Genomic DNA, 46,391 nt, shown 5'->3' on the forward strand with positions numbered 1-46,391 from the left:
GACCAGTCCTTATCGAGCAGTTGCAAGCGAGTCGTGAGACAACACGACACGAAAAACGGCTCGCCCGACGGCGCGAGCGACTTCAAGAGTTAGAGGAGAGTGTGAGAGAGCATTCCGCCGACAACGGTTAACTCTTCCTTCGCGAGGCTCGGCGCGCGCCACGCTCCGAATCTTCGGCGGCCACCAGCCCACACCATGGTGCCTTCTTGTCGTTCGTGGTTGAATTCAGACCATGGGCTCTTCTCACATTGCACGCATCGTTGCCGCCGTCGCCTACGTGTTCATGATTGTGATGAATACGCTGGCCACAACCCTTCCCCTGAATGGCATCCCCACGGGTGATATTTCGGATAAATACGACACCCTCTTCGCCCCCATCGGGTTTACGTTTTCAATCTGGGGTGTGATCTATCTCCTCTTGGGTATCTACACCGTGGGCCAGTTGGTCCGCACCAACAGCGTGATCGAGCGCATCACGCCGTGGTTTATCGCCAGCAGTCTGCTCAACGCCTCCTGGATTGTGATCTGGCACTTCGAAGTGCTGTGGTTGGCACTGCTGATCATCATCGGCCTGCTCTACACCCTGATTCGCATCAACCAGGTCACGACCGCTGAACGAGTCGACTGGCCAAACACGTTGGCAGTGCGACTGCCGTTCGCCGTGTATTTCGGGTGGGTCACTGTCGCGACAGTGGCCAACGTATCGGCAATGTTGGTCCAGTGGGGGTGGCAGGGCGAGGCGCTGTGGGGCCCAGGCGGTTGGACCATCGCCGTCTTGATTGTGGCAGCCGCGATCGGCATCACTGTCGCATTAATCAATTCCTCCCCGGCTTACGCACTGGTATTGGTCTGGGCGTACTGGGGGATTCTTGCCAGACACCTCTCACCCGAAGAGTGGAACCAGGAATACCCGGGAGTCATCCTTTCCCTCCAAGTGTTATTGCCGGTGTTGGCCCTAGTCAGCGTGGTGGCGTTGGTCCGGTGGGCCCGAAAGCCAGTGACACCACTACCCACGGCATCTTTGTGGGCGAAGCGGGCCGCGTAGGTCTGGTACCGGGCTTCCCCCGACTAGTTTCGCGGAAAATATCCCTGAAATGGGATTTTGTGGAGCCTAGGGGAATCGAACCCCTGACCTCCTGCTTGCAAAGCAGGCGCTCTACCAATTGAGCTAAGGCCCCTGACGCAGGGGTGGGGCTACCAGGACTTGAACCTGGGACCTCTTCGTTATCAGCGAAGCGCTCTAACCGCCTGAGCTATAGCCCCGAACCGGATAAGAGCGTAGCGCAGGATGCACCCGCTCTCACAATCAGCTGACTAGTTGGACTGGAAACCCAGCAAATACCCTCCGGTGAGTTTCGCAATGGCGTTATAGATGAGCGCGCCGAGCGAACCGAGGACAGTGATGGAGACCAAATTGATCACCGCGCTGACCAAGGACAGAGCGAAGACTTGGGAAAATTCGAGCAAGGCCAGGATTCCGCCGGCTCCGTCGCCCAAGATGTCCGAAATGACTCCCTCGAGTGCGCCCAGAATGCCGGTGGCATTCAAAATTCCCCACACCGCGATGTTCAACACCAATACGGCGAGCGCGACGACGACAGCAACCATGGCGGAGACTTTCACCGCCGACCACAGGTCGATGTAGGTCAGTCTCAAGCGCACCTGCTTCACGGGTGCCGGGGCGGGCTTGGTTTGGCGCATCTGCGGTGGCGCAGCATCGCTCATGGGGTTGTCTCCTCGGTGGGCTGATCGGCTGACCCCTCGAGAGTACTATCCTCGACTTCCGCTTCGATGATCTGCTCACTGCTGCGGGCGATCGCCAACACTTTGTCTTCGTCGGCGAGACGGCAAAAGACGACTCCCATGGTGTCTCGGCCTTTGGCCGGCACTTCGGACACTTCGCTGCGCACGACCTTGCCGCTTTCGAGGACGACGAGAATTTCATCGTCTTCACCGACAATTAGTCCACCGGCCAGGCTGCCGCGGCTGTCGTTTAGTTTCGCAATCTTGATGCCCATTCCGCCGCGGCCCTGTCGGCGGTATTGACCCACCGCGGTGCGCTTGGCGTAACCGCCTTCGGTGACGACGAAGACATACCAGTCGTCGTTGACGACATCAGCGGTCAACAATTCGTCCTCATCCCTAAAGTGCATGCCAATGACCCCGGCAGTGGCGCGTCCCATCGGACGCAGCGCGTCATCGGTCGCGCTAAACCGAAGCGACTGGCCCGCCCGAGAGATCAACATGATGTCCTCATCGGCGTTGACCAGTAGGGCGCGGACTACTTCATCGCCCTCGCGGAGATTGATGGCGATCACGCCGCCTTGCCGCGGAGTGTCATAGCTGGTGAGCTCAGTCTTTTTGACCATGCCCTGCTTGGTCACGAGAACCAAGTACTGGGCAACGTCATAGTCGGGGATATCGAGTACCTGGGCGACGTGCTCGTCGGGCTGCAGCGCGAGAACATTCGCGACGTGTTGACCCTTGGCGTCTCGGCCCGCTTCGGCAATTTCGTAGGCCTTCGCCCGATACACCCGACCCAGGTTGGTGAAAAACAGCAACCAGCGGTGGGTACTGGTGACAAAGAAGTGTTCGACCACGTCGTCTGAGCGCAATTGGGCGCCGCGGATTCCCCTCCCGCCGCGATGTTGGCTGCGGTAAGAATCGGCCCGGGTGCGTTTGATGTAGCCACCGCGGGTCAGCGTGATGACCATTTGCTCGTCGGGGATCAGGTCTTCGTAGCGCATTTCGGGGTCAAAGCCCGCGAGAATTTCGGTGCGACGGTCGTCTCCGAAGCGATTCACCACGTCGGTGAGCTCTTCCATAATGATTTCTCGCTGGCGCTCCGCGCTTCCCAAAATCACCTTGTATTCGGCAATTTCTTTTTCTAACTCGGAAGCTTGGTCGAGAATTTTTTGTCGCTCAAGGGCCGCCAAGCGCCTCAGTTGGAGGTTCAGGATGGCGGTGGCCTGTTCGTCATCGACACCGAGTAGTTTTTGAAGTCCCGCCTTGGCGTCCTCCACGGTGGGCGACTTGCGGATGAGATCAATCACGGCATCCAGGGCATCCAGAGCGAGCAGGTAACCCTTCAGGATGTGCCAATCGGCTTCGGCTTTCGCCAGGCGGTACTGGGTCCGACGCACGATGACCTGGACCTGGTGGTCCGACCAGTGTCGAATGAACTGGTCGACCCGGAGGGTCCTTGGCACACCGTCGACGATGGCCAACATGTTGGCGCCGAAGTTTTCCTGCAGTTGGGTGTGCTTGTAGAGGTTGTTGAGCACCACTTGGGCGACGGCGTCGCGTTTGAGCACAATCACGAGGCGCTGTCCGGTGCGACCCGAGGTTTCGTCTCGAATGTCGGCGATCCCGGAGAGCTTTCCCTCTTTGACCTGTTCGGCGATTCGCATCGCGAGGTTGTCGGGGTTGACCTGGTAGGGCAATTGAGTGACGACTAGGACGGTTCGACCGCCGTGTTCTTCGACGTCGACCACGGCGCGCATCGTGATCGACCCGCGACCGGTCCGATAGGCGTCGTGAATTCCTTTGCTGCCGAGAATTTGGGCACCGGTCGGGAAATCCGGTCCCTTAATACGCTCGATGCAGGCTTCTAAGAGTTCCTCTTCGGCAGCATCCGGGTGCTGCAAGTGCCAAATGGCGGCGTCGGCAATTTCGCGAAGGTTGTGCGGGGGAATGTTCGTCGCCATTCCCACAGCGATACCCACCGACCCGTTGGCCAAGAGGTTTGGAAACCGGCTCGGCAAAATCGAGGGCTCTTCGGTCCGCCCGTCATAGTTGTCCTGAAAATCGACGGTGTCTTCGTCGATGTCTCGAACCATTTCCATCGCCAACGGCGCCATCCGGGTTTCGGTATACCGGGGGGCGGCGGCGCCGTCGTTTCCGGGGGAACCGAAGTTTCCCTGTCCGGCGGCCAACGGGTAGCGCATGGACCAGGGCTGAACGAGTCGAACCAACGCGTCATAAATCGCCGAGTCACCGTGCGGGTGGTACTTACCCATGACGTCGCCGACCACGCGCGAACACTTCGAAAAGGCTTTGTCCGGTCGGTATCCACCATCGAACATTGCGTAGAGAACGCGTCGGTGAACGGGTTTCAGACCGTCTCGCACATCGGGTAGCGCCCGACCCACGATGACACTCATCGCGTAGTCCAGGTAGGAGCGCTGCATTTCTAATTGCAGGTCCACCTGATCGACGCGGTCGGTGGGTCCTTCTACGGTGCTGTCTGCCACAGTGCCTCCTCCGGCTCCGGAGTGTGTCTAAATATCGAGAAAACGGACGTCTTTAGCGTTTTGTTGAATGAATGCACGACGCGATTCCACGTCGTCACCCATCAGGGTGGTGAAAATGGTGTCGGCGATCGCCGCGTCATCCAGGGTGACTTGGAGCAGGGTGCGACTCTCCGCGTTCATCGTGGTTTCCCACAGTTCCTGGTGGTTCATCTCGCCCAGACCTTTATAGCGCTGGATGTAGTTGTCTTTGGGAAGCTTTCTGCCGGCCTTCTTGCCCTCTTCCATCATCGCGTCGCGTTCGCGGTCGCTGAAGACAAATTCGTGGTCGGCGTTTGACCATTTGATTCGATAGAGCGGCGGTTGAGCCAAGTACACATAGCCCTGTTCGATGAGCGGCCGCATATAGCGAAACAGCAGGGTCAACAGCAGGGTGGTGATGTGCTGTCCGTCAACATCCGCATCGGCCATCAACACAATCTTGTGATAGCGGACCTTCTCGATGTCGAAATCTTCACCGATTCCCGCACCAAAGGCGGTAATCATGCCCTGGACTTCCGTATTCCCCAGGGCTCGATCCAGCCGTGCTTTTTCGACGTTGAGAATCTTGCCGCGAATGGGCAAAATCGCTTGGGTTTCGGGGTCTCGACCTTGCACGGCACTGCCACCCGCCGAGTCCCCCTCGACGATGAAAATTTCACTATTCGAGGGGTCTTTACTCTGGCAGTCCTTCAGCTTCCCGGGCATACCGCCCGACTCCAACAGCCCTTTGCGCCGAGTACTCTCGCGCGCCTTGCGCGCGGCGATACGCGCCTGGGAGGCCCCGATTGCCTTGCGGACAATATCTTTCGCCAGCGCCGGGTTTCTCTCAAACCAGTCACCCAGTGCGTCGCTGGTGGTCTTTTGAACAAAAGACTTCGCCTCGGTGTTACCCAGTTTGGTCTTGGTTTGGCCCTCAAACTGCGGCTCGCCGAGCTTGATCGACACCACGGCGGTGAGACCCTCGCGAACGTCCTCACCGGTGAGGTTTTCGTCTTTTTCGCGCAGCAGATTATTAGCCCGCGCGTAGCGGTTGATCAGTGAGGTCAGCGCCGCACGAAAGCCCTCTTCGTGGGTGCCGCCCTCGTGGGTGTTGATTGTGTTGGCGTAGGTGTGCACGCTTTCGGAAAACCCTTCCGTCCACTGCATCGCCACTTCCAAGGCGATCGTGGCATCGGGGTCTTCGCGCTCGAAGGAAATGATGTCCTGGTGAACCACATCGGTCTTTTTGGATGAGTTGAGGTGACTCACGTAATCCATCAGACCGTTGTCGTATTTAAATTCGTCTCGTCGCACGTCGGCGGGATTGCGCTCATCCACGAGGGCGATCAACAGACCCTTGTTCAAGAAACCCATCTGTTGAAAACGCGTGCGCAGGGTTTCGTAATCGAAATCGGTGGATTCGAACACCGCGGAGCTTGGCCAAAAGGTAATCGTCGTTCCCGACCCGTCGGTGTTACCCCCCTTGGCCAGTGGCGCATCGGGCACCCCCACGGAGTAGCTCTGGGTCCACAGGTTTCCTTGCCGGCGCACCTCCACATCGAGCTTCTCGGAGAGGGCGTTGACGACACTGGATCCGACGCCGTGTAATCCACCGGATACGGCGTAGCCGCCACCGCCAAACTTTCCGCCCGCGTGGAGAGTCGTCAACACGACTTCCACTGTCGAGCGCTTTTCCACGGGGTGTTCGTCAACCGGAATACCTCGACCGTCGTCGCTTACTCGGACCCCGCCGTTTTCCAAAAGGGCGACGTCGATTCGACTGCAGTGGCCGGCGAGCGCTTCGTCGACAGAGTTGTCGACAATTTCGTAGACCAGGTGGTGCAGACCGCGGGGACCGGTAGAGCCGATATACATCCCGGGCCGTTTACGAACGGCCTCAAGGCCTTCGAGAACCTGAATGTCGCTCGCGCCGTAAGAGGGTTCCTTGTTACTGTTCTTCGGCTCAGACGACATATTTCAGTTATCTCCTACAGTGATGAGGAACCGGGCTACCCACCCCCACGCATTTCCGGGGCTAGACGGCTTTCAGTCTAGCGCAGGGGGTCTGTTAATACGGGGATATGAGCACCCCCGTGGAAGTTTCTCTGGGCGGCTTCTGTGGCTATCCGTAGGTGTCTCTGGGCCCTCTCCCGGGCACACTGCGTGGACCTTTTCGCCAACTGGGAGCACCGGGTGCCTGAACGACGATTTTTTCTATTTGTGCCTCCGGAACTTTTTCCCCAAAGCGCACCAAAAGATCGTGTCGCATCATGCGCAACTGGGTCGCCCAAGCCGACGAGTCACACGCCACGGTCAGCGTTCCGGCACTCACCTCGACGACTTCGGTGTGATCGGCGATGTTTTCTCCCACCAACTCAGCCCACTCCAAACCAATGGAGGCCTCGGCCATTGCCCCGGTCCAGCCCATGTCAGTGCTCAATTTATCCATCGCACCGGACACCGAATGGGGGTCACGTCCCGGCTGAAAAGGTTGATCCTCGTCGGCAATCGCGCGGCGACGGGTCGGCCGGCGATCGCCAAAGACCTCACGAAAGTGTCGATACACCCGACTGGGCTCCTTGGAGAGGCGAGCCATACCGTTATTGCCCACGCGGCGCCACCTCCCCGTTCGCGACATCAAACACTTGGCCACTAAATGCCTGGGGAACATCTTCCCAGACGGCCGCGGTGACGAGGACTTGTTCATAGTCGGCCACGAGGGCTTCGAGGGTGGCGCGCCTGGAGCGATCGAGTTCCGCGAACACATCATCCAAGATCATGATCGGGTCACCCGACGTGGACTCTTCGCGGTATAACACCGCCTGGGCCATGCGCAGCCCCAGAGCCAACGACCACGCTTCTCCCTGACTGGAGTGGGTGCGAGACGGCAGGCCATTTAACACCAGGGCGAGATCATCGCGGTGTGGCCCGACCAGTGTCATTCCCCGCTCCCACTCCGCCCGGCGTTGCCGATCCAACTCGCTTCGGTAGTGGCCCTCAAGATCTTCTGCAAGTAGACCCTCGTCGGTCATTGCCGTCGATTCCAGCCCCAACGACACGTCATTGCCCGGCGCAACAGTGGCGTATGCCGCGGTCACAGCCGGGCTTAATTGACGAAGCAGTTGCACACGCGCTGTTGTATAGGCACCGGCCAGGTCGACAAAAGCGTCGTCCCACCCGCGAAGAGTCGACTCTAATTCCGGGGTAGGTCGGCCGCGGTGGGTTTTCAACAGTGCATTTCGCTGCTTCACCACGCGCTCATAGTCACCGAGTATCGCCGCCGTCGCCGGTCGAAGAACGGTCATTGTGCTGTCTAGATAACGCCGCCGGCCGGCCGGCTCTCCCCTAATTAACGACAGGTCCTCTGGAGTGAACAACACCGCCTTTACCCACCCGGAGAGCTCGCCCATCGACACGGTGTTCCCCGCGAGTTTTGCGCGGTTAGCCCCGCGCAGCGAAATTTCGGCGGCGACCTCTGCGTGTCGATCGGCGTGGTTCACCCGCGCTCTCACCACTGCGGTGTCCTGTCCCTCTTGCACCAGGGTGCGATCCTGTGCCACGCGGTGTGAAGACTGGTAGGCCAGATAGCCAATGGCTTCGATGAGGTTAGTTTTTCCCTGCCCGTTCGACCCCACAAAAACGCTCACACCGGCCGGTAGGGCGAGGGTTGTGTGTGAGTGGTTTCGAAAGTGATGGAGTTCTAGTTCAGAGACCCACACGGTCCGCCACCGTCTAGCGCATTAACAGGTTGGGCTGAAGGAGGTAACGATACGAGGCCTCCTGCTCACCTTCACGCGAGGTCTGAGCCGTAATCAACACGGGGCCCGGTTTATTCGGGTTGTCCGTCGGGGTGAAACCGACTCGAGCAAATTCACTTCCGGTGTGACCCAAGCCGTCGATGAGGAATTGGGGTTTTAGTGAGACCACACAATCATTACCGACCAAGTGTCCGTCCGTGGTTTCCGAAGCTTGAGCTTGCTCTGAACCCAGTGCTTCCAGCATTACCCCGTCAGCGGTAAAGCTAAAGCGAAGCGGTGCTTCTCGCTCCACGACGAGACTGACCCGCCGTGTCGCTTCGATCAGCTCGGCGGTGTTCACGACGCAGTAGTTGTCGATGGCTTCGGGAAAAAGTCGCTGAACCGGAGGAAACGATCCTTTAATGAGTAGCGACGTCACGGTTTTATCATCCGCGCTAAAGGCGACGAGTTCGCGCTCGGATCCCGTCATGATGGTGATGTGAACTTTGTCCGCGTGAGCAAATGTCTTACCCACTTCGGACAGTGTTTTCGACGGGACGAGGGCGCTTAACTCGAGTCCCGATTCGCTGGTTGCCCACGGCATTTCTCGAACGGCGACCCGGTAGCGGTCGGTCGCCATCAACGCCAGGTTGTCATCGGTGATGTTGAGAAGCACTCCAGTGATGACCGGCGTAACATCATCTCGCGATGCTGCCGGGCTCACTTGGGCGATGGCCTGTCCAAAGTGTTCGCCGGAGACTTCACCCGAGACACCGGAGACCTCGGGTAGTTGGGGATACTCCTCGATGGGCATCGTGAGAAGACTGAACTTTGCCGAACCGCAGGTGACTTTCATCGAGGAGCCATCGAGTTCCAAGACCACATCCTGTTGGGGCAGGCGCTGGGCGATGTCGGAGAGTAAGCGGCCCGAGACGAGGACGTGCCCCGGTTGTTCAATATCGGCGTTCACACTGGTGCGAGCGGACACTTCGTAATCGAATGACGACATCGTCAGCGACGAGTCGTCGGCGTGGAGTAGTACTCCACTCAAAATCGGCAGGGTGGTTCGCTGGGGGAGAAGTTTTACGGCAAAGCTCACCGCATCGGCAAATACGTCACGGTGCACAGTGAGTTTCACAAGCAATGACCTTTCTCAAACGTCCCATGATTGTTGCATATCGCGCCGGAGCGGGCGAAGTAAAGGTTCGTGGGATTTTCTGTCCTTTTACTACTTAAGAGATAACACTAATAACCACTGTGGAAATCGTGGAGAGGATGGCGACTTCGGCGAAAAGTGTCCTAAACCACACGCGTGAAAGATGTGTAGTTCGTGAGGGCAGTCCTGCCGGGACTGATCAGGGACAATCGGTGGGGGAAGAAGTTTTCCACAGGAACTGATTTTTCTCCACAGATTTGCCGAGTTGTCCACAGGCACTGTCAAATGCGTGGACAGTACTAGTAGGCGTACTGCTGTTTGATGCGACTGGTGAGTTCGGTGACCTGGTTATAAATACTGCGCCGTTCTTTCATCAGGTCGCTAATTTTTTTATTCGCGTACATCACGGTGGTGTGGTCACGATTCCCGAAGAGCTGGCCGATTTTCGGCAGCGACAGGTTGGTGAGCTCACGACAGAGATACATCGCAATCTGTCGCGCGAGAGCAATAGTTTGAGAGCGCGAGGATCCGTAGAGGTCCTCGACGGTGAGCTCGAAGTACTGGGCGGTCTGAGAAATAATTTCCGTCGGCGCGATGACGTTGGCCTCTTCGGAGAGCATCAGGTCTTTCATGACCGTCTGGACGAGAGCCATGGTGATGTCTGATCCGTTGAGGTTCGCGAACGCGGTGACCCTAATCAGGGCGCCCTCTAGTTCTCGAATGTTGGTGGAGACTTTGGACGCCATGTACTCCAGTACGTCGTCGCCGACTTTGAGCGATTCACTCGATGCTTTCTTTCGCAAAATGGCGATTCGAGTTTCCAGGTCGGGCGCTTGAACATCGGTGATGAGACCCCACTCAAATCGTGTACGCATGCGGTCTTCGAAACCGGTCAGCTGCTTGGGGGGCATATCGCTGGTGACCACGACCTGTTTGTTGTGGTCGTGGAGAGTGTTGAAGGTGTGAAAGAAGGCTTCCTGAGTCGAGTCTTTTCCTTGGAGAAACTGGATATCGTCGATTAAGAGGACATCGACTTCTCGGTATCTGTTTTGAAATTCGTGAGATCTGTTGTTGGCGATGGCGTTGATGAAGTCGTTGGTGAACTCTTCGGAGCTCACGTACTTGACCCGAATGCCCTTATAAAGATTTTGCGTGTAGTGGCCAATGGCGTGGAGAAGGTGGGTCTTACCCAAACCACTGCCGCCGTACACAAAGAGTGGGTTATAGGCCTTCGCGGGCGCCTCCGCGACAGCGACCGCTGCCGCGTGGGAAAAGCGGTTTGAGGGACCGATCACAAAGCTGTCAAAGGTGTACTTGTCGTTGAGCCTGGTGTAGGGCGCATTCGTAATGGGTTGCGTAGGTGTGGGGTCGACGGGAATTAGTTCCGTCTCGGGTTCGCTCGGTCCGAGTGGGTTGGGCGTCGGGTTGATGCTCGTTTCGATTTCGGGGTTCACGACGAGGGCAAAGTTTTGAATGTCGTTGTCTTCGATGGTTTCCATGGCCGACATCAGGGGGATGCGGACCCGCTGTTCCAACATTCCCCGGGTGAGTTCGTTGGGCACCTCGAGGTAGAGGATGTTGGCGAGAACACCGCGGGGCTTCACCAAATCCAGAAACCCTCGGAGCTGCGGAGTGATGCGGTTATCGGTGGCGAGGTGGGCTAAGACAGATGTCCAATAGGCATCAATGTCGTAATCTGCTTCCGCCACGTATGACTCCTCTTGCTGTGGATAACTCGGTGTCACTCTATTGCCAGGGAGGCTCAGCCTACAAAGATTGGGAGAAAATCACCGGTCCTTGTGGATAACTACCGGCACTCTGTTTGACCCACTCAGCCGCGGGGCCTATCCTGAAGGGTCGATTCAACGTCTTTCCTGGCTCGTGTCAGGACCAGCCAGGAGTGGTGTCAATGTCTAAGAGAACGTTTCAGCCCAACAACCGCCGCCGTGCGAAAGTGCACGGCTTCCGTGCCCGGATGCGCACGCGCGCGGGCCGAGCGATCATCACTGCTCGTCGCCGCAAGGGGCGCTCCGAGCTCTCCGCGTAGAGCCCGCACATCCTGGTGCTCTCCGTCCAGCACCGAATCACGCGTGGCGATGAGTATCGTCGCGTGCTGAGTACCGGAAAAAAAACCCGGACAGCGTTGGGGCTTGTCAGTACCGCTCACAATTCTTTGGGCCATCTGCGCTTTGGTTTTATCGTCTCCAAAGCGGTCGGTAATGCCGTGGTGCGCAATCGGGTGAAGCGTCGCTTGCGCGCGGCGGCGCGCGGTGTGTTGGCCACTTCGGTGTCGCTCGATGTCGTGGTGCGTTCGACACCGGAGGCGGCCGGTGTATCGGTGAGCGAGGCCGAAGCCGTGTTTCGTGAGGTGCTCAGGCGGTGACGACGGGTGTGAAAGCGGTGGGGACCTGGGTGCTGCTCGCACCGCGAAATGCTCTTCTCGGTGTGTTGTGGGCGTACCGGAAGGTCATCTCTCCGTTGTACGGTCAGGTGTGTCGGTACCATCCCAGTTGCTCGCTCTACGCGTTTAGAGCAATTCAGTATCATGGAGCGCTCAGGGGAACTGGGCTTGCTGCGTGGAGAGTTCTGCGTTGCAATCCGTTTTCCCGCGGGGGAATCGACGATCCTCCCGAATCTCACCACACGTACTTCGACATCACCGAACATGGCTTTGTGCGGCCAAGAAAAGAGGACTAACCCATGGGGGCGATTGACACGATCCTCTGGCCGATTCGCTGGGTCATTGAAGCCCTACTCGTCGGCTTCCACAGTCTCTTTGAATCCTGGGGTCTGGAGGGAGCCTCGGGCATCAGCTGGGTGCTGGCCATCACGGCCTTGGTGCTGGTGGTGCGCGCGGCTCTGATTCCGGTCTTCGTGCGCCAAATTAAGAGCCAGCGTCGGATGATGGAGATCGCACCCCAGCTGAAAAAGATTCAGGATAAGTACAAGGGGAAGAAAGACCAGTTCTCTCGTGAGGCGCTCTCTCGTGAAACGATGGCGCTCTACTCCAAAGCGGGGACCAACCCGTTTAGTTCCTGTTTGCCGCTGCTGTTGCAGATGCCGATCTTCTTTGGTCTCTTCCGCGTACTGAGCGAAGCCGGGCTCGGCAACGCCGGTGTGTCCTACATGACCCAGGATCTGGCTGTCGCCTTCGCCAACGCCGAGCTCTTCGGCCTGGCACCGCTCAGCGCCACCATGAATGCCGCGATCAGCGGTGAGGCCGTATTGGCTGAGGGTGGTACCACCGCAGTGGTTCTGATCGCGGCGGTGATGGTCGTGCTGATGTCGGGTTCGCAGTTCATCACCCAGCTGCAGATCATGGCGAAGAACCAGTCCGAAGAAATGATGGCGAGTCCGATGTATCGCCAGCAGCGGATCCTTCTCTACGTTCTCCCGCTGGTGTTCCTCTTCTCCGGAGTGTTTTTCCCGCTCGGAGTGATGTTCTACTGGTTGGTGTCGAACTTCTGGACGATGGGCCAGCAGTTCCTCGTGATTCGCAACATGCCCACCCCGGGCAGCCAGGCGGCGAAGGCCCGCGACGAGCGGATTGCGAAGAAGCGCGAGAAATTAGGATTGCCGCCGCTGGGTGAAGCCGAAGAAGAGGATGCACCCGAGCAGACGAAACCCGCCCAACGTCAGCAGCCGGTAGGAAAATCCCGCGCCAAGAAAAAGGGCCAAAAGCCACCGAAGAAGCCTGACGACGACGATGGGCTCGCCGGTCAAGCGGCGAAGCCGAAGGGATAACAACCGTGACCGAGACCACTTCAGACCACGATGTCGACGAGGGCGAGCTGGGCGCCGATTACCTCGAGGCCCTACTCGACATTGCCGACCTCGACGGTGATATCGAAATCGAAACGAAAAATGGCCGCGCGTATTTGAGTGTGGTCAGCGAGGGCACCGGTGACCTGGAGCGGCTTTCCAAGCCCGATGTCGTCCAAGCCCTGCAGGAACTCACCCGGCTGGCAGTCCAGCAAAAGACGGGTGAGTTTTCCCGATTGATTTTGGATGTCGCCGGGTCGCGCGATAAGCGGGCAGAGGAGCTGAAGGGCCTTGTCGAGGCCGCGATTAACACCATCGAAGGGGGCGCGGCATCGGCAGCATTGCCCCCCATGAGTAGCTACGAGCGCAAGCTCGTTCACGACCTCGCCTCGGAGCGCGGCTATAGCTCCGAGTCGCACGGCGAAGGAGCCGACCGCCACACGGTGATCACCCCCGGGGAGTAGGACGTTTCACGTGAAACATTCATCGGTCGAGCAGGAGCCGGACGCGGCTGCACTGCTCTTTGGTGAACGCATCGATGATGCGCGTCGACTCGCCGAGCACCTCGTCGAGTTCGGCGAGACACTCGGCCTCATTGGTCCGCGGGAGCTCGAGCGACTCTGGACTCGACATCTCGTGAACTCGGCGCTGGTGGGAACCCTGATTCGACCGGGGACGCTGGCAGACATTGGCTCAGGGGCGGGTTTTCCGGGCCTGGTCCTGGCGATAATGCGCCCGGACGTCACCTGCACCCTGATCGAACCGATGGAGAGGCGAGCGACCTGGTTGCGAGAGGAAGCCGATCGGTTGGGCCTTGATAACGTCGAAGTGTTGCGCGCCAGGGCTCAAGATGTTCCCGCAGATCGGGAGTTTCAGACGGTCACCGCCCGGGCGGTGAGCGCGCTCAAAAAGCTCGTTCCCATGACCCGGCGCCTGGTAGCTCCGTCCGGGCAGATGGTGTTCTTGAAGGGTCAGCGTCTCGACCAAGAAATCGATGACGCTCAGGCGGTCCTTTCGGGCAAAGAGTTCGTCTCGGTTGAATCGTTGACGGTGGGGTCGGAGTACAACACCGAAGAGACTCGTATTTTCCGAGCTACGCTGGGGTCTTAACTTCGCGCCACCGCGCGAATGTTTCACGTGAAACATTTGGGGGAAATCAGGGCATGTCAGCTGACTCGACACCGCTAGCCGATGAGCTTGTGGCGGTGTCCGCACGGCGCGAGCGCCTTCGCGGAGCCACCTGGACACTGCCGTCAACGACCCGAATCGTGACGATCGCCAACCAAAAGGGAGGCGTGGGCAAAACGACCACCACGGTGAACCTCGCCGCCGTTCTCGCGGCACACGGAGCTCGTGTCCTGGTCATCGACCTCGATCCCCAAGGAAACGCCTCGACCGCTTTGGGTGTGCCCCACCACGAGCGCATCTCGGGTAGCTACGAGGTATTACTGGGTGAATCTGCCATATCTGACGTTGTCCAACAGAGCCCAGAGGCCAGTGGCCTGTGGTGCCTGCCCGCAACAATCAATCTCGCGGGTGCAGAAATTGAGTTAGTGGCACAGGAGCGCCGCGAGTTTCGACTCAAAGAAGCCCTCACCGCGTATCTCTCCACCGAAGAGGCCCAGGGCTTCCACTACATTTTTGTCGACACGCCACCCTCGCTCGGCATTTTGACCATCAACGCCTTCGCGGCAGCGAACGAAGTCCTCATTCCCATTCAGTGCGAGTACTACGCGCTCGAGGGACTGAGCCAACTGCTGGATACCATCGAGCGGATTCGAGCTCACGTGAATCCCCTGTTACAGCGAAAGACCATCGCGCTGACCATGTATGACCAGCGCACGAATCTCGCTCAACAGGTTGCCCAAGACGTCCAGGAGCACTTCCCCCAGGAGGTCTTGGCCACAATCATTCCCCGGTCGGTGCGCATCAGCGAGGCTCCCAGTTACGGCCAGTCGGTCATTACCTACGATCCCGGATCTCCTGGGGCGCTGTCTTATGCTGAAGCTGCACTCGAATTCGCGGGGCGCTTTGGAGGACAACATGGCAGCTAAACGAAGCGGTTTAGGTCGGGGAATTGGTGCGCTCATTCCCGCACAGGCGCCAGAAAGTGACAGCGCGGTCGACGTCTTTTTCGGCTCCGATGATTCGTCTCTGGAGGCCGTGCCCGGCCTCGCGCTCAAAGACATCCCCGTCAGCGACATCACCCCGAACGAGCGACAGCCACGAAGCGAGTTCCGCGCCGAAGAGCTCCAAGAGCTGACCCACTCGATTCGTGAATTCGGTGTTCTTCAGCCCATCGTCGTTCGGCCTCGAGCGGCTGCCAGCGCTGCGGAGGCTCCCTTCGAGCTGATTATGGGTGAGCGGCGTTTGCGGGCCGCTACCGCCGCGGGATTGACAACCATCCCGGCGATTGTTCGAGACACCAGTGACGCCAACATGTTGCGCGATGCTCTCTTGGAAAACCTCCACCGGGCGGACCTGAACCCCTTGGAAGAAGCATCGGCCTATCAGCAGCTGCTCAACGATTTTGGGACCACCCAACAGGAATTGGCGGACCGTATCGGGCGGTCCAGGCCCCAAGTGACCAATACCCTGCGCTTACTCAATCTCGCTCCGCCCGTGCAGGTTCACGTGGCTGCGGGCGTGCTGAGCGCGGGCCACGCACGGGCCCTCCTCGGGGTCAGTGACCCCGACGCGCAGGCCGCTCTCGCCCAGGACATCATTTCCCAGTCATTGACTGTTCGCCAGGCAGAGGAGCGTGCCGGCTCAGGATCCAGCCAGAAAAAGGCGGCGAGAACCTCCAGGCCCGGCGGGAGGGCGAGTCAACTCGATGAGCTGGCCGAAGAGCTCGGTGACCGCCTCAATACTCGCGTGAAGATTTCGCTTTCTCGGACCAAAGGCCAACTCACGATTGATTTTGCCACGGTGGCCGATCTGAACCGCATTCTGGGTGACCTCGGGATGGAGGGCTTTCCACCTTCCCAGAAATAAGCGGGCTACGCCCGAGCGGCCGCCTGCTCGGCCAAAGCCGCGTAAATCCCGGTGACGTCAAAGCCCGCCTGGTCCAGTGCCAGGGCGACCGTCGAGGTCTCGGTGAGACCCGGCATCACGCTGGCTTCGAGAAACCAGCACTCGCCGTCGTCATCGACGATGAAGTCGACGCGCGAGAGGTCGCGTAAGCCAATGGTGTCGTGGGCGACGAGGGCTTGCTGCGCGGCGCGGTCGAGTACGGCGGCGTCTCGCCTCGGCGGAGAGAAAAAACGTGTCTCTCCTGCCGTGTAGCGGGCCTCGAAGGTATAGCGGCCGCCCACCGGATCAATTTCCACTCCGGGCAAGGCTTGAGGCCCATCGCCGGTGTCGACGATCGCCACGCAGATTTCGGTGCCGATGATTTGGCGCTCCACCAGGGCGTCGTCAGAGTAGGTAAAGGCGTGGACCATGGCCCGGCGGAGCTCTTCGGTGTTGGACACCCAGCTCACTCCTTGGGCGGAGCCACCTCGCGAGGGCTTGGTGATCAGAGGGAAGCCGAGGGTGTCCGACACGAGCTCCAGAACACTCTCTGCGCCCAGTTCTCGAAAGGCGTCACGGCTCAGGCCGATAGACGGCGGGGTCTGCACTCCAGCCCGGGAGACGAGTGTCTTCGCCGAGGGTTTATCCCACGCCAGGCGGGTGGCCTCAGAGGAGGAGCCCACGTAGGGCAGGCCCATCATTTCCAGCAGTGAACGCAGCGTTCCGTCTTCGCCACTGGCCCCGTGTAACACGGGCCAGACCACATCGGGTGGGCTCTCGTGGAGTCTTTTCACGAGGGCGGCATCCGGGTCTGCCACGTCGACGCTCAGACCGTGCGAGAGGAGCCCATCGGCGACGAGGCGACCGGATCTGAGGGAAATGTCGCGCTCGTGCGAAATACCGCCCGCGAGAACAAGGACAGAGGGGGAGGCGGACACAGTGAGCCGTGCCTAGGCGAGGTTTGGTGGCGGTGACTCGACGTGAGTGTCGCGCGCTTCTTTGTTGCGGGAGGGCTCGAAGGTCGCCACGAGCTCCACTTCTTCCCGGATGACCTTGGCCAGGCGGGTGACCCCCTCGGTGATGTCTTCTGGCGTGGGGTAGCAGAAGGCGAGGCGGATGTTCTGGGCACCGCGGTGGTCGGCGAAGAACGCCGTGCCGGGGGTGTAGGCCACGAGCTCGGTGACGGCCCGAGGCAGCATCTCTTTGGAGTTCAAGCCCTCGGGGAGGGTGAGCCAGAGGTAGAAGCCCCCGCTCGGGTGGGTGTGCTCGATGCTCGGCAGTTCGTGGGCGAGTGCCGCGACCATGGCGTCTCGACGTTCCCGGTAGATCTCTCGGAAGGTGTCGATTTGGGCCTTCCAGTCGGCGCGTTGGAAATAGTCGGCCACGACGAGCTGGGAAAAGGAACTGGGTGAGAGCACGGCGGCCTCGGACGCTAATACGAGCTTTTCTCGAATACCGTGCGGCGCGACGACCCAGCCGACGCGAAGCCCGGGACCGAAAGTCTTCGAAAACGACCCCAGATAAATCACCCCGTGGTCTCCCGCGGCTCGCATCGCCGGTGGTGCCGGCTGATCAAACCAGAGCAGACCGTAGGGATTATCTTCGACCACCAGAATGTCTTCGCTGTGGGCAATGTCGAGAACTTCTAATCGGCGACTGGCCGACAGGGTCACCCCGGCGGGGTTGTGGAAGTTCGGAATCAGGTAAATCATCTTGATCGGTTTACCCTCAGAGCGCGCCTGGCTAATTGCCGCACTCAGCGCTTCCGGAATGATTCCGTCTGCATCCATCTGGACGTGTCGAACATCAGCTTCGTAGGAGCGAAAGACACCCATCGCCCCGACGTAACTCGGCGCCTCGGCGATGACGACATCGCCGGGGTTGATAAACAACCGAGCGATCAAATCCAGACCGTGCTGGGAACCCGTCGTGACGACAACGTCGTCTGGTCGCGCGCTAATTCCCTCCAAGGCCATGATGTCGACGATTTGCTCGCGCAACTCGGGATGCCCCTGGCCAGAGCCGTATTGAAGGGCTTCTGCGCCGCGCTCATCGATGACCCGGTTGAGGGTGTCTTTCATCATGGCGTCGGGGATGGCCTTGACGTAGGGCATTCCACCAGCCAGCGACACCACTTCGGGACGGCTCGCCACGGCGAATAGTGAACGCACTTCGGAGGCGGAGAGGCCACTGGAGCGATCCGCGTAGTGCTCGCGCCATGGGTCGAGCGAAATACCGTGGGCGGGGGTTATCGACACCGGAGCCCCCCAACGAGTGCTGTACTCATCCCCTCAGGGTAGAGCAGAATCCAGGAGCTTTCCTGGTTAGGCGAGAAATTCCTGCAAATCGGACTCGAGAGCGGGCTTTGGCTTCGCACCGATTACGGTCTTCACCACTTCGCCGGCTTTGAACACCTTCATCGTCGGAATCGACGTGACCTGGTATTTCATGGCCGTTTCGGGGTTGTGGTCCACGTTGAGCTTCACCACGTCGATTTTCTCGGCGTGCTCGGTCGCAATTTGGTCCAGGATGGGTGACACTGCGCGGCAGGGTCCACACCATTCGGCCCAAAAGTCGACCATGATCGGCTTGTCGCTACCGAGGACGTCGGTGGCAAAACTCTCGTCGGTGACATCGCGTGCTGACATGTGTATCTCCTTCAATCGGTGTTGGTGAAAAATGTATCGGCTAGGCCGCCAGCGCTTCCAAGTAGTGCTGGGCGTCGAGAGCGGCGACCGTGCCCGACCCCGCCGCGGTGACCGCCTGGCGATACGTCGGATCGATTACGTCGCCGGCAGCGAAGACCCCGTCTACTGAGGTACGCGAGGTGCGACCATCGACCCAAATGGTTCCCGCATCGGTCAGCGTGAGCTTGTCGTGAACGATGTGGGTTCGCGGGTCCGAGCCGATCGCCACGAAGAGGCCATCGAGATCCACGGTGGTCTCTTCGCCCGTTTCGGTGTGAACTAAGCCCACGCCCGTCACCTGGTCGTCGCCGTAAATGTGGGCGACTTGCTGGTGGAAGAGGAACTCAATCTTCGGGTCGTTCTCTGCCCGCTCTTGCATCGCCGCTGACGCGCGCAACTTATCCGAGCGGTGAATGATGTAGACCTTCGCGGCGAATCGGGTGAGAAAAGTCGCCTCCTCCATCGCGGAGTCACCGCCACCCACCACGGCGACGGTTTTCTCCCGGAAGAAGGCGCCATCGCAGGTCGCGCACCAGGAGAGGCCGTGGCCACTGAGTCGCTCTTCTTCGGTGAGGCCCAGTTTGCGATAGGCCGAACCGGTCGCGTAAATGACCGATTTTGTCTCGAGGACATCGCCGTTACCGAGAGTAATTTTCTTGACCGCGCCCTCCAAATCGAGATCCGCGACATCGTCAAAGATAATGGTGCTGCCAAAACGCTCAGCCTGAGCCTGCATTTTCATCATCAGGTCGGGACCCATGATGCCGTCGGGAAAACCGGGGTAATTATCGACCTCGGTGGTGTTCATGAGGTCTCCGCCAAATTCCACGGAGGATGCGACCACCACGGGGTTCAGATTCGCTCGGGCCGCATAGATCGCTGCCGTGTAGCCAGCGGGGCCGGATCCGATAATGACGACGTCATGCATGGGGTGGTTACCTCTCATTAAATTCTGTCAGTGCGTTATTTGCGCTAACGAAGTCTAGGAGCGGACTATTCCCGACCGGTGAACACCCGTTGAATAAGACGGCGTGTCCCGCCGACGATGTCGCGCATGTCCTCGCTTCTGAGAATCAGCAACAGCCCCACATACAGGGCGGTCATCACCGCCGCGATCCCCGCAATGACCGCCCCGGCCCCGACCACCGAGCGGCGGGCGAAACCCTCCGGATCCAGCCCTCCCGCGGCGACGAGGATCAACACCCCCACGATGATCGCCGGCACTGTGGCGAGGGCGAAACTGCCCAGTCGCCACATCACGGGCGCCAATTTCAGCCCCGGCAGCGCGCGGCGCAACAGCAGCAGTGCCACCGCGAGTTGAGCGAAGGACGCCAGTGAGGCCGACACGGCGAGGCCGGCGGCGAGTTGGTCGCTGGCAAACGTCGAGGCGGAGAGCGCGAGGAAGATAAAGACCGCCGTGTGCACCAACTGGAACACAAAAGGAGTTCTGGTGTCATCGAGTGAGTAGAACACCCGCTGGATGACAAACACGACACTAAAGGTGGCGAGGCCAATCGCATAGGCCGAAATGACAAGACCCATGGCCTCCACGTTTTCTGGCGTACCCCCAAAGAGTGTGGCGAAGGGCAGCGAGAGCACCAACAGTCCCGCTGAGGCGAGGATCATCATCGCGCCGATCTGTCGAATCGACCTCGTCACATCCACGACCACTTTGTCGGTCTCACCGTCCCTCGCGTGGGTGGCCATCCGGGTGAAATACGCCGTCGCGAGAGACACGGCAATGACCGAGTGGGGCACCATGAACAGCAGCCACGAAAAACGCAGCACGGCGAGGCCCGGCTGTCCCTCACTGGTGGCCAACGTGGCGACGTTGGCCTGCACCACACCGGCGATTTGGGTCAACAAAATCATGCCAAACAGCCAGCCGGCGGCTCGCCCCGTTTTGGCCAGGCCCACCCCGCGCCAGTGAAAATCGGGTCGATAGTGAAGGCCCGCACGCCGCCAAAACACCAGGAGAATGAACGCCTGAGCGGCAATTCCTGCCGTGGCACCGCCGGCTAGTAGCGCCACCATGCCGTTCGTCCATTCGAGGGCGACGGTGACGTCGCGCTCGCCAAAAAGAGTGTTGAAGATGACCAGACCCGCGATGAACACGATGTTGTTGAGTACCGGGGCCCAGGTGAAGGGTCCGAACACTTTCCTCGCGTTTAACACTTCACCGAGCAAGCTGTAGAGGGCATAAAAAAGCACCTGCGGCAGCGACCAGTAGGCCAGTGCAATCGCGAGGGCCATGTCATCCGGACTGAAGCCTCGCCCGCTGCCCCCGGCCTCCTGGGCGTAGAGGGCGACCAGCAGGGGGGCTAAGAGTGTGGCGAGTGCGGCGAGGAGGAGAAACACCACAAAGCCGAGGGTGACAATTTTGTTGATGTAGCCGGCGCCACCATCCGAGTGGGCTCCCGCGCGCACGATGTGGGGAACCAGCACAGCGGTGAGGACACCGCCGGCGATGAGTGCGTAGATGTTGTTGGGGAGTTGATTGGCCAAGGCAAAAGTGTCCGCACCAGAGCCCACCGTTCCCAGCGTGCGGGCCAACAAAATGGCGGAGGCGAAACCCAAAATGCGCGACACGATTGTGCCCGACGCGAGCAGGGCCCCGGCACGCCCGAGATGATCACCGCCAGTGGTCGCCGGGTTAGCCACGCTCTGGCTCTTCTCCTCGGAGGCGGCGTTGCACGGCACGGTAGATACCGATGGCAAAGACCAGGCCGATGACGATCGCGAGGACGATGGTGATCACGTTTTCCCAGCCTGCGCGGATGGTCACCGGGAGGCTCACCGTTTCCCCCAGCGGGAGCCCGAGGCTGTTCGAGAGGGAGAGCTCCACCGGCACGGTCCCATTCGCCAGCGATCGCACGGGGACGCTGATTCGCCGAAAGGATTCTGCGGGGACGACCACGCTGACGGTGGGCTGCTCGACTCGCAAGATTCCCCGGCTCGGGCTCACGGTGAGCTGAACGGTCACCGCGGACGATAGGTCGTTTCGGATCGTGACGGGCAGTTCGGTTCGATCGGCGAGCACGGTGATCGCGCTTCCCTGTTCGACGAACACTGAATCTTGAAAGGCGGCGGAGTCTTCCTGGGCGCGCTGCCATTCGGCATCTCGACCCTGGGGGTTATCCCGCCAGGCGGAAGAAAACAGTGCGAGATAGCGATTCCACCTCTGGACCACCAGCGCCTCGGGGTCAGAAGCGATGGTGGCGTAGCGCACGTCGGATTGCCACAGTTCGCGCACCTCGGTGATGAAGTTCGTCCATTGTCCCGGAGGAGACGATTCGTTAATGGCTAACGCCAGTTCGCTGGGCTCTTCTTCGAGGGGCACGCCGACAATGTCGACAAATTCGACGTTTTTCAGCCGCTCTAACACCGATTCGAGACGCAGTGAAATGGCGGTGACCGGGAGGCGTCCCGTGTCGACGACGAGGGCTTCGTCGGTTTGGCTAAACGCTCTTTTTGCGACCAGTCCTTGGACCCTCTGGAGTGCGGCTTCGGCTTCCACTTCGCTGGCGGCAACCGTGGCTTCGCGGAGGGCGTTGGAGAGTTCCTCGTCGACTCGCACCATCCGAGTGGAGCCAAATTGGACGACGGTGCGATCACTGTCAACAACCGAACTGGGCACCAAGACGGCCTGTGCGGAGCGTTGGCCGAGCGCGTCAAGCTCGGATTCGGTGATTTCGTCGCTGTGTATCCAGGGATACTGACCCAGTCGTGCGTACAGCAGGGTGTCGATTGCTTGGGTCGCCAGGGGGTCGCTATCCGCCCACGGCAGCGCGAACTGAGAAAAACCAATCCCGGAGAGATTCTCGGACCACTTTTGGGCGCTCTCTGGTGCAGCGTCACCGAGGGCCTGAATCGAGAGGGTGATTCGACTATCGACGGCAATGGTGGCGGGATGTCGACCCAAAACACCGGCGACCACGTCCAGCGCACCGCCCGGTGCGGTGTACGCCTCGAGCTCACCAACGCTCAACGCTTGACCCCCAGCGGGTGGAACCGACAGGGTGACAATCGGAGCAACCGGTGTGGTCGCCACTTCGGCATCCTCGGGAACCACGGTGAGAAGCTGACGCTGCGAGAGGCTCGCCTCTGCGCCGGGTTCGCTCACGTCATCGATGAGGTCTGCTTGGAGTCCAAAGAGTTGCGGGTCGACGTCTTCGGCCTCCGGATCCCCCGGGACGGTGAACTGGATTCGCACGTCACCGGTTTCAAGCTGTAAGACCTGCGGCGAGGCGACCGCGTCGATGGGGGTGAGCGTCGGGTCTGCCTCGCGGGCAATAAAACGCCGCATGGCCACTTCAGTGGCTAAAGGCTCCTCGGTAATCGATAACCGGATGGCCCGCTCCGGAATGGGTTGTGCTTCAGCGGCCCGCAGGGTCACTCGGACGGTGACCACTTGGCCGGGTTCGACCACCGAGCCGTCTTGGACAAAGAGGTCGACGGTGCCATCGTCGCTACTGGGCGGTGCGGCGGCCTGAGCAATGCCGGTTGTCCCGGGCGTGGCCAGTGCGCCAAGCAGGATGGCGACCAGGAGGACTCGGCCACGGGCCCACCTGGTCTTGCGGGGTGGCCTAGAGATTCTCATTTATCGCGCTGTGGAGTCCATTCGGCTGGCACTCTCCGAGTCTAGACTCTGAAGACCATGACTCGTGTTGCCCAGGCCCTCGACACTCTGGCCACTTTGGTTGGTCGATCGCCCGTGAGCGACCTGGCGTCGGCGTTTGATGCCGCGGGTGTCGAACTCTCCCTCGTGGGCGGACCGGTGCGCGACGCCTTCTTAGGCAAAGCGGTGAACGATCTCGACTTCGCCACTTCTGCTCGCCCGGAGCAGATCGAACAGCTTGTGCGGCCCATTGCTGATGCGGTCTGGGATGTCGGTCGGGAATTTGGCACCATTGCGGCCCAGTGCGGCGAGACCACCGTCGAAATCACGACCTACCGAGCGGATAGTTACGACGGCGCGAGTCGGAAACCGACCGTCGAGTTTGGTGATTCGTTGGATGAGGACCTCATCCGCCGAGATTTCACCGTCAATGCGATGGCCGTGCGAGTGCCAGGCCTCGTCCTGGTTGATCCCTACGGCGGTTTGACCGATCTGATGGATGGGGTGCTTCGCACCCCGAGCCCGCCCGAGGTCTCGTTTGCCGACGACCCACTGCGGATGCTTCGCGCCTGTCGATTTGTCGCCCAATTGGGGGCAACCCTCGAGGCGGAGACCGCCCGGGCTCTTTCCGAGATGGCCCCTCGCATTGAGGGTATTTCTGCTGAGCGGGTCCGCGATGAGTTGGTGAAGTTACTCTCGACCGCGCACCCGCGTGAGGGCGTGGAAGCCTTTGTCGACTCCGGACTGGCCCACCTGGTGCTGCCCGAATTGGCGCTGCTTCGGGAAGAGCGCGACGAGCATCGTCGCCACAAGGACGTGTACCAGCACAGTTTGACGGTGCTCGAGCAAGCCATTGATTTAGAGGCTCAGCGTTTCCCCGACCAACCCGTCGATGTGACCCTGCGCATTGCCGCGCTGCTGCACGATATTGGTAAACCGGTGACGAAAAAGTTTGAACCCGGCGGTGTGGTCACTTTCCACCACCACGATGTCGTGGGAGCGAAAATGGCCAAGAAGCGGTTGAAGGCGTTGCGCTTTGACAACAACACGGTCGATAGCGTCAGTTCACTCATCGAGTTGCACCTGCGATTTTTTGGCTACGCCGATCAGGGCTGGTCCGATTCGGCGGTGAGGAGATATGTCCGTGACGCGGGCGACGAGCTCCAAAGATTACACATCCTCACCCGCGCCGATGTGACCACGAGAAATCAGCAAAAGGCCGACCGGTTGGCCTTTGCCTACGACGACCTTGAAGAGCGCATCGATCAGCTCTCGAAAAAAGAAGAACTCCAAGCGATGCGTCCCGACCTCAACGGCGAACAAATTATGGAGATTTTGGGGATTGGCCCCTCGCGGGCGGTGGGCCAGGCCTATCGGTTTCTCTTGGAGCTGCGCATCGACCACGGCCCATTGGGTGAAGACGCCGCACGGGAGCAACTCGAGAAGTGGTGGGCAGAGCAGTAGAAGTTTGCCCCGGCCAGGTCTCACTGACTAGGCTAAAGCGTTGGTCCAGCCTGGACCACAGCACTAACCCTCCTGTTGCAGAAATCCTGTAACCGTTCCAGTCCGAAGGAGGTCGGGTACACGTGCATAAATATGAACTCATGGTGATCATGGATCCCGAGGTAGAAGAGCGGACCGTTGAGCCAAGCCTCACACAGTTCCTCAAAGTCATTAGCGATGATGGCGGCACAATCGATTCGGTCGATATTTGGGGCAAGCGTCGTCTCGCCTACGAAATTCAGAAGAAAACCGAAGGCATTTACGCCGTGGTGAACTTCACCGCCCAGCCAGCAGCGACTGCCGAGCTTGACCGGCAGCTGCGTTTGAGCGAAGCGGTCATGCGCACAAAAGTGTTGCGCGCCGAAGACGTGTCGTTCCGCGTGGGTCAAGATTCGGCCCCCGCAGAGAGCAAAGCGAGCTAGGACGATGGCAGGAGAAACCCCCATCACTGTCGTGGGCAACCTCACGGCCGACCCCGAACTGCGCTACACCCAAAACGGGATCGCGGTGGCGAACTTCACCATCGCCTCGACACCCAGAACCTACGACCGTCAAAGCGGCGAGTGGAAAGACGGTGAAGCCCTGTTCATGCGCGCAAGCGTCTGGCGTGACTTCGCCGAACACGTCTCCAACTCGCTCACCAAGGGGGCCAGAGTGGTCGCCACCGGCCGGTTACGCCAGCGCTCGTTTGAGACCAAAGAGGGCGAAAAGCGCACCACCATTGAGATGGAGGTCGACGAAATCGGCCCCAGCTTGCGCTACGCCACCGCAGCGGTCACGAAGCAGTCATCTGGTGGGCAAAACCGCCAGGTAGCAGCTGATGATCAGTGGGCGTCTCCCGCCGCCGGCGGCCAAACCCAAGACCCTTGGGCGACGCCGGGAGTGAGCGCCCCCGCAAGCGACGACGTGCCGTTTTAGGCACCCACCCCGTCTTTACCCACTTGAGAGAATAAGGAACACACGAACATGGCAGGAAAAGCAAGCGGTGACCGCCGCAAGCCTCGCGGACCGAAGGGCGGCAAGCCCCAGGCTCCTGTGAAGGCCATTACGGTCGGCGTCATCGACTACAAAGATGTCCAAACCTTGAAGCGGTTTATTTCAGAGCGCGGCAAGATTCGCGCTCGCCGCATTACCGGAGTCTCGGTGCAGGAGCAGCGCCTGCTCGCGAAGGCGATTAAAAACGCCCGCGAGATGGCCCTGTTGCCCTACGCGGGTGCAGGGAGGGCCTAGACAATGGCGAAGGTAATTTTGACCCACGAGGTCTCCGGCCTCGGACGCGCGGGCGACGTGGTCGATGTGCGCGAGGGCTACGCCCGAAACTATTTGCTCCCCGAGGGCTACGCGATGGCGTGGACGAAGGGCGGCCAGAAGCAGGTCGACCAAATCCGCCAGTCTCGCGAGGCCAAAGCCATGGCGAGCCAGGAAGAGGCCGCCAACTTGCGGGACAAGTTGGAGGCAGGCCCGATTCACGTCGCGGCGAAGTCCGGCAAAGAGGGCAAGCTGTTTGGTTCCGTGACCAGGGCGGACATCGAGAAGGCCGTGGCGGCACAGGGCCTCGGCGCGATCGATCACCGCACGATCGACATTCCCCACGCCATTAAGAACGTGGGAGAACACAAGGCGACCGTGTCGCTCGCTGACGGAGTAGTGGCCGCTCTCACCCTGTCGGTGGTCGCAGAGAAGTAGTTTTTCGCGCCCATTTCTGACGCCGAGTGCCCTGTTCGGGCGCTCGGCGTCGGCGTGTCGGGAGCGGGAAATGTTTCACCTTTTTCCACAGAACCCCGTCGGGCTTAATAACCCTCAACCACGTGTTTATACAGGTTTTCGTCGATGGACGTGTTAATTTCTAAACGCGCTAAATAGGTGTTTTTGCTCCTCAATTGGTCGGATGAAGGACTATTTGTCCCCAGGTTATACACATCACTATCGGAGTTGCTCCCGCATATTCCACATAGTTATCCACAGGGGTGGTTGAGCATCCTCCGGCAGCTGTTTATGGTGAGAGCTCACGACGTCACAGCCCGGAAAGACGACACGAGGTCATTGCGCTCCGGCAATGTCTGTGGTGGCTGCTAGAACTGCCTTATTGGGCCTTAATTGTGTGTGGAAGGGATGTCCATGTCGATACCTCAGCTCGGTCTCGTCTCGGATCTTCCCGAGGAGTACCAACGCTCAGGTGAACGCACCCCACCGCACGACCTCCTCGCCGAACAGAGCACCCTCGGGGGCATGCTGCTCAGCAAGGACGCCGTAGCCGACGTCATTGAAGTCCTCCGGGGTAAAGACTTCTACCACCCCAAACACGAAATCATCTTCGATGCCGTGCTCTCGCTCTACTCCCACGGTGAGCCCACCGACGTGATTACCGTCACCGAGGAGCTCACCAAGACCGCGCTGCTCCAACGCGCTGGTGGAGTGGACTACCTGCACAGTGTGGTCTCGATGGTCCCCACCGCGGCGAGTGCCGGGCACTACGCCCAGATCGTGGCGGACAAGGCGGTGCTTCGCCGCCTGGTTGACGCCGGGACTCGCATCGCCAATATGGGCTACGCCAGCGAGGGGGAAGTCACCGAGCTGGTCAATGTGGCCCAAACCGAGATCTACCAGGTCGCCGGCGGCGTCGAGACGGAAGACTATGTGCCACTGACCGACGCCGTGGGCGAAGCGGTCGACGAAATCGAAGCCGCTCGGGGTTCGAGCGGCGAGATGATGGGTGTTCCTTCGGGCTTTGCCGAACTGGACCAGCTCACGAACGGTTTTCACCGAGGCCAGTTGGTCCTGGTAGCCGCTCGTCCCGCCCTGGGTAAATCGACGCTGGCGCTCGATTTCGCCCGGTCAGCGGCAATCAAGAACAACCTGCCCGCCATCGTGTTCTCCCTGGAAATGAGCCGCTCGGAAATCGCGATGAGGCTCCTCGCGGCTGAGGCCGCGGTTCCGTTGCAGAAAATGCGCAAGGGAATGATCGAACAGCGCGACTGGACGACCATTGCGCAGACGCGTGGCCGAATCGACCAGGCACCACTGTTCATCGACGACAGCCCCAACATGAGCCTGGTCGAAATTCGGGCAAAGTGTCGCCGACTCAAACAGCGAGCCGGGCTCAAACTCGTCGTCATCGACTACCTGCAGTTGATGAGTGCGGGGAAAAAAGTCGAATCGCGCCAACAGGAAGTGAGCGAGTTTTCTCGTGCGTTGAAACTCCTCGCGAAAGAGCTCGAAGTCCCGGTCATTGCCCTCTCGCAGCTAAACCGTGGTCCCGAAGCCCGAGCCGATAAGAAACCGCAGCTCTCCGATCTTCGAGAGTCGGGATCACTGGAGCAGGATGCCGATGTGGTCGTGTTGCTCCACCGCGATAGCGCCTACGAGCAAGAAAACCCCCGAGCGGGAGAAGCCGATTTGATTGTGGCGAAACATCGCAATGGCCCGACGGGCACGATCACGGTGGGATTCCAGGGCCACTATTCGCGCTTTGCCGATATGCCCAAGGTCTAAACCGCGCTGGTCTACACCGCGCTGGCTTACACCGCCCCGACGCCATACAGCGTGTCGATCTCGCGCAGATACTCCGTCATCGACAGCCCCACCACAGCACTGCCTTCGGGGTCAAAGCTCAGGGCACCCGCCTCGGCCAATAAGGACATCAGGGTGTGGTGGGCGCTGAGGTTATGGCTCGAAAACGACAGGCAGCGCTCGAAGGGGATACCGGTACTGCCGCGTTGGTCGGTGTGACCGCCCCGGTCTTCCTTGAGTCGCACATCGTGCGATGTGTAGGCGGTGCGGGAGGCAAAAAACGTCGTCCCCGCAACCCGTAACTGGACATCGGGAACGTGTAGGACATCCCAGGCGATCAGCGGGACCATATTTGTCTTATCAAAGGGCATCGGCATGAGTGCCTTGTGGTGTCGCGCGGTTCGCGCGTTGGTAAGAGCCATCGCTTTCCACGACGAGGTACGAAACGAGACGAAAGAAAAATCCGCCAAGCTCTGGCCACCCTCGTGGGCGATAAACCACTTCGTGGTGTCGCTGTTGGCGTAGGCGAGATCACATCGACCACCGAGCTGGTCGGTACTCGGCCACGTCGTCATCCCCGGAGCAATCACCCGGGCGACGAGGGCGTCGTCGAGCCCGGAGGTGGTCAGGCTAGAGGGTGCCGGGCCCATCGCCACGACCTGTTGTCCTCGAAGCGCCTGAGACCACGAGCCCTTGTCGATCAGATCGGCCATTCCGTGCTCGCCAGCGGTCAGTAACCACAGCAAGTGGCCGGCGTCTGTCCAGAACTCCGCCGTGTGGGAGGCCGGAACCCGGGTGTGCCAGGTCTGGATAGCCGAGTCGATGTCTCGAGAGTGCAGGTGGGCAAGAAATAATTCGGTGCGCTGTCGGTCGTTTTGTGGCCGACTGGCAACAATGAGGGCTCGCGCGTGCTCACCAAAAGCCTGGGAGGCGACAAAACACCCCACGGCGCGAGAAAGGTTTTCGAGGACAAACCAACCGGTCGGGGGCAGGCTCGAGTGCCGAAGCCGCTGGAACACCTCATTAAACGCGTCGCTTGCCTGCTCGTGGGAGAGGCGTTGGTCCATTCGCCCGGTCACAATGTCGGCCACTGCCCTCGCGCTCGCGCGTCCCCCCAGTACGCTCTGGCCACGCTGGAGTGCGTGTGCGGCGCCGTCTCGCTCTCCCGCCTCGATCGATGCCTTCAGGCCATTGAGTAACACGCGCGCGGCCCGCAGCCGCAAGCCCGTGGAAATTCCCGCCAGTGTGTACACCGCTACGCCCGATCTTTTCCGTAAAGCTCGTCTAACTCACCGAGGTACTCATCCACCGGCATTGAGGCCACTCGGGTCGTGTCCTCGTCGGCGACGAGGGCGCCACCCTCTAGGAGGTTTGCAACCAGAGTCAGGTTTTCACTCACGTTGTGTCTGGCGAAGGTGGGACAGCGCTCAAAGAGTTCACCGGTGCTCCCCGTCTCGTCGGTACCTTTGGCGAGTGTGTGCTTAAACCGCCGGTTGCCCTGGGTGTAGGCAGTTTGGGAGGCAAAAAAGGTCGTCCCGCCCAGGGTTAGCGACACATCCCGCACGGTCAATACGTCCCACACCATCAGGGGAATCATGTTCGGTGAGGACCCGCCCAACATCAGCCGGCGTGGGTCCTTTGCCGCCCGAAGCACCGTGGAATCGTGGGCAGGCAGTGGCGCGGTGGATTGATCCAGTCGGAAACTGACCGCCTGAAATCCGCCCAAAGATGGCCAGGCCTCTGTTTCGTTAATCCAATTTTTCGTTTCCCGGCTCGCATACGCCAATTCACAGGCACCGGCCAACGGGTCGGTATCGCCATCCCAGCTCAGCACGTCCTGCATGATCACCCGAGCGGTCAGCGACTCGGCACTCAGATCCTTCGTGGTCAACGACGTGGGGGCGGGGCCCGCAATCACGACCGGATGGCCCGACACCACGCGGGAAAAGGCGGATGTCTCCTCAAACTGGGCCAGACCGGCAGCAGCACCACTCCACAGCCACAGATAGTGGCCTCCGTCAGCCCAGAAGGGCTCGGAGGGCACACCTTTGGTGGCCTCGTGCCACAGACGACTGGCCGCGCCCAGGTCTCTTTGGTGAATCGCCGCGAGGAATCGCTGGTTCGGTGTCCCCCTGGCGGCGATCGTCTCGAACGCCTGGTGTCCAAAGGCCGCCGAGGCGACAAAGCAACCGACCGTTCGGGCGAGATTTTCCAGGGTGATCCAGGTCTTTACAGACAGCCTGCGCGAGCTCAGGCGCTCGGCCAGTTGCTGAAAACCCGCGCTCGCTTGTTCGTGAGAGACCGAATCGTCTAGTCGTCCCCGCAGCAGCGCCGAGAGAGCATCGCGTTCAGTAGCGGGCAACCCCACCCGGCGGCCGTGTCCAGAAACCAACGCGGAAATCGCGTCAGCGTCACCGGCGCGAAGTGATGATTTGAACCCTGTCACCAGAGCCGTGTGCGGATCGAGTAGGCGCCGGAGTGGACGAGGCAACCGCATGTCGTCCTCCTTGGGGGGCTCGCGCTAGATTGGACGGGTGCCAGAGCCCCACGTCATTATTCCAGCACGGCTGGCCTCGACGCGTTTTCCGCGCAAAGTTCTCGCCGATGTGGGCGGAAAACCCATGATTCAGCGGGTCTGGGAAAGATCACGAGACGCGGTCGGGGCGGAGTGTGTTCACGTCAGCACCGATTCTGACGAAGTGGCTGAGGTCGCGAAGGGGTTTGGCGCCGACGTACGGATGTCGTCTGACCAGGCGCGCTGCGGAACGGAGCGAGTCGCGGAGTTGGCCTCACGCCTCGACGCGTCGGCGCTCGTGAACGTCCAAGCCGACGACCCCTTTATTTCTTCCGCGCTGGTGAGCGAATCGATTAGTGCCTTCTTCGATCGCGGACTCGCGGTGTGTACCCCGATTTTTCGCATGACTCACGAGGATGGCCAGACCCCGCACATTGTCAAAGTCGCTCGTTCGCATTCTGGCCGGGCGCTGTACTTTTCTCGAGCGGTCATCCCCCACGACCGCGACGGTGCTGAGCAGGATGCAGAACTGTGGGGCCACATCGGACTCTATGTGTATAGCCCCGATGCGGTTGAAGCCTTCGCGTCCTTTGGCGAAAGTGAACTGGAAAAGCGCGAAAAGCTCGAACAGCTGCGTTTTCTGGAAAACGACATCCCGATTGCGACTTTTGTGACCGACTATCGCCCCCGCGCCGTCGATGTTCCCGAAGACCTCGAGCGCATGTTGAAAGATGGCTTCGATGAGTAATGACCCCCTGGTGGCCCGAGCCAAAGATGTCTTGCACACCGAAAGCGCTGCGCTGGAGTTAGCCGCCGACCGCTCGGCCGAGCAGGTCGCCGCGGCCGCGCGGTTGATTTTGGATCGAGAACCCGCCGACGTGATTCTCACGGGGGCCGGAAAATCGGGCCACATTGCCCACAAGCTCGCGGCCACACTGAGCAGTGTCGGCACCCGCAGTCACTACTACCTCACCTCAGAAATGTTTCACGGTGACCTGGGTTCGGTGGATCGCGCCGGGGCAATCATTCTGCTCTCCAAGAGCGGCTCGGGCGCAGACTTGGCGCAGTTGGTCGATTTCGCGACACGGCGAAACATCGCCCTGATTGGCATTCTGGGTGATCGCCATAGCCCCCTCGCCTCGAAGTTGGATGTCTTTATCGACGGGTCGATTCAGCGAGAAGCAGACCCCGAAGGGTTTGTTCCGACCTCGTCGACCACGCTCGCCCTCGCACTGGGTGACGCGCTCGCGGTGTGTTTGATGGAGGCACGCGGGTTCACTAGCGCCGACTTCGCCCAGTTCCACCCGAACGGGGCACTGGGGGCGAGGCTCAATCGCACCGTGGCCGACATCATGGCCGGCGAGGCCGATATTCCTGTGCTGAGCCCGCAGCAGAGTGTGCGCGACCTCGCGATCGAAATGAGTAAGCACCCCACGGGTCTGGCTGTGGTGCGTGACACCTCCGACCACCTCGTCGGGGTGGTGAGCGACGGTGACCTGCGTCGTGCACTGACGGAAGTCAGTGACCTCTCCGGTGTGACGGTTGCTGAAGTGATGACGAGTAAACCGGCCACCATCGGACCCGAGGCACTACTCACCCATGCTCTGGCTGTCATGGAAGGACACCAGCCGGGGGCCATTTCTGCCCTGCCGGTCGTCAGTGACGACGTGGTGCGCGGTGTGGTCACGATCCACCAACTACACAGAGAGATGCCCGCATGATGCCCAGCAAAGCTCCGTCCATTTCGATTACCGAGAACATCCAGCTGGGCGGTGACCGGCTGGTCATTTTTGCGGGCCCCTGTGCGATCGAAACCGAAGACCTGACCCTTCAGGTGGCCCGGGACGTGAAGGCGATGGGTGAGCGACTCGACATCGACGTCGTGTTCAAAGCCTCCTACGACAAAGCCAACCGCACGTCGCTCAGCTCGTACCGCTCGGCGGGTATGGACGAAGGACTGCGCATCCTCCAGCGGGTGAAAGACGAGTTCGAGATGCCGGTGATCACCGATGTCCACGAAAGCACTCAGATGCCACGCGTCGCGGAAGTCGCCGACGTCGTCCAAATTCCCGCGTTCTTGTGTCGCCAAACGGACCTGCTGATCGCCGCCGGAAAATCCGGGCGAGCGGTGAACATTAAGCGCGGCCAGTTCATGGCCGCCCGGGATATGCGCTTTGCCGTCCAGAAAGTCCAACAGTCGGGTAACCCCAATGTCTTTCTCACCGAACGGGGTGTGACGTTTGGCTATCACGACCTGATTGTCGATATGCGCTCGTTTCCGATCATGCGGGAATTTGCCCCCGTCGTCTACGACGTGACACACAGCATCCAGCAGCCCGGTGCAATGGACGGCAGCTCCGGTGGTGCTCGCTGGCTGGCCCCGCCGCTCGCTCGAGGTGCGGTTGCCGTCGGCGTCGATGGGTTGTTTTTAGAAACCCACCCCGACCCGGACAATGCCCTAAGCGACGGCCCCAACATGATCCCCACCGGTGAGTTGGAAGCAGTCTTGGCGAAACTCAAAGCTATTTGGGAACTGGCGCGGTGAGTGCCCCCGGTATCGCCTCCTTCCAGGCGGTCCGCCTGGTGGTGCTCGATATCGACGGGGTACTCAGCGATGGCACCGTCTCGATTGACAGCGCGGACGATCACCGCCGCGTCTTCGACATCAAAGACGGCTTGGGTGTGGTGCGCCTGGTGCAATCGGGGCGCGATGTGGTGGTGATTTCGTCGTCCGCAACCACTGCGGGGGTGCAGCGACTACGCCGGCTGGGAATCGACCCCGTGCACGTGGGTGTCTCACAGAAAATTGACGTGTTGCGCTCCGAAGTGGAGACACGCGGGCTGGACTGGTCGGCCGTGTCGTACATGGGCGATGACCTCCCGGACATGGAGTGCCTGCAGGCCGTGGGTCTCGCGGTGGCTCCCGGCGATGCGGTCGCGGCCGTGAAACGCGCGGCGCACTACGTGACGATCGCCCATGGCGGGCGCGGAGCGGTTCGGGAGCTCTCTGACCTCATCGTCGATGGCGCCTGGCCGGAAGGGTAGGCACCGTGGTGAAGGCGTTTCCGTGGGTCCACCAGACCATTTCCCTGGTGGGCAATGCCTCCAGCGTCTGGCGGGGAGCGTTTGGCACACAAATCGACCAGGCCGACTGCGTCATTCGCATCAATCAGGGGGCGTTTATTCCTCTGCGGCCCGACTCGACGGGCGTGCGCACCGACGCGTTACTCATGTCGCTTTCTGGTTATGCCTGGGATAAAGCGTGGATGTATAGCAGGGGGAGGCTTCGGGCAAAAACTGTGGTGGCGATGACACCGAGGGCCAGAACGTTTTTGGGCATTGACTTAAAACACCTCATCCCGGTCTATCCGAGTCAGTGGCACCAAGAGCTTCACGACCAGCTGGGGGCGAGGCCTTCCACCGGGGCGATGGCCGTGGACTTACTGCGGCGAACCGTCGCCGATGTGTCGCAAATCAGTGTCTACGGTTTCGATTTCTGGGGCTCGCCCACCACCTACACCGGGATCATCAAAGCAGCCCCGCACGATCCGGTGGCGGAAGAAGAATTCGTCCGATCGGCCGTGGCGCCCGGTCGGGTCTTTCAGGTCCCCGAGGAATCCGATCATGCCTAAGCCGGAACAGTTTCCCTGGCACGGCCACACCGTGGCGTTGGTGGGAAGCGCCGAAAGTCTGCTCCGGTCCGATTTTGGGCCAGCCATCGACTCCCACGACATTGTGTTGCGCATCAACCAGGGCGCGTTTGCCGCCCTCACGCCAGAAAATACGGGGCTTCGCACCGACTATGTGCTCTTGACGCTCACCGGGGGCACCAATCGGGCCAAGGTGTCCTTTTTGTGGCGGGCCAGAAGGGCTGCCCGCGCGGGTGTGGTGTTGATGTCACACAAAGGGCGACGTATTTTTCGCCTCGATATGTCGAAGTTTTTTCTGTCCTATCCGCCGTCGTGGCAGGACGCACTCATCGAGACACTGGGCCACCGCCCCTCGACCGGAGCCATGGCGGTCGACCTGTTGACCAGGACTATCGCCTCGCCCGAGCACCTGGACCTCTACGGTTTTGACTTCTTTCGCACACCCGATATCGCCCACGGGCGAAACCGGGTCGTCGCGCACGACCCGCAGGCCGAAGAGCACTACATCCTGGGTCGCATCGCGCCGGAACATTTTCACGCCTCACCCGAGGCGCCCTGAGACAGTAGCGTGGTGGCCGGGCCGGCCCCATCAACGCCCACCGAGAGAGGACACGTCGTGGCGCAGAATCGAGGCACCATCGTGGTGCTCAACGACACCGCCGCGATCGCCCATTACGGCTGCAAAGTGGTGATGAAGCGCATCGTCGACGAGGTCGCGGCCGCAGGCTTTGAGGTGAAAACGGTGTCGGTGTATTCGACCTGGCGGGTTCACCAGAAGCTGATCGATCAGGCTGCCGCGGTCATCGTCAACGGTGAGGGAACCCTGCACCACTCCGCCCAGAGGGCCCAAACGCTGGTCGCCGTCGCGCCGTATTGCGCCGCACGGGGTATCCCGGTGTTTTTGATTAACTCTGTCTGGCAGGACAACAGTGCCGACATGGCGCGTCAGGCAGAAGATTTTCTGCTGCGCTTTGTCCGGGAATCGCGCAGTGAAAAGCAGTTCGCCGCAGCGGGCCTGAAGGCGAAAACCGTTCCCGACTTGACCCTCGGCTGGAATTACCGGGCAGCGAAGCCGGCACCACAGCGCTCCGGTCGGGTCTATACCGACGCGGTCGGGATGCCAGCCACCGATTTGCTCTATCGGCTTTTTCGAGAAGATGCCGGCTCGCGCTACGTGACGATGACTCCACCCGGGGGCCACCGCGGCGACTATTCCGACTACGACTTTGAGCGGCTGCCGGCGCCCTTTGATAAGACCTTCCCCCTGACGCTTCGACTTCGCCTGCGCCAGATCATGAAGCGGACTCTGCTGATTCGGGGAAAAACCAAAAACGCGATTCGCAGAATGAAAGGCCACCTCGAGATGGTGCCGCTGGAGGGCTTTATGGCCGCTCTGGAGTCGTCCGAATTGGTGGTGACCGGACGCTTCCACGGGGTGTGTCTGTGCCTGTTGACGGGGACCCCCTTTTTGGCGCTGACGTCCAATAGTCACAAAGTCGAAGGCATGTTGGAAGACGCGGGACTGGCCCACCGGATTGTCCGCCCGGCCGATGTCCGCGCTGTCCTCGCCCACCCCCCGGAGTGGTCCGAAGACGACGCGAAGAAGGCGAAAGCTTTTGTGCAAAAAGCACGCCGCGGCCAAAAAGCCATGTTTGCTTCGGTGTTATCGATGGCGAAAACCGAGTCCTCATGAGCACGCCTGCCGACCCGGTGCGGGTGTCCATCCGGCTGAATGTGGCGAGCGCCGCGACGGCGGCGGTCTTGGCGGTGCTCAGTATTTTCAACCGCATCGAAGACCCCGAAGTGGGCCTTGCCGTGTGGGGCGGTTTTTTGGTCATTGTGGGCACCGCCCACACCAGTGTGCTGATCGCCTCGGGTCGACCATCTGGCTGGTGGAGCTGGTGGGTCGGCCACAGCCTGACGGCGGTGCTGATTGGGGCTTTCACCCTCTGGTTTGTGCCCTCCGGTTCGATTGCGCTGTTGACCTGGTCGATTGTGGTGTGGTCGGTTGTCTCTGGCGGAGCGAGTGTCGTGCAAGGCTTTCGCCAAGATCGCACCCTGTCGATTCGAAGCGATTGGATCAGCCTCGGGGTGGGAACGTTGTTTTTCGGGCTACTGGTCTTGATCGTTCCGCCCGAGGTGTATTGGCTGCTGGGCTTGGCGGGAGTCTGGGCGGCGATGGTGACCGTGTTTCTGGTAATCGCCGCACTCAGCGCACGCCCTGGAGTAACAGGCCAGAATGGGGCAGGGGAGGATGACCAGTGACGGCTAAAAATGCCAGGCGGATGATGGCTCCGATGGAGTTTGTGGCCATTGCGGGAGTGTTGGCGCTCTTTGCCGGCTTGACGGTGTTGATGGTGACCAGGGATGTGGTCACCGCGTTTATTGCCTCCGGGATCACTTTTGTCGCCGTGGTGATGACGATTTCCATGCTGCTGTTGGCGATGACTCCCAACAGCACCCCGGAAGGGGAAAAAGACAAGCCCGATTCGGGTAACGACTAACCCTCGAGGTAGTCCACCAGGGAATCGGCGAGGCCGACATAGCGCTGTGGTGTAAGCGCGAGGAGCCGGGCTTTCGCCCCGTCGCTGATGTCTAACCCTTCGATGAAGGTGTGAAAAGCCTCCGGCGTGACACGCACTCCGCGGGTGAGCCCCTTCACCACGTCGTAGGGGTCATCGATGCGAGAGTTGCCGAGTACGATTTCGGCGCGGATGACCGTTTGGATCGCTTCGGCGAGGACTTCCTGGTTTGCCTCCAGGTCGGCATCCATCGCGTCGGCGTCGATGTCGATTTCTCCGAGGCCGCGCAGGATGTTCTTCCAGGCCACCAGTTGGTGACCGAGTGCCATCCCGATGGTGCGCTGCATGCTCGAGTCGGTGAGGTCGCGCTGCAGCCTCGAGGTCGACAGTGTGCTGGCGAGAGTGTCGAAGAGCCCGCTGGCGACTTCCAGGTTGGCCTCCGCGTTTTCAAACCGGATCGGATTTATTTTGTGGGGCATGGTGGACGAACCGGTCGTTCCGGCGACCGGGGTTTGTCGCAGGTAACCCATCGAAATGTAGCTCCAGATGTCGGTGCACAGATTGTGGGCGACGCGACCGGCCTGTTGGAGTGCCTGAAAAAGCTGGACCTGGCCGTCGTGGGGTTCAATTTGGGTGGTCAGTGGGTTCCACCGAAGGCCCAACCCTTCGACAAACTTTTGGGAAATGCCCGGCCAATTGGCGTCTGGCCACGCGACCTGGTGGGCGGAGTAGGTTCCGGTGGCGCCGTTGTATTTACCCGGGTAGTCACAGGATTCCACCCGAGCGATTTGTCCGCCAAGGCGGTGAGCGAAGACGGCGATTTCTTTGCCGAACGTGCTCGGCGTCGCCGGCTGGCCGTGGGTTTTGGCCAGTACGGGAACGCTTCGCCACAGCCGGGCCAGCCGGGCCAGTTCGCCCTGTACGGCTTTCGCGGCGGGTAGCCACACGGTGTGCACACTGCGCTTGACCATCAGTGCGTAGGAGAGGTTGTTGATGTCTTCGCTGGTGGCGGCGAAGTGGGTGAGCTCTTGGTAGTGGCTAAGCCCCAGCTGTGCCAGTTTCCCCCTGAGGTAATACTCGACCGCTTTGACGTCGTGTTGGGTGGTGTCTTCGATGGCTTTCAGCGCGGCGGCCTCGGTCTGGTCGAAGCTCTCGACCAGGGCGCGCAGGGCGCTCTGGGTGCTGGCATCCAGGGCCTGCGTCCCCGCCACACCGTGTTCGGTGAGGGCGATGAACCATTCGATTTCGACTTCGAGTCGGGTGCGGTTGAGCGCGTGTTCGCTGAAGACTTCGGCGAGGTCGGCCACGAGGGGGGCGTAGCGGCCATCGAGGGGCGAGAGGGGCGAAATCAGAGAATGCGTCACCGTAAAACCCCCAGAAATTGAGACTGTCCTTCCATTCTGGCCTATCTCTCAGCCCATCCGGGGAGCCATTCTCACCCACATGTCTTAGGAAATTCATAGGCTTTATACAGATAGAGGGAGTGAACTGGGGTCCATGACACCGCAAGAACACTCCGAGTCCGCAGAGAACCCATCGACCATTCGAGTACTCGTCGTCGACGATGAAGAGCCACTGGCCGATTTGGTCGCAATGGCACTGCGCCACGAAGGCTGGGTCGCCTCCGTCGCCTACAGCGCACACGAGGCACTGCAGCGCCAAAAAGACACCCCGCACGACATTGCGGTTCTCGACATCATGTTGCCCGACGGTGACGGGCTATCGCTCATGAAACAGCTGCGAGAAATCGATTCGAGCCTGCCGGTGTTATTTCTCACCGCAAAGGACGCGGTCGACGACCGCGTCCAAGGCCTCACCCTCGGCGGTGACGATTACGTCACCAAGCCCTTCAGCCTCGAAGAGCTCGTCGCCCGGCTTCGCGGCATCATGCGTCGGGTGGGCGGGGACACCACCGACGAGGCCCACATCGTGCGAGTGGGAGATTTGAGCCTCAACGAAGACAGCTACGAGGTGTATCGGGGCGATACCCCCATCGAGTTGACCTCCACCGAATTTGAACTGTTGCGGTACTTGATGAACAACCCCCGCAGGGTGCTCTCCAAAGCCCACATTCTCGATCGGGTCTGGAGCTATGACTTTGGCGGGAAACCGAGCATCGTCGAGATTTACATCTCCTACCTGCGCAAAAAAATCGACACCCTGGGCCCACCACTCATTCACACCGTGCGCGGTGTGGGCTACATGATTAAAGCCGCCGATTCGTGAGCCCCACACGCCCCCGGAAGGCGGGTACACACCGTAGCGGTGCGCCCAAAGACTTCCGCCGACGCTTAGTCTTCGGCGGTCTTTCGCTGATTTTGCTGGCCGGAATCCTGATCGGCTTTGCGAGCACCGCGATGGTTGTTCGGCAGCTGCTCACCGACCTCGACCGAGAACTCATCGCGACCGCCAACCGCGTGGCGGCCTCTTTGGAACAGGATTCTGGCTTGTTTCCGGGTCCGCGCTCGCGGTTGGAGCGACCCGGTTTCACCGTGGGAACGGTCATCGCGGTGGTGGGCCCCGATGAGGCCCAAGGGGCCGTGATTGATTCTGAGGGTGTGTTGCGCGCGATCGAACCGTTGGCGCTTCGACAACTCGTGGGCCAAGAGTTCAGCCCCGTAGAGCCCTCAACCTATTTCCTGGGCGGGGCCGTTCGCGAGACCAGGCTCATCGCCGTCGATAGCACCGGTGATACCGACCTGGTCGTGGGCTTGCAGATGACCAACATTCGACACACCATCGCCCAACTCCAGGGCGCCATTTTCGTCATCACCGCCATCGTGATCGGCATCGCCGCGCTACTGGGAATTTGGGCGCTGCGAGTGGGTCTGAGGCCACTGGATCGAATGCGACAGACGGCACTCGCGGTCGCCGGGCAGCCGCTTGACCACGGGCACGTCGACCTCAGCCAGCGGGTTCCCTCGGACCTGGCCCGACCGGATCGAGAAATCGGTCAACTGGGTGTGGCGATCAACCAGATGCTGGACCACGTCGACAATGCCCTCAAGGCGCGGGAGCATTCGGAAAAAGCGCTTCGCCAGTTCGTCTCCGATGCCAGTCACGAGTTGCGCACACCGCTCGCTTCCATTCGCGGCTATTCCGAAATCACCCTCCGACACGGCAAAGACCTGCCGGAGACGGTGAGTGGGTCACTGGAGCGCATTGAATCCGAGTCGATTCGGATGACCGGTCTCGTGGAGGACCTGTTGCTCTTGGCGCGCTTGGACGAAGGCGCCTCGTTTCCGAAGGAAACGGTTGACCTCACTCTGGTTGCCGGCGACGTCGTGAGCGATGCGATCGCGCGGGCGCCCGGACATCACTGGGAAGTGGAGTCACCCGACCAACCGGTACTGGTCTTTGCCAATAAAAACCAACTCTTCCAAGTCCTCACCAACCTGGTTCAAAACGCCCGGGTTCACACCCCGGAGGGCACCACCGTGAAAGTGTCGGTCGGCGTCGATGACGACCACGCGAGCGTCGCCGTCGTCGATGATGGCCCGGGGATTAGTCCCGATATGGTCGGTCAACTCTTCGAGCGTTTTCGACGAGGCGACTACGGCCGCTCGCGAAAAACGGGGAGCACCGGTTTGGGCCTCGCGATTGTGAAGACCATCACCGACGCCTGCGGTGGGTCTGTCGATGTGTCCTCAACACCCGGTGAGACTCAGTTTCTCGTCCGCATCCCCCTGGCACGCGGTGACTCTGAGGCGAGCCAGGACAACTAGCGACCTGTCCACCGGCGACACGCCTGAACACTTCCTCCCAGAGTGTGTCACCACGGCCCGACCGGTCGCGCTCTGGGAGAGGGTGGCCCGAGGTGACCTGACGCTCGGATAGGGAGCGCAGGATGACGTCACGCTGGGGGTCGCGGTGGACGAAGGAGACATCGAGCGCGTGCTCGATCGGGTGCAGCTGGTGTGCACACAGCTCCAGCGGGCAGTAGCCAGCGCTCGCGGTCTGCCCGAGACGCCGCAGTGGCGAGGCTCTTCACACTCGCTGGCGCAGTCGCAACAGGAGTATGTCCTGGCCGAACTGGTCGGTCTCGAGCGAGAATTTGGGGAACTGGCCTATCGCTGCGATCGCGACCTGCAGAGTCTGCGGCGAAGGCAGGAGGAGGAAGGTCTGGCGGGAGGCCACTGGTGACGACCCTGGTCGTCACCGCACCGGGGGGACAGTCTGTCGCGACCGAAGAAATACTGGTGCTTGGCCAAGAACTCGACTCGATTGGTGCACTGCTGGCTGACGCCTGGCGCACGGTGAACCATCCGACCGGGCCGTACCTGCCGGAGGGCTACCGGGAGGCGGTGGCCAGGCTCGCGGGTGTGGCCGATGACGTGTCGTGGTTGTGCCGATCGCTCGTGGCCTACACCCAGCAGGTCGCCGAACAGGAGCGCTGGCGCACCAGGTTGTGGGATTCCACCCGCGATCACTGGACCCGCGCACTGGTCTGGTCGGCTCTTGGCCAACAGGGTGTGCGGGGTGGCTCCCCCGATGCCAGCTTCGACGACGCGGCTGAAGCACTTCGACGACTGGATGAGCCCTACCATCCGGCTGTGTCCACCTGGGAGGTTGACCGCCGTGAAGGAGTCGGAATCTCACAGGGTGTAGCGGAGCGTATTGCCCGAATCCCCGAGGGGTCGAACCCGGTTCGAGTCGAGAGATACGCCACCGCTGAGGGAGAGTTCCACACCGAAGTCTTTGTCGCGGGGACCAGGACGTGGAGTCTCGACGAGAAGACCGACCCGTTCGATATGCGATCCAATCTGGCACTGGTGGCCGGTGCTCCCGCCGCGTCGACCATGGTGACCGAGCGCGCCATGCGCTCCGCCGGTGTTCAGCGAGGCGACCGGGTGGTCTTCGTCGGCCACTCTCAAGGCGGAGCCGTGGCGGCCACACTGGCCGAGTCGGGCCGCTACGACACCCGCGGCCTGGTCACTGTCGGCGCACCGGTCGGTTCACAGCCAGCTGGCGGTGAGTACCCCGCACTTCGAATCGAGCACCGAGACGACGTGGTGGTCGACTTGGCCGGGAAAACACTGCCCGGCGGGCACACCGTGGTCGAGGCGGATAGCGGTGCGACGACCGGGGACATCCCCGGCGCCCATTCGCGCGATCGCTATTTTCAGACCGCGACGCAGATCGACCAGTCCGACGCCGATCTGCTCTCGGGGTGGGCAGATGGGTTGCCCGGGCCGCTTCGCGGCCAGGCTCGCTGGTTTGATGCCAGCCAAGACCTCAGCGGCGGCGAAGTAGCGGGCGGAAAAACAGCCCAATAATCCAACTGGTGATGCTCAAGACGAGTGCACCCAGCACACCCGTCCACAGGCCCTCCACCGAGAGGCCGAAACCAATCCACTCGGAGAATTGGTGGACGATGAGGAGCATCAGGCCGTTGACCAGCAGGGCGATTAGACCCAGAGTGAGCACGTAAAGGGGGAAGGCGACGATACGAATGGTGTTTCCCACGATCGCGTTGATGATGCCAAAAACCATTGCCACGAGCAGGTAGGTGAGCGCCAGTTCCACACTGGGGGCACCGATGAAAATTTCTGTCTCGGAATCTGCGTAGGCGGTCATGTTCAGACCGGGTACCGCCCAGACGGCGACTCCCAGCGCGAGGGCGGTGACCAGCGAGCGCAACACGAATCTCAACATGCCTCCACTATGCCCGTCCGACGGCTATTGACCAAAAGGTTGTGGCTTGTGTGGGCAAGCGATGGAGAAAAAACCCTTCGATTGTGTCCCATCTACGAGAGTGAGCCCGCAGCCCCCGGTTAGGCTGGGCGCATGCCTCTCTCGAAGGACACCCTTTCACTGCTTGCGCCCGACGGCAGCGTGGTGCACGGTGAGGCCCACGATCGCTACTGGCCGGTCATTGACGCTCTGGATGACCAGACGCTCCAGCTGATGTATTCGACGATGGCGATTACCCGGGCCCTGGATTACGAAGCCGGAACGCTACAACGCCAAGGCCAAATGGCGCTCTGGGTGCCCGCTATCGGTCAAGAAGCGTGTCAGGTGGGCTCGGCGCTGGCGAGCAAACCTCAAGACAGCATTTTTCCCGCCTACCGGGAACATTCGGTCGCGCGACTGCGCGGGGTGTCGATGCTGCAGATTATTCGAATGCTTCGAGGTCTCACCCACGGGGGCTGGGACCCCGAAACGCACAACAATTTCCGGCTCTACACCCTGGTGATCGGTTCGCACACCCTGCACGCCACCGGGTACGCGATGGGTATCTCACTCGATGGACAGGTCGCCACGGGTGACGCCAGCCGCGATGAGGCGACCATGGTCTATTTTGGCGACGGGGCCACTAGTCAGGGTGATACCCACGAAGCGATGGTGTTCGCCCAGAGCTACCAGGCACCCGTGGTGTTCTTTTTGCAAAATAATCACTGGGCCATTTCGACGCCGGTCCGCGTGCAGTCGCGCTCGCCGCTCTATCAGCGCGCGGCGGGTTATGGCATGCCCAGTAAGCAAATCGATGGAAACGATGTGCTGATCAGCTACGCCGTGTCCCAGCAGATGCTGGATGACGCCCGCTCTGGCGGTGGACCCCAGTTCATTGAAGCCCTCACCTACCGCATCGGTGCGCACACCACCAGTGATGATCCGACGAAGTATCGAGATGATGACGAGTTGGCGTTTTGGACAGAGCGCGACCCGATTGCCCGCTTCCGCGCCTACTTGGAGAGCAGGGGCACCCCCGGTTCGTTCTTCACCGAGGTGGATCAACAGGCGGCTGATGAGGTGAGCGACCTGCGAAAAGAGGTGTTGGCGCTGGAGCCACCGCCGCGCGGCAACATTTTTGCCCACGTCTATTCGGCCGAGCACAAACCCCTCGAAGCCCAGGCGGCCTGGTTGGAAGAGTTCGAGGGGTCGTTTGTGCAGAAGGGCGACAGCTAGTGAACCTGACGATGGCCAAGGCGCTCAACGAAGGGCTGCGTCGGGCGATGAGCACCGACGACTCGGTGTTGGTCCTCGGTGAAGAGGTGGGCCAACTGGGTGGGGTGTTTCGCATCACCGAGGGTCTCCTGGGTGAGTTTGGGCCCCAGCGCGTGTTTGACACTCCGCTGGCCGAATCGGGGATTGTCGGCACCGCGATTGGCTTAGCCATGCGCGGTTACGTGCCGATTTGTGAAATCCAGTTCGACGGTTTTGTCTACCCGGGTTTCGACCAAATCACATCCCAGTTGGCGAAGCTCACCGCGCGCTACGAGGGGACCCTCTCCATGCCGGTGATTATTCGTATTCCCTACGGCGGTCATATCGGTGCGGTCGAGCACCACCAGGAAAGCCCGGAAGCCTATTTTGCGCACACCCCGGGGCTTCGAGTGGTGAGCCCCGCAACACCACACGATGCCTATTGGATGATTCAAGAAGTCGCGAGCCAGCCCGATCCGGTCATTTTCTTGGAGCCGAAGAGTCGCTACTGGCACAAGGGTGAGGTCAACACGGATGATCCGGGGGTGGCATTACACGACGCGGTGGTCGTGAGACCGGGATCGGATGTGACCCTTGTCGGCCACGGCGCAATGGTGACCACGCTGATGCAGGTTGCTGAGGTGGCCGAGGGCGAGGGCACCAGCGTGGAAGTCATTGATCTTCGAAGCCTCTCGCCCATCGACTGGGACGTGCTGGTGCGCTCCGCCCAGTCGACCGGCCGTGTGGTGGTCGCTCAAGAGGCCCCCGGTTCGGTGAGTGTGGGCAGTGAAATTGCCGCCACGGTGACCGAGCGTGCGTTCTATTCGTTGGAGGCACCCGTGATTAGGGTGTCGGGTTTTGATGCGCCTTTCCCGCCGGCTCAACTCGAGTCGGTCTACCTGCCCAGTGTCGACCGACTGCTCGACGCCGTTGACCGGGCGATGGCCTACTAAATCGATGGAGGTGTGACATGGCACTGGTTTCTTATCCACTACCCGATGTGGGAGAGGGTCTCACCGAGGCAGAAATTGTGTCCTGGAAGGTGGCCCCCGGTGACCAGGTGAGCCTGAACCAGGTCGTCTGTGAGATTGAGACGGCGAAAAGTTTGGTCGAGTTGCCCTCACCCTTTGAGGGAACGGTCGAAGAGGTACTCGCCGAGGAGGGCGCCACGGTCGCCGTGGGGGCGACAATCCTGAAAATCCGCGACGCGTCGCCCGATGAACCGACGCCCGATCCGGTGGTTGCCGAGGTCAGCGAAGCGGTGAGCGATGTGGAGTCGACGCTCGGCGGCGACGAGGGCTCCGCTGAGCCCAAAAACCTTGTGGGCTATGGGGCCGCCTCTGATGAGAAACCCACTCGCACCCGCCGTTACGTCTCGGGGGAGTCCCTCGCTGAGGCGGGATCCGCAGAGCGGGACGTGCGGGCTCCCATCCAGGACAGTGTTCCGGTCCTCGCAAAACCGCCGGTGCGGAAGCTCGCGAAGGAACTCGAGGTAAATCTCGCCGATGTCAGCCCGAGCGGTGTCGGTGGCGAGATTCTTCGAGAGGATGTCACCCGTCACGCCGACCAGGCCAAAGTGTTCAGAAACTTGGACACCCCCGGCTGGCCCAGTGAGCGCGAGGAGCGCATCCCGGTGAAGGGGGTGCGTAAGGCGATTGCCAATGCGATGGTCACCAGCATGTTCAGCGCGCCCCACGTGTCGGTGTTTGTTGATGTGGACGCCACCCGCACGATGGAGTTTGTGAAGCGCTTGAAGGCTTCGGCGGAGTTCGCCGGTATTCGGATTTCACCGCTGCTGATCATGGTGAAGGCGATGATTTGGGCGGTGCAGCGAAACCCTTCGGTCAACAGCACCTGGACTGAAGAGGAAATTATTGTCCACCACTTTGTGAACATGGGTGTCGCGGCGGCGACACCGCGGGGATTGATTGTCCCCAACGTGAAGGATGCCCACACGCTGAGCCTGCGCGAGCTCGCCGTGGCCTTGGAGGCGCTCACGACGAAAGCACGCGAGGGCAAGACCACACCGGAGGACATGGCACAGGGCACCATCACCATCACCAATTTGGGCTCGTTTGGTGTCGACACGGGCACGCCGATTTTGAATCCCGGAGAAGTCTCGATTGTCGCCCTGGGCACGATCAAGCCCAAACCGTGGGTGGTCGATGGCGAGGTGTTGCCGCGAATGGTCACCACCGTGGCGGCGAGTTTTGACCACCGCGTCGTGGATGGCGATGTGGCGAGCCGGTTCGTCGCCGATGTGGCGAGTGTGATGGAGGAGCCTGCTCTCCTCCTCGACTAGTCTTATTGACAATGATTCTCAATATCGTGTATCGTCACGGTTATGAAAACATCAACCCTTATTGCTCTGGCCGCAGTATCGGCACTCACCCTCGCAGGGTGCACCGCAGAACAAGGCCCAGTCGCCAACGAAAACACCGAGACAGAAACGGCGCCTAGCGCATCGCCCGAGACCACTACCCTCTCAGTCACCACCACGGTGCTGGGTAGCATCGTCGAA

48 protein-coding genes and 2 tRNA genes are annotated in these 46,391 nt (G+C 60.7%); 31 read left to right on the forward strand and 19 right to left on the reverse strand.

The annotated features are described in order from the left end of the window. Positions 1 to 232: 232 nt before the first annotated feature. Positions 233 to 1,045: a tryptophan-rich sensory protein gene (locus RI518_RS04655; RefSeq protein WP_310689500.1), complete on the forward strand. Its 813-nt coding sequence runs from the start codon at positions 233 to 235 to the stop codon at positions 1,043 to 1,045. Positions 1,046 to 1,105: 60 nt separating this feature from the next. Here RI518_RS04655 and RI518_RS04660 read toward each other — a convergent pair. The 9 genes from RI518_RS04660 to dnaA all read right to left on the reverse strand — a co-directional run bounded on the left by RI518_RS04660 (position 1,106) and on the right by dnaA (position 10,909). After that, positions 1,106 to 1,178 (reverse strand) — tRNA-Ala (locus RI518_RS04660). 11 nt (positions 1,179 to 1,189) lie between these two features. Continuing rightward, positions 1,190 to 1,263, reverse strand: a tRNA-Ile gene (locus RI518_RS04665). Positions 1,264 to 1,314: 51 nt separating this feature from the next. Then, a complete protein-coding gene (locus RI518_RS04670; RefSeq protein ID WP_310671365.1) occupies positions 1,315 to 1,725 on the reverse strand; it encodes a DUF3566 domain-containing protein in 411 nt (136 codons plus the stop codon). Beyond that, entirely contained in the window at positions 1,722 to 4,253 is a 2,532-nt protein-coding gene (gyrA, locus tag RI518_RS04675) for a DNA gyrase subunit A (protein ID WP_310671364.1), read from the reverse strand. Before gyrA ends, RI518_RS04670 begins: the two co-directional genes overlap by 4 nt. Before the next feature lie 27 nt (positions 4,254 to 4,280). Then, positions 4,281 to 6,245 (reverse strand): DNA topoisomerase (ATP-hydrolyzing) subunit B, encoded by a 1,965-nt coding sequence (gene gyrB, locus RI518_RS04680; protein ID WP_310689501.1) that lies wholly within the window; start codon positions 6,243 to 6,245, stop codon positions 4,281 to 4,283. Between the two features lie 148 nt (positions 6,246 to 6,393). Next, positions 6,394 to 6,867: a DciA family protein gene (locus RI518_RS04685; RefSeq protein WP_310671362.1), complete on the reverse strand. Its 474-nt coding sequence runs from the start codon at positions 6,865 to 6,867 to the stop codon at positions 6,394 to 6,396. A 4-nt stretch (positions 6,868 to 6,871) separates the two neighbouring features. After that, a complete protein-coding gene (recF, locus tag RI518_RS04690) occupies positions 6,872 to 7,990 on the reverse strand; it encodes a DNA replication/repair protein RecF (protein WP_310689502.1) in 1,119 nt (372 codons plus the stop codon). 13 nt (positions 7,991 to 8,003) lie between these two features. Then, on the reverse strand, positions 8,004 to 9,146 hold the full coding sequence (gene dnaN, locus RI518_RS04695) for a DNA polymerase III subunit beta (protein WP_310689503.1): 1,143 nt from the start codon (positions 9,144 to 9,146) through the stop codon (positions 8,004 to 8,006). A 317-nt stretch (positions 9,147 to 9,463) separates the two neighbouring features. Continuing rightward, positions 9,464 to 10,909, reverse strand: coding sequence for a chromosomal replication initiator protein DnaA (gene dnaA / locus RI518_RS04700; RefSeq protein WP_397428159.1), 1,446 nt, complete (start codon positions 10,907 to 10,909; stop codon positions 9,464 to 9,466). Positions 10,910 to 11,073: 164 nt separating this feature from the next. Here dnaA and rpmH point away from each other — a divergent pair, with 164 nt between their 5' ends. From rpmH to RI518_RS04740, 8 genes are read left to right on the forward strand one after another with little or no spacing between them, the layout of a single operon-like run. Next, complete coding sequence (rpmH, locus tag RI518_RS04705) at positions 11,074 to 11,211, forward strand: 50S ribosomal protein L34 (protein ID WP_310671358.1); 138 nt, start codon at positions 11,074 to 11,076, stop codon at positions 11,209 to 11,211. 15 nt (positions 11,212 to 11,226) lie between these two features. Continuing rightward, a complete protein-coding gene (rnpA, locus tag RI518_RS04710; protein ID WP_310689505.1) occupies positions 11,227 to 11,547 on the forward strand; it encodes a ribonuclease P protein component in 321 nt (106 codons plus the stop codon). A gap of 29 nt (positions 11,548 to 11,576) precedes the next feature. Next, a complete protein-coding gene (gene yidD, locus RI518_RS04715; protein ID WP_310689507.1) occupies positions 11,577 to 11,861 on the forward strand; it encodes a membrane protein insertion efficiency factor YidD in 285 nt (94 codons plus the stop codon). Between the two features lie 3 nt (positions 11,862 to 11,864). After that, positions 11,865 to 12,908: a membrane protein insertase YidC gene (yidC, locus tag RI518_RS04720; RefSeq protein ID WP_397428124.1), complete on the forward strand. Its 1,044-nt coding sequence runs from the start codon at positions 11,865 to 11,867 to the stop codon at positions 12,906 to 12,908. A gap of 5 nt (positions 12,909 to 12,913) precedes the next feature. After that, positions 12,914 to 13,390 carry a R3H domain-containing nucleic acid-binding protein gene (locus RI518_RS04725; RefSeq protein WP_310671355.1) on the forward strand — a complete coding sequence of 159 codons (477 nt, stop codon included), beginning with the start codon at positions 12,914 to 12,916 and terminating at the stop codon, positions 13,388 to 13,390. Positions 13,391 to 13,400: 10 nt separating this feature from the next. Beyond that, a complete protein-coding gene (gene rsmG, locus RI518_RS04730; RefSeq protein WP_310671354.1) occupies positions 13,401 to 14,036 on the forward strand; it encodes a 16S rRNA (guanine(527)-N(7))-methyltransferase RsmG in 636 nt (211 codons plus the stop codon). Between the two features lie 53 nt (positions 14,037 to 14,089). Continuing rightward, on the forward strand, positions 14,090 to 14,980 hold the full coding sequence (locus RI518_RS04735; protein WP_310671353.1) for a ParA family protein: 891 nt from the start codon (positions 14,090 to 14,092) through the stop codon (positions 14,978 to 14,980). Beyond that, the gene (locus RI518_RS04740; protein WP_310671352.1) at positions 14,970 to 15,920 is read left to right on the forward strand and encodes a ParB/RepB/Spo0J family partition protein; all 951 of its coding nucleotides are present in this window, start codon (positions 14,970 to 14,972) and stop codon (positions 15,918 to 15,920) included. The genes RI518_RS04735 and RI518_RS04740 overlap by 11 nt, the downstream gene beginning before the upstream one ends. A gap of 5 nt (positions 15,921 to 15,925) precedes the next feature. Here the strand turns inward: RI518_RS04740 and RI518_RS04745 are convergent, their stop codons facing one another. From RI518_RS04745 to RI518_RS04770, 6 genes are all read right to left on the reverse strand, one after another. Beyond that, positions 15,926 to 16,876, reverse strand: a complete 951-nt coding sequence (locus RI518_RS04745) for a D-alanine--D-alanine ligase (protein ID WP_310689508.1) — start codon at positions 16,874 to 16,876, stop codon at positions 15,926 to 15,928. A 12-nt stretch (positions 16,877 to 16,888) separates the two neighbouring features. Further along, positions 16,889 to 18,196, reverse strand: a complete 1,308-nt coding sequence (locus RI518_RS04750) for a PLP-dependent aminotransferase family protein (protein WP_310689510.1) — start codon at positions 18,194 to 18,196, stop codon at positions 16,889 to 16,891. 66 nt (positions 18,197 to 18,262) lie between these two features. Further along, the gene (gene trxA / locus RI518_RS04755) at positions 18,263 to 18,586 is read right to left on the reverse strand and encodes a thioredoxin (RefSeq protein WP_310671349.1); all 324 of its coding nucleotides are present in this window, start codon (positions 18,584 to 18,586) and stop codon (positions 18,263 to 18,265) included. Between the two features lie 40 nt (positions 18,587 to 18,626). Further along, on the reverse strand, positions 18,627 to 19,553 hold the full coding sequence (trxB, locus tag RI518_RS04760; protein WP_310671348.1) for a thioredoxin-disulfide reductase: 927 nt from the start codon (positions 19,551 to 19,553) through the stop codon (positions 18,627 to 18,629). Between the two features lie 65 nt (positions 19,554 to 19,618). Further along, positions 19,619 to 21,286, reverse strand: a complete 1,668-nt coding sequence (gene murJ / locus RI518_RS04765) for a lipid II flippase MurJ (protein ID WP_310671347.1) — start codon at positions 21,284 to 21,286, stop codon at positions 19,619 to 19,621. Next, on the reverse strand, positions 21,279 to 23,225 hold the full coding sequence (locus tag RI518_RS04770; protein ID WP_310689511.1) for a DUF6049 family protein: 1,947 nt from the start codon (positions 23,223 to 23,225) through the stop codon (positions 21,279 to 21,281). The genes murJ and RI518_RS04770 overlap by 8 nt, the downstream gene beginning before the upstream one ends. 57 nt (positions 23,226 to 23,282) lie before the next feature. On the opposite strand from RI518_RS04770, the gene RI518_RS04775 reads away from it, so the two are divergent. From RI518_RS04775 to dnaB, 6 genes are all read left to right on the forward strand, one after another. After that, entirely contained in the window at positions 23,283 to 24,707 is a 1,425-nt protein-coding gene (locus RI518_RS04775; protein ID WP_310671345.1) for a CCA tRNA nucleotidyltransferase, read from the forward strand. A 122-nt stretch (positions 24,708 to 24,829) separates the two neighbouring features. After that, positions 24,830 to 25,168: a 30S ribosomal protein S6 gene (gene rpsF, locus RI518_RS04780; protein ID WP_310671344.1), complete on the forward strand. Its 339-nt coding sequence runs from the start codon at positions 24,830 to 24,832 to the stop codon at positions 25,166 to 25,168. 4 nt (positions 25,169 to 25,172) lie between these two features. Beyond that, positions 25,173 to 25,664, forward strand: coding sequence for a single-stranded DNA-binding protein (locus RI518_RS04785; protein ID WP_310671343.1), 492 nt, complete (start codon positions 25,173 to 25,175; stop codon positions 25,662 to 25,664). A gap of 48 nt (positions 25,665 to 25,712) precedes the next feature. Next, a complete protein-coding gene (gene rpsR / locus RI518_RS04790; protein WP_310671342.1) occupies positions 25,713 to 25,976 on the forward strand; it encodes a 30S ribosomal protein S18 in 264 nt (87 codons plus the stop codon). 3 nt (positions 25,977 to 25,979) lie between these two features. Beyond that, positions 25,980 to 26,432: a 50S ribosomal protein L9 gene (gene rplI / locus RI518_RS04795; protein WP_310671341.1), complete on the forward strand. Its 453-nt coding sequence runs from the start codon at positions 25,980 to 25,982 to the stop codon at positions 26,430 to 26,432. A gap of 432 nt (positions 26,433 to 26,864) precedes the next feature. Beyond that, complete coding sequence (gene dnaB, locus RI518_RS04800; protein WP_310671340.1) at positions 26,865 to 28,238, forward strand: replicative DNA helicase; 1,374 nt, start codon at positions 26,865 to 26,867, stop codon at positions 28,236 to 28,238. 26 nt (positions 28,239 to 28,264) lie between these two features. Here dnaB and RI518_RS04805 read toward each other — a convergent pair whose 3' ends face one another. After that, complete coding sequence (locus RI518_RS04805) at positions 28,265 to 29,509, reverse strand: hypothetical protein (protein WP_310689513.1); 1,245 nt, start codon at positions 29,507 to 29,509, stop codon at positions 28,265 to 28,267. 2 nt (positions 29,510 to 29,511) lie between these two features. Then, positions 29,512 to 30,702: a hypothetical protein gene (locus tag RI518_RS04810; RefSeq protein WP_310689514.1), complete on the reverse strand. Its 1,191-nt coding sequence runs from the start codon at positions 30,700 to 30,702 to the stop codon at positions 29,512 to 29,514. An 88-nt stretch (positions 30,703 to 30,790) separates the two neighbouring features. On the opposite strand from RI518_RS04810, the gene kdsB reads away from it, so the two are divergent. From kdsB to RI518_RS04855, 9 genes are read left to right on the forward strand one after another with little or no spacing between them, the layout of a single operon-like run. After that, a complete protein-coding gene (gene kdsB, locus RI518_RS04815) occupies positions 30,791 to 31,519 on the forward strand; it encodes a 3-deoxy-manno-octulosonate cytidylyltransferase (RefSeq protein WP_310671337.1) in 729 nt (242 codons plus the stop codon). After that, positions 31,512 to 32,492, forward strand: coding sequence for a KpsF/GutQ family sugar-phosphate isomerase (locus tag RI518_RS04820; protein ID WP_310671336.1), 981 nt, complete (start codon positions 31,512 to 31,514; stop codon positions 32,490 to 32,492). The genes kdsB and RI518_RS04820 overlap by 8 nt, the downstream gene beginning before the upstream one ends. Beyond that, positions 32,489 to 33,316 (forward strand): 3-deoxy-8-phosphooctulonate synthase, encoded by an 828-nt coding sequence (gene kdsA / locus RI518_RS04825; protein WP_310671335.1) that lies wholly within the window; start codon positions 32,489 to 32,491, stop codon positions 33,314 to 33,316. The genes RI518_RS04820 and kdsA overlap by 4 nt, the downstream gene beginning before the upstream one ends. Continuing rightward, the gene (locus RI518_RS04830; RefSeq protein ID WP_310671334.1) at positions 33,313 to 33,816 is read left to right on the forward strand and encodes an HAD hydrolase family protein; all 504 of its coding nucleotides are present in this window, start codon (positions 33,313 to 33,315) and stop codon (positions 33,814 to 33,816) included. Before kdsA ends, RI518_RS04830 begins: the two co-directional genes overlap by 4 nt. Positions 33,817 to 33,821: 5 nt before the next feature. Next, positions 33,822 to 34,403 carry a hypothetical protein gene (locus tag RI518_RS04835; RefSeq protein WP_310689515.1) on the forward strand — a complete coding sequence of 194 codons (582 nt, stop codon included), beginning with the start codon at positions 33,822 to 33,824 and terminating at the stop codon, positions 34,401 to 34,403. Next, positions 34,396 to 34,980 (forward strand): glycosyltransferase family 29 protein, encoded by a 585-nt coding sequence (locus tag RI518_RS04840; RefSeq protein WP_310689516.1) that lies wholly within the window; start codon positions 34,396 to 34,398, stop codon positions 34,978 to 34,980. The genes RI518_RS04835 and RI518_RS04840 overlap by 8 nt, the downstream gene beginning before the upstream one ends. Before the next feature lie 57 nt (positions 34,981 to 35,037). Further along, the gene (locus RI518_RS04845) at positions 35,038 to 36,114 is read left to right on the forward strand and encodes a polysaccharide pyruvyl transferase family protein (RefSeq protein ID WP_310689517.1); all 1,077 of its coding nucleotides are present in this window, start codon (positions 35,038 to 35,040) and stop codon (positions 36,112 to 36,114) included. After that, entirely contained in the window at positions 36,111 to 36,686 is a 576-nt protein-coding gene (locus tag RI518_RS04850; protein ID WP_310689518.1) for a hypothetical protein, read from the forward strand. Before RI518_RS04845 ends, RI518_RS04850 begins: the two co-directional genes overlap by 4 nt. Beyond that, positions 36,683 to 36,925 carry a hypothetical protein gene (locus RI518_RS04855; protein WP_310671329.1) on the forward strand — a complete coding sequence of 81 codons (243 nt, stop codon included), beginning with the start codon at positions 36,683 to 36,685 and terminating at the stop codon, positions 36,923 to 36,925. Before RI518_RS04850 ends, RI518_RS04855 begins: the two co-directional genes overlap by 4 nt. Here the strand turns inward: RI518_RS04855 and purB are convergent. Further along, complete coding sequence (gene purB / locus RI518_RS04860) at positions 36,922 to 38,307, reverse strand: adenylosuccinate lyase (RefSeq protein WP_310671327.1); 1,386 nt, start codon at positions 38,305 to 38,307, stop codon at positions 36,922 to 36,924. The genes RI518_RS04855 and purB overlap by 4 nt on opposite strands. 133 nt (positions 38,308 to 38,440) lie before the next feature. Between purB and RI518_RS04865 the strand changes: the two genes are divergently transcribed. The 4 genes from RI518_RS04865 (at position 38,441) to RI518_RS04880 (ending at position 42,219) form a co-directional block, all read left to right on the forward strand. Further along, the gene (locus tag RI518_RS04865) at positions 38,441 to 39,169 is read left to right on the forward strand and encodes a response regulator transcription factor (protein WP_310689519.1); all 729 of its coding nucleotides are present in this window, start codon (positions 38,441 to 38,443) and stop codon (positions 39,167 to 39,169) included. Then, on the forward strand, positions 39,166 to 40,668 hold the full coding sequence (locus RI518_RS04870) for a HAMP domain-containing sensor histidine kinase (protein WP_310671325.1): 1,503 nt from the start codon (positions 39,166 to 39,168) through the stop codon (positions 40,666 to 40,668). The genes RI518_RS04865 and RI518_RS04870 overlap by 4 nt, the downstream gene beginning before the upstream one ends. A 145-nt stretch (positions 40,669 to 40,813) precedes the next feature. Continuing rightward, positions 40,814 to 41,086 carry a hypothetical protein gene (locus RI518_RS04875; RefSeq protein WP_310671323.1) on the forward strand — a complete coding sequence of 91 codons (273 nt, stop codon included), beginning with the start codon at positions 40,814 to 40,816 and terminating at the stop codon, positions 41,084 to 41,086. Next, positions 41,083 to 42,219, forward strand: coding sequence for a hypothetical protein (locus RI518_RS04880; RefSeq protein ID WP_310689520.1), 1,137 nt, complete (start codon positions 41,083 to 41,085; stop codon positions 42,217 to 42,219). Before RI518_RS04875 ends, RI518_RS04880 begins: the two co-directional genes overlap by 4 nt. Here the strand turns inward: RI518_RS04880 and RI518_RS04885 are convergent. Then, a complete protein-coding gene (locus RI518_RS04885; protein ID WP_310671321.1) occupies positions 42,179 to 42,598 on the reverse strand; it encodes a phage holin family protein in 420 nt (139 codons plus the stop codon). The two genes, RI518_RS04880 and RI518_RS04885, sit on opposite strands and share 41 nt — an antisense overlap. A 132-nt stretch (positions 42,599 to 42,730) precedes the next feature. On the opposite strand from RI518_RS04885, the gene RI518_RS04890 reads away from it, so the two are divergent. From RI518_RS04890 to RI518_RS04900, 3 genes are read left to right on the forward strand one after another with little or no spacing between them, the layout of a single operon-like run. Next, a complete protein-coding gene (locus RI518_RS04890; protein ID WP_310671320.1) occupies positions 42,731 to 43,852 on the forward strand; it encodes a thiamine pyrophosphate-dependent dehydrogenase E1 component subunit alpha in 1,122 nt (373 codons plus the stop codon). An 11-nt stretch (positions 43,853 to 43,863) separates the two neighbouring features. Continuing rightward, entirely contained in the window at positions 43,864 to 44,823 is a 960-nt protein-coding gene (locus RI518_RS04895; RefSeq protein WP_310689521.1) for an alpha-ketoacid dehydrogenase subunit beta, read from the forward strand. Positions 44,824 to 44,840: 17 nt separating this feature from the next. After that, a complete protein-coding gene (locus RI518_RS04900; RefSeq protein ID WP_310671319.1) occupies positions 44,841 to 46,172 on the forward strand; it encodes a dihydrolipoamide acetyltransferase family protein in 1,332 nt (443 codons plus the stop codon). The last annotated feature ends 219 nt before the right edge of the window (positions 46,173 to 46,391 follow it).

Origin of the sequence: Pontimonas sp. (assembly GCF_031581085.1) — a bacterium.
Classification (GTDB): Bacteria; Actinomycetota; Actinomycetes; order Actinomycetales; family Microbacteriaceae; genus Pontimonas.

Coding starts and splice junctions, on each gene's coding strand:
- RI518_RS04655 (WP_310689500.1), top strand. CDS start 233: ATGGGCTCTTCTCACATTGCACGCATCGTTGCCGCCGTCGCCTACGTG.
- RI518_RS04670 (WP_310671365.1), bottom strand. CDS start 1,725: ATGAGCGATGCTGCGCCACCGCAGATGCGCCAAACCAAGCCCGCCCCG.
- gyrB (WP_310689501.1), bottom strand. CDS start 6,245: ATGTCGTCTGAGCCGAAGAACAGTAACAAGGAACCCTCTTACGGCGCG.
- RI518_RS04685 (WP_310671362.1), bottom strand. CDS start 6,867: ATGGCTCGCCTCTCCAAGGAGCCCAGTCGGGTGTATCGACACTTTCGT.
- rpmH (WP_310671358.1), top strand. CDS start 11,074: ATGTCTAAGAGAACGTTTCAGCCCAACAACCGCCGCCGTGCGAAAGTG.
- yidC (WP_397428124.1), top strand. CDS start 11,865: ATGGGGGCGATTGACACGATCCTCTGGCCGATTCGCTGGGTCATTGAA.
- RI518_RS04735 (WP_310671353.1), top strand. CDS start 14,090: ATGTCAGCTGACTCGACACCGCTAGCCGATGAGCTTGTGGCGGTGTCC.
- RI518_RS04740 (WP_310671352.1), top strand. CDS start 14,970: ATGGCAGCTAAACGAAGCGGTTTAGGTCGGGGAATTGGTGCGCTCATT.
- trxA (WP_310671349.1), bottom strand. CDS start 18,586: ATGTCAGCACGCGATGTCACCGACGAGAGTTTTGCCACCGACGTCCTC.
- trxB (WP_310671348.1), bottom strand. CDS start 19,553: ATGCATGACGTCGTCATTATCGGATCCGGCCCCGCTGGCTACACGGCA.
- RI518_RS04770 (WP_310689511.1), bottom strand. CDS start 23,225: ATGAGAATCTCTAGGCCACCCCGCAAGACCAGGTGGGCCCGTGGCCGA.
- RI518_RS04775 (WP_310671345.1), top strand. CDS start 23,283: ATGACTCGTGTTGCCCAGGCCCTCGACACTCTGGCCACTTTGGTTGGT.
- RI518_RS04785 (WP_310671343.1), top strand. CDS start 25,173: ATGGCAGGAGAAACCCCCATCACTGTCGTGGGCAACCTCACGGCCGAC.
- rpsR (WP_310671342.1), top strand. CDS start 25,713: ATGGCAGGAAAAGCAAGCGGTGACCGCCGCAAGCCTCGCGGACCGAAG.
- rplI (WP_310671341.1), top strand. CDS start 25,980: ATGGCGAAGGTAATTTTGACCCACGAGGTCTCCGGCCTCGGACGCGCG.
- dnaB (WP_310671340.1), top strand. CDS start 26,865: ATGTCGATACCTCAGCTCGGTCTCGTCTCGGATCTTCCCGAGGAGTAC.
- RI518_RS04820 (WP_310671336.1), top strand. CDS start 31,512: ATGAGTAATGACCCCCTGGTGGCCCGAGCCAAAGATGTCTTGCACACC.
- kdsA (WP_310671335.1), top strand. CDS start 32,489: ATGATGCCCAGCAAAGCTCCGTCCATTTCGATTACCGAGAACATCCAG.
- RI518_RS04840 (WP_310689516.1), top strand. CDS start 34,396: ATGCCTAAGCCGGAACAGTTTCCCTGGCACGGCCACACCGTGGCGTTG.
- RI518_RS04850 (WP_310689518.1), top strand. CDS start 36,111: ATGAGCACGCCTGCCGACCCGGTGCGGGTGTCCATCCGGCTGAATGTG.
- RI518_RS04865 (WP_310689519.1), top strand. CDS start 38,441: ATGACACCGCAAGAACACTCCGAGTCCGCAGAGAACCCATCGACCATT.
- RI518_RS04885 (WP_310671321.1), bottom strand. CDS start 42,598: ATGTTGAGATTCGTGTTGCGCTCGCTGGTCACCGCCCTCGCGCTGGGA.
- RI518_RS04890 (WP_310671320.1), top strand. CDS start 42,731: ATGCCTCTCTCGAAGGACACCCTTTCACTGCTTGCGCCCGACGGCAGC.
- RI518_RS04895 (WP_310689521.1), top strand. CDS start 43,864: ATGGCCAAGGCGCTCAACGAAGGGCTGCGTCGGGCGATGAGCACCGAC.
- RI518_RS04900 (WP_310671319.1), top strand. CDS start 44,841: ATGGCACTGGTTTCTTATCCACTACCCGATGTGGGAGAGGGTCTCACC.